The 57671-nt window shown below is 66.2% G+C and carries 52 protein-coding genes and 3 pseudogenes (2 of these 55 cut by a window edge); 28 read left to right on the top strand and 27 right to left on the bottom strand.

The window, feature by feature from the left end; genetic code table 11:
- From ACX9NE_RS18995 to ACX9NE_RS19005, 3 genes are all read left to right on the top strand, one after another.
- Positions 1-492, top strand: the final stretch of a protein-coding gene (locus tag ACX9NE_RS18995) for a class I adenylate-forming enzyme family protein (protein ID WP_459362563.1). The gene continues 1128 nt to the left of window position 1, outside the view; 492 of the gene's 1620 nt are visible here — the last part of the coding sequence; the start codon falls outside the window, past its left edge; it ends in the stop codon at positions 490-492.
- A complete protein-coding gene (locus tag ACX9NE_RS19000; protein WP_459362562.1) occupies positions 489-1262 on the top strand; it encodes a class II aldolase/adducin family protein in 774 nt (257 codons plus the stop codon). Before ACX9NE_RS18995 ends, ACX9NE_RS19000 begins: the two co-directional genes overlap by 4 nt.
- Positions 1263-1343: 81 nt before the next feature.
- The gene (locus ACX9NE_RS19005; RefSeq protein WP_459362561.1) at positions 1344-2612 is read left to right on the top strand and encodes an amidohydrolase family protein; all 1269 of its coding nucleotides are present in this window, start codon (positions 1344-1346) and stop codon (positions 2610-2612) included.
- Here the strand turns inward: ACX9NE_RS19005 and ACX9NE_RS19010 are convergent.
- Positions 2609-3025 carry a CBS domain-containing protein gene (locus ACX9NE_RS19010; protein ID WP_459362560.1) on the bottom strand — a complete coding sequence of 139 codons (417 nt, stop codon included), beginning with the start codon at positions 3023-3025 and terminating at the stop codon, positions 2609-2611. The two genes, ACX9NE_RS19005 and ACX9NE_RS19010, sit on opposite strands and share 4 nt — an antisense overlap.
- Positions 3026-3125: 100 nt before the next feature.
- The gene (locus tag ACX9NE_RS19015; protein WP_459362559.1) at positions 3126-3908 is read right to left on the bottom strand and encodes an SDR family oxidoreductase; all 783 of its coding nucleotides are present in this window, start codon (positions 3906-3908) and stop codon (positions 3126-3128) included.
- A gap of 238 nt (positions 3909-4146) precedes the next feature.
- On the opposite strand from ACX9NE_RS19015, the gene ACX9NE_RS19020 reads away from it, so the two are divergent.
- From ACX9NE_RS19020 to ACX9NE_RS19030, 3 genes are read left to right on the top strand one after another with little or no spacing between them, the layout of a single operon-like run.
- The gene (locus ACX9NE_RS19020) at positions 4147-5109 is read left to right on the top strand and encodes an alpha/beta fold hydrolase (protein ID WP_459362558.1); all 963 of its coding nucleotides are present in this window, start codon (positions 4147-4149) and stop codon (positions 5107-5109) included.
- 28 nt (positions 5110-5137) lie between these two features.
- On the top strand, positions 5138-5935 hold the full coding sequence (locus ACX9NE_RS19025; protein ID WP_459362557.1) for an SDR family NAD(P)-dependent oxidoreductase: 798 nt from the start codon (positions 5138-5140) through the stop codon (positions 5933-5935).
- A gap of 24 nt (positions 5936-5959) precedes the next feature.
- A complete protein-coding gene (locus ACX9NE_RS19030) occupies positions 5960-6631 on the top strand; it encodes a hypothetical protein (RefSeq protein ID WP_459362556.1) in 672 nt (223 codons plus the stop codon).
- Here the strand turns inward: ACX9NE_RS19030 and ACX9NE_RS19035 are convergent.
- Genes ACX9NE_RS19035 through ACX9NE_RS19045 form a run of 3 tightly spaced genes read right to left on the bottom strand, consistent with a single transcriptional unit; the run spans position 6628 to position 9732 of the window.
- On the bottom strand, positions 6628-7488 hold the full coding sequence (locus ACX9NE_RS19035; protein ID WP_459362658.1) for an NYN domain-containing protein: 861 nt from the start codon (positions 7486-7488) through the stop codon (positions 6628-6630). The genes ACX9NE_RS19030 and ACX9NE_RS19035 overlap by 4 nt on opposite strands.
- Before the next feature lie 25 nt (positions 7489-7513).
- Positions 7514-9106, bottom strand: coding sequence for a fatty-acid--CoA ligase FadD1 (fadD1, locus tag ACX9NE_RS19040; RefSeq protein WP_459362555.1), 1593 nt, complete (start codon positions 9104-9106; stop codon positions 7514-7516).
- Positions 9103-9732, bottom strand: coding sequence for a TetR/AcrR family transcriptional regulator (locus ACX9NE_RS19045; protein WP_459362554.1), 630 nt, complete (start codon positions 9730-9732; stop codon positions 9103-9105). Before ACX9NE_RS19045 ends, fadD1 begins: the two co-directional genes overlap by 4 nt.
- A 193-nt stretch (positions 9733-9925) precedes the next feature.
- Here ACX9NE_RS19045 and ACX9NE_RS19050 point away from each other — a divergent pair, with 193 nt between their 5' ends.
- The 5 genes and pseudogenes from ACX9NE_RS19050 to ACX9NE_RS19070 all read left to right on the top strand — a co-directional run.
- Positions 9926-11149 (top strand): FAD-dependent oxidoreductase, encoded by a 1224-nt coding sequence (locus ACX9NE_RS19050; protein ID WP_459362553.1) that lies wholly within the window; start codon positions 9926-9928, stop codon positions 11147-11149.
- A gap of 337 nt (positions 11150-11486) precedes the next feature.
- Complete coding sequence (locus tag ACX9NE_RS19055; protein ID WP_459362552.1) at positions 11487-11741, top strand: hypothetical protein; 255 nt, start codon at positions 11487-11489, stop codon at positions 11739-11741.
- Between the two features lie 72 nt (positions 11742-11813).
- Positions 11814-12974 (top strand): iron-containing alcohol dehydrogenase, encoded by a 1161-nt coding sequence (locus tag ACX9NE_RS19060; RefSeq protein WP_459362551.1) that lies wholly within the window; start codon positions 11814-11816, stop codon positions 12972-12974.
- Positions 12975-13055: 81 nt separating this feature from the next.
- Positions 13056-13718, top strand: coding sequence for a TetR/AcrR family transcriptional regulator (locus tag ACX9NE_RS19065; RefSeq protein ID WP_459362550.1), 663 nt, complete (start codon positions 13056-13058; stop codon positions 13716-13718).
- Between the two features lie 90 nt (positions 13719-13808).
- Positions 13809-14026 (top strand): annotated as a pseudogene (locus tag ACX9NE_RS19070) (hemerythrin domain-containing protein); the annotation flags it as partial.
- Here the strand turns inward: ACX9NE_RS19070 and ACX9NE_RS19075 are convergent.
- Positions 14013-15119, bottom strand: a complete 1107-nt coding sequence (locus ACX9NE_RS19075) for a glycosyltransferase (RefSeq protein ID WP_459362549.1) — start codon at positions 15117-15119, stop codon at positions 14013-14015. The pseudogene ACX9NE_RS19070 and the gene ACX9NE_RS19075 sit on opposite strands and share 14 nt — an antisense overlap.
- An 84-nt stretch (positions 15120-15203) precedes the next feature.
- Positions 15204-16076 (bottom strand): DUF4344 domain-containing metallopeptidase, encoded by an 873-nt coding sequence (locus tag ACX9NE_RS19080; RefSeq protein ID WP_459362548.1) that lies wholly within the window; start codon positions 16074-16076, stop codon positions 15204-15206.
- 284 nt (positions 16077-16360) lie between these two features.
- On the opposite strand from ACX9NE_RS19080, the gene ACX9NE_RS19085 reads away from it, so the two are divergent.
- Together ACX9NE_RS19085 and ACX9NE_RS19090 are read left to right on the top strand one after the other, a co-directional pair.
- Positions 16361-19195, top strand: a complete 2835-nt coding sequence (locus ACX9NE_RS19085) for an MMPL/RND family transporter (protein WP_459362547.1) — start codon at positions 16361-16363, stop codon at positions 19193-19195.
- An 11-nt stretch (positions 19196-19206) separates the two neighbouring features.
- Positions 19207-19924: pseudogene (locus tag ACX9NE_RS19090) on the top strand (SDR family NAD(P)-dependent oxidoreductase).
- On the opposite strand, the gene ACX9NE_RS19095 reads toward ACX9NE_RS19090, so the two are convergent.
- Both ACX9NE_RS19095 and ACX9NE_RS19100 read right to left on the bottom strand, forming a co-directional pair.
- Complete coding sequence (locus tag ACX9NE_RS19095; RefSeq protein WP_459362546.1) at positions 19914-20840, bottom strand: antibiotic biosynthesis monooxygenase; 927 nt, start codon at positions 20838-20840, stop codon at positions 19914-19916. The pseudogene ACX9NE_RS19090 and the gene ACX9NE_RS19095 sit on opposite strands and share 11 nt — an antisense overlap.
- 9 nt (positions 20841-20849) lie before the next feature.
- A complete protein-coding gene (locus tag ACX9NE_RS19100) occupies positions 20850-23582 on the bottom strand; it encodes a helix-turn-helix transcriptional regulator (protein ID WP_459362545.1) in 2733 nt (910 codons plus the stop codon).
- 102 nt (positions 23583-23684) lie between these two features.
- Between ACX9NE_RS19100 and ACX9NE_RS19105 the strand changes: the two genes are divergently transcribed.
- Both ACX9NE_RS19105 and ACX9NE_RS19110 read left to right on the top strand, forming a co-directional pair.
- Positions 23685-25190, top strand: coding sequence for an FAD-dependent monooxygenase (locus ACX9NE_RS19105; RefSeq protein ID WP_459362544.1), 1506 nt, complete (start codon positions 23685-23687; stop codon positions 25188-25190).
- Positions 25191-25309: 119 nt separating this feature from the next.
- Positions 25310-26719, top strand: a complete 1410-nt coding sequence (locus ACX9NE_RS19110; RefSeq protein ID WP_459362543.1) for a WS/DGAT/MGAT family O-acyltransferase — start codon at positions 25310-25312, stop codon at positions 26717-26719.
- A 30-nt stretch (positions 26720-26749) separates the two neighbouring features.
- On the opposite strand, the gene ACX9NE_RS19115 is transcribed toward ACX9NE_RS19110, so the two are convergent.
- The 8 genes from ACX9NE_RS19115 to ACX9NE_RS19150 all read right to left on the bottom strand — a co-directional run bounded on the left by ACX9NE_RS19115 (position 26750) and on the right by ACX9NE_RS19150 (position 33371).
- On the bottom strand, positions 26750-27133 hold the full coding sequence (locus tag ACX9NE_RS19115; RefSeq protein WP_459362542.1) for a DUF5073 family protein: 384 nt from the start codon (positions 27131-27133) through the stop codon (positions 26750-26752).
- Positions 27133-27921, bottom strand: coding sequence for a heavy metal-binding domain-containing protein (locus tag ACX9NE_RS19120; protein ID WP_459362541.1), 789 nt, complete (start codon positions 27919-27921; stop codon positions 27133-27135). The genes ACX9NE_RS19115 and ACX9NE_RS19120 overlap by 1 nt, the downstream gene beginning before the upstream one ends.
- Before the next feature lie 51 nt (positions 27922-27972).
- Positions 27973-28167, bottom strand: a complete 195-nt coding sequence (locus tag ACX9NE_RS19125; protein WP_459362540.1) for a ferredoxin — start codon at positions 28165-28167, stop codon at positions 27973-27975.
- Positions 28164-29348, bottom strand: coding sequence for a cytochrome P450 (locus ACX9NE_RS19130; protein WP_459362539.1), 1185 nt, complete (start codon positions 29346-29348; stop codon positions 28164-28166). The genes ACX9NE_RS19125 and ACX9NE_RS19130 overlap by 4 nt, the downstream gene beginning before the upstream one ends.
- Before the next feature lie 296 nt (positions 29349-29644).
- Positions 29645-30901 carry a cytochrome P450 gene (locus ACX9NE_RS19135; protein WP_459362537.1) on the bottom strand — a complete coding sequence of 419 codons (1257 nt, stop codon included), beginning with the start codon at positions 30899-30901 and terminating at the stop codon, positions 29645-29647.
- 18 nt (positions 30902-30919) lie between these two features.
- On the bottom strand, positions 30920-32317 hold the full coding sequence (locus tag ACX9NE_RS19140) for an NAD(P)/FAD-dependent oxidoreductase (protein WP_459362536.1): 1398 nt from the start codon (positions 32315-32317) through the stop codon (positions 30920-30922).
- Complete coding sequence (locus ACX9NE_RS19145) at positions 32314-32523, bottom strand: ferredoxin (RefSeq protein WP_459362534.1); 210 nt, start codon at positions 32521-32523, stop codon at positions 32314-32316. Before ACX9NE_RS19145 ends, ACX9NE_RS19140 begins: the two co-directional genes overlap by 4 nt.
- Positions 32524-32921: 398 nt before the next feature.
- Positions 32922-33371 (bottom strand): hypothetical protein, encoded by a 450-nt coding sequence (locus ACX9NE_RS19150; protein ID WP_459362657.1) that lies wholly within the window; start codon positions 33369-33371, stop codon positions 32922-32924.
- A gap of 465 nt (positions 33372-33836) precedes the next feature.
- Here ACX9NE_RS19150 and ACX9NE_RS19155 point away from each other — a divergent pair, with 465 nt between their 5' ends.
- Complete coding sequence (locus tag ACX9NE_RS19155; protein WP_459362532.1) at positions 33837-35063, top strand: hypothetical protein; 1227 nt, start codon at positions 33837-33839, stop codon at positions 35061-35063.
- Positions 35064-35077: 14 nt separating this feature from the next.
- On the opposite strand, the gene ACX9NE_RS19160 is transcribed toward ACX9NE_RS19155, so the two are convergent.
- Positions 35078-35689, bottom strand: coding sequence for a TetR/AcrR family transcriptional regulator (locus ACX9NE_RS19160; protein ID WP_459362531.1), 612 nt, complete (start codon positions 35687-35689; stop codon positions 35078-35080).
- Between the two features lie 74 nt (positions 35690-35763).
- Between ACX9NE_RS19160 and ACX9NE_RS19165 the strand changes: the two genes are divergently transcribed.
- From ACX9NE_RS19165 to ACX9NE_RS19175, 3 genes and pseudogenes are all read left to right on the top strand, one after another.
- A complete protein-coding gene (locus tag ACX9NE_RS19165; protein WP_459362530.1) occupies positions 35764-36345 on the top strand; it encodes a class I SAM-dependent methyltransferase in 582 nt (193 codons plus the stop codon).
- Positions 36330-36502, top strand: a pseudogene (locus ACX9NE_RS19170) (acyl-CoA dehydrogenase family protein); the annotation flags it as partial. The gene ACX9NE_RS19165 and the pseudogene ACX9NE_RS19170, both read left to right, overlap by 16 nt.
- Positions 36503-36533: 31 nt before the next feature.
- Positions 36534-37385, top strand: a complete 852-nt coding sequence (locus ACX9NE_RS19175) for an enoyl-CoA hydratase-related protein (RefSeq protein WP_459362529.1) — start codon at positions 36534-36536, stop codon at positions 37383-37385.
- A 68-nt stretch (positions 37386-37453) separates the two neighbouring features.
- Here the strand turns inward: ACX9NE_RS19175 and ACX9NE_RS19180 are convergent, their stop codons facing one another.
- From ACX9NE_RS19180 to ACX9NE_RS19215, 8 genes are read right to left on the bottom strand one after another with little or no spacing between them, the layout of a single operon-like run.
- Positions 37454-39151: an FAD-binding protein gene (locus tag ACX9NE_RS19180; RefSeq protein WP_459362528.1), complete on the bottom strand. Its 1698-nt coding sequence runs from the start codon at positions 39149-39151 to the stop codon at positions 37454-37456.
- A complete protein-coding gene (locus ACX9NE_RS19185) occupies positions 39148-40515 on the bottom strand; it encodes an aromatic ring-hydroxylating oxygenase subunit alpha (protein ID WP_459362527.1) in 1368 nt (455 codons plus the stop codon). The genes ACX9NE_RS19180 and ACX9NE_RS19185 overlap by 4 nt, the downstream gene beginning before the upstream one ends.
- A gap of 16 nt (positions 40516-40531) precedes the next feature.
- Entirely contained in the window at positions 40532-42064 is a 1533-nt protein-coding gene (locus tag ACX9NE_RS19190) for an acyl-CoA synthetase (protein ID WP_459362526.1), read from the bottom strand.
- A gap of 8 nt (positions 42065-42072) precedes the next feature.
- Positions 42073-42942 (bottom strand): enoyl-CoA hydratase/isomerase family protein, encoded by an 870-nt coding sequence (locus ACX9NE_RS19195; protein WP_459362525.1) that lies wholly within the window; start codon positions 42940-42942, stop codon positions 42073-42075.
- Between the two features lie 18 nt (positions 42943-42960).
- Entirely contained in the window at positions 42961-43197 is a 237-nt protein-coding gene (locus ACX9NE_RS19200) for a biotin/lipoyl-containing protein (RefSeq protein ID WP_459362524.1), read from the bottom strand.
- The gene (locus ACX9NE_RS19205; protein WP_459362523.1) at positions 43190-44188 is read right to left on the bottom strand and encodes an alpha-ketoacid dehydrogenase subunit beta; all 999 of its coding nucleotides are present in this window, start codon (positions 44186-44188) and stop codon (positions 43190-43192) included. Before ACX9NE_RS19205 ends, ACX9NE_RS19200 begins: the two co-directional genes overlap by 8 nt.
- A gap of 14 nt (positions 44189-44202) precedes the next feature.
- Entirely contained in the window at positions 44203-45141 is a 939-nt protein-coding gene (locus ACX9NE_RS19210) for a thiamine pyrophosphate-dependent dehydrogenase E1 component subunit alpha (protein ID WP_459362656.1), read from the bottom strand.
- Between the two features lie 59 nt (positions 45142-45200).
- Positions 45201-46064, bottom strand: a complete 864-nt coding sequence (locus tag ACX9NE_RS19215; protein WP_459362522.1) for a mycofactocin-coupled SDR family oxidoreductase — start codon at positions 46062-46064, stop codon at positions 45201-45203.
- 252 nt (positions 46065-46316) lie between these two features.
- On the opposite strand from ACX9NE_RS19215, the gene ACX9NE_RS19220 reads away from it, so the two are divergent.
- The 7 genes from ACX9NE_RS19220 (at position 46317) to ACX9NE_RS19250 (ending at position 55276) form a co-directional block, all read left to right on the top strand.
- Positions 46317-47537: a CaiB/BaiF CoA transferase family protein gene (locus ACX9NE_RS19220; RefSeq protein WP_459362521.1), complete on the top strand. Its 1221-nt coding sequence runs from the start codon at positions 46317-46319 to the stop codon at positions 47535-47537.
- 93 nt (positions 47538-47630) lie between these two features.
- Entirely contained in the window at positions 47631-49538 is a 1908-nt protein-coding gene (locus tag ACX9NE_RS19225; RefSeq protein WP_459362520.1) for a PE family protein, read from the top strand.
- A gap of 65 nt (positions 49539-49603) precedes the next feature.
- A complete protein-coding gene (locus ACX9NE_RS19230; RefSeq protein ID WP_459362519.1) occupies positions 49604-50842 on the top strand; it encodes an amino acid deaminase/aldolase in 1239 nt (412 codons plus the stop codon).
- Positions 50843-50861: 19 nt separating this feature from the next.
- Positions 50862-52067 (top strand): M28 family metallopeptidase, encoded by a 1206-nt coding sequence (locus tag ACX9NE_RS19235; protein ID WP_459362518.1) that lies wholly within the window; start codon positions 50862-50864, stop codon positions 52065-52067.
- Positions 52064-53347 (top strand): D-arabinono-1,4-lactone oxidase, encoded by a 1284-nt coding sequence (locus ACX9NE_RS19240; protein ID WP_459362517.1) that lies wholly within the window; start codon positions 52064-52066, stop codon positions 53345-53347. Before ACX9NE_RS19235 ends, ACX9NE_RS19240 begins: the two co-directional genes overlap by 4 nt.
- A gap of 106 nt (positions 53348-53453) precedes the next feature.
- Positions 53454-54818, top strand: coding sequence for a wax ester/triacylglycerol synthase domain-containing protein (locus tag ACX9NE_RS19245; protein ID WP_459362516.1), 1365 nt, complete (start codon positions 53454-53456; stop codon positions 54816-54818).
- A gap of 167 nt (positions 54819-54985) precedes the next feature.
- On the top strand, positions 54986-55276 hold the full coding sequence (locus ACX9NE_RS19250) for an ANTAR domain-containing protein (protein ID WP_459362515.1): 291 nt from the start codon (positions 54986-54988) through the stop codon (positions 55274-55276).
- Positions 55277-55333: 57 nt separating this feature from the next.
- Here ACX9NE_RS19250 and ACX9NE_RS19255 read toward each other — a convergent pair whose 3' ends face one another.
- Complete coding sequence (locus ACX9NE_RS19255) at positions 55334-56080, bottom strand: IclR family transcriptional regulator (RefSeq protein ID WP_459362514.1); 747 nt, start codon at positions 56078-56080, stop codon at positions 55334-55336.
- Between the two features lie 66 nt (positions 56081-56146).
- Here ACX9NE_RS19255 and ACX9NE_RS19260 point away from each other — a divergent pair, with 66 nt between their 5' ends.
- Both ACX9NE_RS19260 and ACX9NE_RS19265 read left to right on the top strand, forming a co-directional pair.
- Positions 56147-57487, top strand: coding sequence for an FAD-binding oxidoreductase (locus ACX9NE_RS19260; protein ID WP_459362513.1), 1341 nt, complete (start codon positions 56147-56149; stop codon positions 57485-57487).
- Positions 57487-57671: the 5' portion of a DAPG hydrolase family protein gene (locus ACX9NE_RS19265; RefSeq protein WP_459362512.1), read on the top strand. 625 nt of this gene lie beyond the right edge of the window; the window shows 185 of its 810 coding nt (coding positions 1-185); the start codon lies at positions 57487-57489; its stop codon lies beyond the right edge, outside the window. The genes ACX9NE_RS19260 and ACX9NE_RS19265 overlap by 1 nt, the downstream gene beginning before the upstream one ends.

Genomic DNA, 57671 nt, shown 5'->3' on the forward strand with positions numbered 1-57671 from the left:
GGCCAGCCCGCCTGCCGCGGCCCGGCGACCAGCCTCGGCTACCTCACCGGTTTGGAAGGCGGCGCCGACCACGACAAGCTGTTCACCCGCGACGGTTGGATGCGCATGGGCGACGTCTGCGAAATCGATGCGCAGGGCTACCTCAGCGTGATCGGCCGCACCTCGGACTTCATCCTGCGGGGGGGTAAAAACATCAGCGCCGCCCAGGTCGAAGAGGGCGCCATCACGCACCCGGCCGTGGCGCTGGCCGCCGCGGTCGCAATGCCCGATCCGGTCTTCGGCGAAAAGGTCTGTCTCTACGTTGCACTGGTCGACTCGCACACGCTTGACCTCCCGGCGCTCATCGATCATCTTCTTGCGCTCGGCGTTTCCAGGGAACTGCTACCTGAGCGACTCATCGTGCTCGACGAACTGCCCCGCTCGTCCGGGGGCAAGGTTGCCAAAAATGCACTGCGCGAAGACATTCGAACCAGAATGGAGGCCGGGGCATGAACGCTCCCCAGGTACGGCGAGGCGGACTGCAGGTTTGGGCGCCGTCGGTGGTGCCGCCAATCGGCGTGGACCTGTCCAACGAGCAGGCGCTGGCGGTGGCATTCCGTCACCTCGCCTCGATCGGTTTCGCGGAGAACATGGCCGGACACATCACCTGGCAGCGCGACGGCCAGACCGACATGTTGGTCAACCCGTGGGGGCTGTGGTGGCAGGAGCTCACCGCCTCGGACATCTGCGAGGTGGACGCCGACGCCCACGTCATCCGCGGCCGCTGGGATGTCACTCCGGCCATCCAGATTCACACCGAACTGCACCGAGTACGTGACGACGCCCGGGTGGTGATCCACAACCACCCCTATTACGTCTGCGTACTGGCCGCACTCGGCCGGTTGCCCGAGTTGCTGCATCAGACCGGATCGCTATTTCTGGACGACATGTGCCTTGTCGAGCAATATGACGGCGAGATCGACACCCCCTCGCACGCAGCCGAACTCGCTGCCCACATCGGTAACGCCAACTTGGCGGTGCTGGCCAACCACGGCGTGATCGCGACCGGCCGGAATCTGCCCGAAGCCGTGTACCGGGCGGCGTCCATCGAACGGGTGTGCCGGCTGGCCTACGACGTCATGCTGACCGGCGCCGTCCCTGCGCGGATGAGATGGTCGGACATGGTGGGCATGCGGGCCTCGCTGATCGAACGCGCCGCCGATGTCTACTGGGCCGGCGCGGCACGGATGACGATCAAAGCGGACCCCGATGTGCTCACCTGACTCGCGAGTAGTCGCAAACTCTTCCTGGAGCGAACGCTCCACGGTGATTTTGTGTCTGCTCGCCGGCGGGAGGAGATAGACATGAAATCGATCGACGAGCTGGCCGCGGACCTGAACTTCACCACCGCCAAGACCGGCGCGGAACGCACGGTCACATTCTTGCCGGATCCGCCCAGAGCGGCCCGCCGCTACACGGTGATCTCGGTGGACGATCACATCGTCGAACCGCCCGATACCTTCGCCGGGCGCCTGCCGCGGAAGTTCGCCGATCGGGCACCCACGGTGGTCGACACCCCCGAAGGCGGGCAGACCTGGCTGTACGACGGTGAGGTGCTGCCCAACGTCGGCTTCAACGCGGTCGTAGGCCGGCCGGTGTCGGAGTACGGGTTCGAGCCGGTCCGGTTTGACGAAATACGTAGGGGCGCATGGGATATTCACGCACGGGTCAAGGACATGGATGTGAACGGCATCTACGCATCGCTGAACTTCCCGTCCTTCCTGCCGGGATTCGCCGGCCAACGGCTGCAGCAGGTGACGAAGGACCGCGAGCTCGCGTTGGCGTCGGTGCGCGCGTGGAACGACTGGCATCTGGAGGCATGGGCCGGGCCGTATCCCGGCCGGATCATTCCTTGTCAGCTGCCGTGGTTGCTGGATCCAGAACTGGGCGCCACGATGATCTACGAGAATGCCGAGCGCGGATTTCACGCGGTGACGTTCAGCGAGAACCCGGCGATGCTGGGATTGCCGAGCATCCACTCCGGTCACTGGGAGCCGATGATGGCGGCATGTGCCGCAACCGGCACCGTGGTCAACCTCCACATCGGTTCCTCCGGATCGTCGCCGTCGACCACTGCCGATGCGCCACCCGATGTGCAGGGTGTGTTGTTCTTCGCCTACGCGATCTCGGCCGCCGTGGACTGGCTCTACTCAGGACTGCCCAGCAGGTTTCCCGATCTCAAAATCTGCCTGTCCGAGGGCGGAATCGGTTGGGTTGCAGGCCTGTTGGACCGGCTGGACCACATGCTCAGCTATCATGAGATGTACGGCACCTGGCGCGCACTAGGCGAAACTCTCACTCCCGCAGAAGTTTTCAAGCGAAACTTCTGGTTCTGTGCGGTGGAGGACAAGTCGTCTTTCGTGCAGTACGACCGCATCGGCGTGGACAACATCATGCTGGAAGCCGACTATCCGCACTGTGATTCGACGTGGCCACACACCCAGCAGACCATCCACGAGGAAATCGGTGGCCTACCGCGGGAGGTGATCCGGAAGATCACCTGGGAGAACGCGTCTCGGCTTTATCAGCACTCGGTGCCCGCAGAGGTCCAGCAGGATCCCGACGCCTTCTAATCGAAGTCGAGCTCGGCAGCTGAGCAGTAGACACCGAGCACGTCGCGGGCCGAGACGATGCCCACCAGCTCACCGTCCCGTTCGACCAGGATGTGGCGGATGTAGCGATCCATCATTTGCGTCGCAACCTCGTCGATGGTGGCGTCGGCGTCACACCACACCAGCTTGGTGCTGGCCACGTCCGCGGCCCGGACGGCGTTCAGGTCCATCCCCGCGGCCACCGCACGGACGACGTCGCGCTCGCTCACCAGCGCGGCGGGAAGGCCGTCTTCGCCGATGACCATTGCGCCGACGTTGTCGGCCACCATCGCGTGCGCGGCGTCGGACAGGGTCGCATCGGCGGCTACGCGGGCCACCGGATCGCCGGTCACGGTGGAGATCGGTAGTGTCCCAGCAGAAAAAGAGGCAGTCACGGCCCCTATGGTCGTCAGCTCGCCCCGCTGCCTCTAGTGACTTCAGTCCCTAATACAGGTGGCCTTGGTTGTCGACGCGGATCAGCTCCCGGGTCGCACACTAGGTGACCCATTCGGGTTGTCCCGCGGCGTCGACCGCGGCGAAGTCTTTGTGGCCGAGACCGGCGACGCAGCCGCCGTCGACAACGAACTCCGAACCGGTTGAATAGCTGGATTCGTCGCTGGCGAGGTAGACCACCAGATTCGACACCTCCTGCGGTTCGGCGATGCGGCCCAGTGCCGTCTGGAAGATATCCTCGGGCACCCACTCGGTCATGGGGGTCCTGATCAGTCCCGGGTGGATCGAGTTCACCCGGATACCGCTGGGACCCAGCTCGAGCGCGGCGGATTTGGTCAGGCCGCGGACCGCGAATTTCGTTGCGGTGTAACCGTGGCAGGCGATGGTGCCGGCCAGCCCCTCGATGGAGGAGATGTTGATGATGGACCCCCGCCCGGCGGCCTTCATCGGTTTGACGACGGACCGGATGCCCAGGAAGACGCCGGTGAGGTTGATGTCGAGGATCCGTTGCCACTCGGAAAGCTGGTAGTCCTCCAGGGTTCCGATGTTGATGATGCCGGCGTTGTTCACCAGGATGTCCAGACGGCCGAATTCCGCCAGGGTGGCGCTCACCGCGGCGTCCCACTGATCGGGGTCTGTCACGTCAAGGTGCCGATAGCGCGCGGCATCGCCGACCTCGGCCGCCACCGCGTTGCCCTCATCGTCGAGTATGTCGCCGAACACGACATGCGCACCTTCGGCCACCAGCGCTCTGACGTGTGATGCGCCCATGCCGCGCGCCCCGCCACTGATGAGAGCGACCTTGTCGGTCAATCGGTTCGGCATTGAATCTCCTGACTCGTTTTCGGTGACGGTTCCCGCCGAATCACCATACATACGCCACCGATTCGTATGGTGCTGCGCATAACGCGCAAAATCCGCACATCGCCCGTTGCGTGGCTATCGCGCACAAGAGCGCGTCGCCGGCCGTCGGTCCGTAATTTCAAGCCCAACAAGGAGCAGGCTATCGCCTGCTGACATCGATACCTGCCGGGAGCAAGTTATGCCTCAGCTGAATCATACTGTGTCAGAAGCCAATTACGCCCAACACACGGTGGTGACCCGAGATGGGGTGCGGTTGGCGGTCCGGGATTACGGCTCGGGTCGACCGCTGCACACGCTGGTTCTGCTGCACGGGCTGTGCCGGACTCAGGACAGTTGGGCGATCCAGATCCGGCAGTTGACGCACCGTTGGGGCAGGGCGGTACGAATCGTTTCCTATGACCACCGTGGCCACGGCCACTCGACCGGCGGCCCGGCAAGCACCTACCGGGTCGAGCAACTGGCCGCCGACCTTGCCGAGGTGCTGACGGCGTTGCGTGTCGCCGGACCGCTGACGTTGGCTGGGCACTCGCTGGGCGGAATGACCGCTTTGGCCTACCTGGCGCGATCCGAACGACCGGTCGATCCCGAGGGCCTGGTCCTGATCGCCGCGGCTGCCGGACGGATCTCCGAGCGGGGACTGGGCCGCTTGCTGGCCACCCCAGCGAGCCGGGTCCTGTTCGATCTTGTCGATCGCATGCCGCCCCGAATCAGCGAGCGGGCCATCCGCTGGGTGGTGCGTCCGCTGGGTGCGGCCCTGATGAGGTACTCCGGTCGCAGCGGCACCCGAGGCGGGTTCGCCGCCCTTGCAACGGAATCCACTCGAGTCGTCTCACCGGCCACCGCCGCCGGTTTCCTGCTCAATCTCGGCGCCTACGACGTGTATGACTCGCTGGCGGCCATCAGCGCCAAGACGATCGTCATCAGCGGCGGCGCGGACATCACCACGCCGGACGTGCACGCCCGCGAGCTGGTCGCGGCAATCCCGGGCGCAACCTACCTGCAGCATCCCACCGCCGGGCACATGTTGCTGCTGGACGCACCCCATTGCGTCACCACCGCGATCAACCGCGCCATGGGCCTGCACCGCAATCCTGTGTGCACGTCGACGCACTGGGCGAGGCGTTACGGTCTGCCCGGCGCGGAAGCCGCGGCCGCGTCGTGACCGGACCCGGTCGACTACCGTCGTCCCAATGGAGTTAACCGGAAAAACTGTTCTGCTCACTGGTGCCACCGGCGGCCTGGGACGTGCGATCGCCAAGGCGCTCGCAGACCGCGGCGCACACCTCGTCCTGAGTTCCCGCAAGGCCCGGGAACTCGATGAGCTGGCGGCTTCGCTGTCCGGCGGCGGCCATCGAACAATCGTCAGCGACCTGGCAGAGCCGGGAGCGGCCACGGCTCTGCTCGCCGAGGCGGGTCCGATCGACGTGCTGGTCGCCAACGCGGCGCTGCCGGCCTCGGGCAGGCTCGACAGCTTCACCGCCGAGCAGGTCGACCGCGCGTTGCGGGTCAATCTCGAGGTGCCGGTGCAGATGACCCGGGAACTGATCCCGGCTTTTACTGAGCGCGGATCGGGACATTTCGTCTACATCTCGTCGATCTCGGGGAAGACCGCGACCGCCCGCGCCTCCCTCTACGCCGCAACCAAGTTCGGCCTGCGCGGTTTCGCCCTGTGCCTGCGGGACGACCTGCGGCCCGCCGGAGTCGGCGTCTCCGTCGTCAGCCCCGGGGCGATCAGTGACGCCGGCATGTTTGCCGACTCAGGAGCGTCCGCACCGCCACTGATCGGCACCGGCAAACCTGAGCAGGTCGGCGCCGCGGTGGTGGCCGCTGTCGAACGCAATCGCGGCGAGGTCACCGTGGCCCCGCTTCGACAGCGTGCGCTGGCGCGGTTCGCGGCCAACGCTCCGGAGGTGGCCTCGCGCCTTGCCGGGGGAGTAGCAGCAAAGACGGCGGAGCAGATCGCGGCCGGGCAGACCGACAAGCGATGAAAAACTAGTGGCATTCTGGCGACCGTGGGCGTGCTGTTTCGGTTAGTCGAGTTGCTGCTGTTGGCCTTACCGCTGATCGGGTTGATTGCGGCGGGTATCAAAGCAATCTCGTCGATGGCCAAGCGGCCGGGGGAGAGGGCCGGGGGTCACACTGCGGACGAGGACCCTGTGCGCTCACCGCCAGCGGCTCCGAACCCGGCGGCACACTGGCAGGCGATCCGCCGAGCGCTCGAGGCACACGAGAAGACCGATGCCCGTTGGCTGGCGTACGAACTCGACGCAGCCCGGCTGCTGGATTTTCCGGTGATGACCGATATGCGCGACCCGCTGACGACGCGCTTTCACCGCGCAAAATTGCGTGCCGACCTGCACAAGCCGCAGCGGGCGGAAGACCTTTTCGACGACCGCGACGCCGCACGCGAGTATCTGGACGCGGTGCAGGATTACGTGACCGCTTTCAACGCCGCCGAAGCCGAGGCGACGCGCAGGCGCAGCAGCGACTTCTCGACAGAAGAAAGGCAACGGCTGGTCCGTGCCCAAAATCTGCTGCGGATCGCCGCAGACACGGCGGCGACGACTCAGGAACGCCAGCACGCGTACTCTCTGGCGCGTGCCGAGCTCGACGGTCTCATCGTGCTGCCCGACAACACCCGAACCAATATCGAGCGCGGGATCGCCGGTGAGATCGACCGCTAATTCTTCAGACGCACCATGCGGGTGGTGGTGCTTTCGTCGAGTTCGACAAGATCGCCGCGCGAGCGCAGAAAATCGCTGAATGACTTGTAGCCCAGCGATTTTTCGCTGAACGACGGATTCATCCGCTTCATCTGGGCTTTCAGCGCGGAGTTGTGCAGCCAGTCGGCGTCGTCCTTCTCCTGACCGATGCGCAACGCGCGTTCGAGCAGACCGGTGGCCGCAACCTGCGGGTCCGGGGCCGGCGGCTCGTCCTCGGACTCGGCGGTAGCCGCGCGGCTTCGGCGCTTCTTCGGTGGCGGGGCCGCCGCAGTGGTCGAGATCCCCGGCAACGCGTCGTAGGTGACAAATTCGTCGCATGCAGCCGCCAGCGACTGGCTGCTCGCCCCTGCCACACCGATACCCACGACATAGCGGCCCAAACGCTTGCAGCGCTGCGCCAGCGCGATGTAGTCGGAGTCGCCACCGACGATCACCACGTGTGTCAGGTCCGGTAGCCGGAACATGTCCTCCACCGCATCGACCGCGAGCCGGATGTCCGCGCCATTCTTGCCGTAGGCAGCCGCGGGGAAAAGTTGGACCAGGTCAACCGCACGCCCGACGAGTTGTCCGTGATAGGCGGCGTTGACCTCCGCCGACCAGTCCGCGTACGCGCGGGTGAGCACCAACGTTCCGAAGGACGATGCGAAGTCCATGATCGCACCCAGATCGACGGTCGCCGCGCGCAACCGTTCCCTGTCCAGGCCCTTGGCCTTGTCGCGCTGGAAACTATTGCGACCGTGCACCTGGTCGTAGCGCGAGATCACGATGTTGTCGAAATCGAAGTAGACGGCCACGCGAGTCGCGCTGAAGTCGGTCATGCGGACATCGTCCGGCATCGAGCCCTCACCGGCCAGTACCGGAGTCGACGCGGTAGGCGCTGCCACGTTCGTCACGCACCCAGAGCACCTCGCCCGGTCCGACATGGGTGCCCTGCGCGATCAACTCGCGTTTGAGCACCTTGTGGGTGGCGGTGCTGGGCAAATCGGTGGCGATGCGGATGTAGCGGGGCCGCGCCTTGGGGGACAGGTCTGGCTGCGCATCGAGAAAGGCCTCCAGCGATTGCGGGTCGAACGGGCGTCCCGCGTGCAGGACGAGCGCCGCCATGACCTGGTCACCCACCCGTTTGTCCGCGACGGCGTAGACGGCCACGCGGTTGATCGCCGGGTGCCGCAACAGAATTCGTTCGATCGGCGCCGCGGCAAGGTTCTCGCCGTCCACCCGCATCCAATCGGCGGTGCGGCCGGCCAGGTAGATCCAGCCCTGCTCATCCTTGTACGCGAGGTCGCCGGACCAATACATGCCGTGGCGCATGCGTTCGGCGTTGGCCTGGGGGTCGTTGTAGTAGCCGGTGAACAGTCCCGCACCCGTGGTGTTGACCAACTCACCCACGGCCGTATCGGCATTGGTGAGCACACCGTGGTCGTCGAAGCGCGCTACGTCGCACTCGGTGACCGTCTCGCTGTTGTAGACCGCCACGCCGGGGACCCCCTTGCCGATGGAACCGCGCGGAGTGCCGGGTTCGCGCAAGACGATGACGGCATTCTCGGTGGAACCGAAACCGTCTTCGACCTGCACGCCGAATCGGCGCGCGAATTCTTCGATGTCCTTGTCGTTGGCCTCGTTGCCGAACGCCACCCGCAACGGGTTGTCGGCGTCGTCGCCGCGCTCCGGGGTGGCCAGGATGTAGGCGAGCGGCTTGCCGACATAGTTCATGTACGTGACGCCGTAGCGACGGACATCGGCGAGGAAGTTCCGTGCCGAAAACCGTGCCGGGACGATCGAGGCTCCGGAGACCACCGCGGGGGCCCAGCCGGCGACCATCGCATTGGAGTGGAACAGCGGCATCGAGACGTAGCAGGTGTCCCGTTCGGTCAAGGCGAACCGCTCGGCGAGGCTGCGCCCGGCGAACGTCGGCATGAGATGGGAGACCGGCACCGCCTTCGGGTTGCCGCTCGTGCCGGATGTGAAGATCATCATGAACGGGTCCATCATCTCGACCTGACGATGGGGTAGCAGCGGACCGGCCGCCGCAACCCGCTCCGACCATTGCGGCGTCGAGGTGTCGAGAATCCTGGTGCCTGGCAGGTCTAGACCGTCCAGTAGCGCTCGGTGCTCGGCATCGGTGACGACGATCTGACAGTCCGCGCGTCGGATGTCGGCGGCCAGCGCCTGGCCCCGCCGGGTGGTGTTCAGCCCGCACAACACGTATCCACCCAGTCCGGCCGCCGCCATCTGCGTCAGCATCTCAGGCGTGTTGCCCAGCAACGAACCGACGTGCACCGGACGGTCAGTGTCCGCGACGGCCAGCAGGGCCGCCGCCTGCGCCGTCGCCTTCGCCAGGTACTCACTCCAAGTCCATTGCAGGTCAGCGTATTTCACCGCGACTGCGGAATCCGACAGGCGCGCTCGCAGCAGTGCCTGAATCGTCTCGGTCACGAATCCGATGCCCGGTCGAGGTAGCTGCTCACCACGTCCACCAGCAGCCGGCGCTCTTTGGTGGTGTCGACAGGCCGGTGCATGACTAGCTGATTGGCGATCATGCCGCGCAACGTGGTCAGCAGCAGTTCGCCGATGGCCGCGTTCCGTGTCGGTCCCAGATCGCGGTCGATGGTGGCGATCAGCGTGTTGAAGGTTCTGCCGAGCCGTCTGATGTGCTGGGTGGTGGAGGCTCCGCGGGTAGCGCGGGTGCCGATCAGGATCTCCGTCGCCGCGCGCGCAGTCGGGCTCGACATCGCGTGCCAGGCCGCCGTGACGGCCGCCTCGACCCGCTCTCGCGTCGAAATGTCCTTCGTGGCCGGGGGCAGGGAGTTCAACGCTTCCAGTAGTTCGTCGAATCCCTGGTCCACCACCGCCATCAGCAGGCCGTCGCGGTCACCGAAATGATATTGGATCACTCCCCAGGTCACGCCCGCCGCGTCGGCGATGTGCCGGCCGCTGGCCGCGGCGATGCCTTCGGTGAGCACAATCTGGACCGTCATGCCGATCACTAACGCCCGGGTGCGCTCGGCCCGTTCCTGATTGCCGTGGGCGGGCCGGGTCGGACCGGCTCGTCCGGACACCATTACGAGATCACTACTCCTGCGGATGCGCCCATTTTCGGGCGGCGGTGACCAACGGATTGGGCCGACAAAACATAGCAGACGTTATGCCGTCGCCGGTCCGGGACGCGTTACGCGCGGCTGCACCGGGGACGCGAGGGGCACCGGCCACCGACCACTCAGACCGCAACAGCTGGCAGCCCTATGCTTAGGGTCGATGGCTGACAACAGCACGTGCGCGATCATCGGGGGTGGCCCGGCCGGCATGGTATTGGGGCTGTTGTTGGCCCGCGCCGGGGTGGACGTCACGCTGCTGGAGAAACACGGCGACTTTCTGCGGGATTTCCGGGGCGATACCGTCCACTGTTCCACCCTGCGATTACTCGACGAGTTGGGACTGTGGGAACAATTCTCCGGGTTGCCGTTCAACGAGTTGCGTAAAGCCGCCTTCGAGTCGGGTGGACGCACGGTCACCTACCTCGATTTCGAGCGGCTGCGCCAGCCCCATCCGTTCATTGCCATGGTCCCGCAGTGGGACCTATTGAATCTGCTCGCCGAGGCGGCCGCTGCCGAACCGACCTTCACTCTGCGGATGAACACCGAAGTCACCGGCTTACTCAAAGAAGGCAATCGGGTCAACGGAGTTCGTTACGAGGGCCCGCAGGGCCGCGGCGAATTGCGCGCTGAACTTACTGTGGCCTGTGACGGGCGGTGGTCGTTAGCGCGGCAGGATGCCGGGCTGCAGACCCGGGATTTTCCGGTGAAGTTCGATGTGTGGTGGTTCAAATTGCCGCGCGAGGACGACGCGGAATTCTCCTTCGTGCCGCGAACCGGCCCCGGCAGGGCACTGGCCGTCATCCCGCGCCAGGGTTATTACCAGATCGCTTACATCGGGCTCAAGGGCACCGACGCTCAGTTGCGTGCGCAGGGCATCGAAGCGTTCCGCCGCGACGTGGCCGCGCTGGTTCCCGAGGCGGCCGGCTCGGTGCACGCGTTGACTTCCATGGACGAAGTCAAGCACCTCGACGTCAAGGTAAATCGGTTGCGGCGCTGGCACTGCGACGGATTGCTCTGTATCGGGGACGCCGCGCACGCGATGTCGCCGTTGGGGGGCGTCGGAATCAACCTCGCGGTTCAAGACGCCGTCGCGGCCGCGACTATTCTCGCCGAACCCCTGCGGAAGCACCAGGTCAGCGCGCATGACCTGGCAGCGGTTCGCCGCCGCCGCGTATTTCCCACCGCGCTGACACAATTCGTGCAACGGATGCTCCATCGCGGGCTGCTCGGGCCGCTGTTGCGCGGCAAAGACCCCGCTCCGCCGGCAGCCCTGCTGCGATTGCTTGAACGGTTGCCGTGGCTCTCCGTGGTGCCGGCATACTTCATCGGGGTCGGCGTACTGCCCGAGCACGCTCCCGCCTTCGCGCGGCGCGACCAGGGTTAGCGTCGAGTCGTGTGCCCTCCTGCATGTACTCCGTAGCGCGCGGCTGCCACGCGGGGTGTCGCTGAGTTATGCCCCAGCAGATTCGGCCGATATGGCTGGATCGATGGCAGCCAAATCTGCTCGACGAACTCCACCGGTGGAAGCTCCGAGACGCTGGGGTAGCCGATGCCGAGTTGATCCATTCCGCACGCCGGCTATAACGGCGCGCGGTGATTGAAAATTTCGGGGATCGGGTATGCAAAAGTGCTGAGAATACTCAGCCCAGTCGAGCGCCACCGGGTGCCACCCGCGATGAACGGGGTCAGAGAGAGCCGGGCTGAGCACAGGAGGCAATGCCATGCAAATCAAGAAGACGATCGGGACCGCACTGATGGCCGGTGCTCTCGGAGCTGGTGCGCTGGGTCTGGGGGTAGGCACCGCACAGGCCAAACCGGGGCCCAACATCCCCGGGCCCCCTCCGGTGCCGCCGGTGCCGCGGGTCGAAAACCCGACCGACTGGCGTCCGGCGCCCGGGCAGATCAAGCAGTACTGCCCCTGGCAGTCGCCGCCCGGCCACTGGGTGGGCGGGCCCCACGGCATTCCGTGCACCTGATTCACCGTCGTTCCCCTAGTGTTTAGGGTGTGACCGCGCCGGGGCGGTCCGGGGAACGCAGGGATGTGATCAATGTCGACATCGGCTGCGTTTCCCCGGCATATCCGTCTGGGTGGCGGTGCGCTCGCCGAGCTCAGCGGCCTCGTTGACCTGCTGGGCCTGCACCGTCCGCTGGTGGTGACCGACTCCTACCTCACCGCCAGCGGAGCGGTGGCGCGGGCGATCGACCAGCTCAGCGCAGCCGGCAAGCAGCCCGCGCTCTTCGACCGGACCGTCGCCGATCCCACCACCGCCTCGCTCACTGAGGGCATCGACGCGGTGCACGCACACCATGCCGATTGCCTGGTCGCTTTCGGCGGGGGCAGCCCGATCGACACCGCGAAAGCCTTGGCGGTTCTTGCTTTGGAGCCGGGTCCGATGCGCCGGTTCAAATCGCCCAGCAACTACGCCGGCCCGGCGTTACCGGTCATCGCGATACCGACGACGGCGGGAAGCGGCTCGGAGGCAACACAATTCACCGTAATCAGCGACAGCGACACCAACGAGAAGATGTTGTGCCCCGGGTTGTCGTTCCTGCCGATAGCCGCCATCGTCGATTTTGAGCTCACCATGACGATGCCGCCGCGACTGACCGCGGACACCGGAGTGGATGCCCTGACCCACGCGGTGGAGGCGTACGTCAGCCGCAGGTCCAATCCCATCAGCGACGGGCTGGCGCTGTCGGCAATCCGGCTCATCGCTGCGCACCTGAGACGCGCATACTGCGACGGGTCGGATGCAGCGGCTCGTGCAGCGATGATGGCGGCCGCGACCCAGGCCGGCATGGCGTTCTCCAATTCCAGTGTCGCGCTGGTGCATGGAATGAGCCGACCCATCGGCGCGCACTTCCGTGTGGCACACGGCCTGTCCAACGCGATGCTGTTCCCGGCGATCACGGCGTTCTCTATCGAGGGCGCACCGGGACGTTACGCCGAGTGCGCACGGGCCTACGGGGTGGCCGACGCCGCAGCGAACGACCGGGCGGCCGCTCAGGCGCTTGTCGACGCGCTCACCGAGTTGTGCGCTGACCTCGAGGTGCCCACCCCGAAGTCGTATGGCATCGACAGCGCTGCGTGGCATGCCAGTATCCCGTTGATGGCCCAACAAGCGGTGGCGTCCGGCTCACCGGCGAACAATCCGGTGGTCCCGGGCACGGCTGAAATCGAAGCGCTCTACACGCAGCTGTATGGGTAAGCGGCCCTGGCCCGCCGCGACACTTTACCGACACTACATCTGTAGAGTAACGTGTGCGCCCGAACCCGAGGCGGAATGACGATGGACAAGCGACGGAAACCAAACCCGGCCGAGCGCCGTCGTGATCTGTGCGACGCGGCGATTCAACTGCTCGCCGCCGATGGGGCCAAGGGTTTGAGCCACCTGAAGGTGGACCGCAAGTCCGGCGTCCCCGACGGCACAACGTCGTTCTACTTCCGAACCCGGTCGGCACTGCTGCTTGCTGTGGCCGAGCGGCTGGTGGAACTGGATCTGGCAAATCTGCAGTCTGTCGCCGACAATGCCCGTCCGCGGACAGAGAACAAGGGACGCCGTTCGCCGTCGTCATTGTCGCAGGTGGTGATCCAGTCCGGTTGCGAGCCTGAATTGTCCAGAACCCGGGCCAGATACGAGCTCACGATGCAGTCCGCCCGTGACCCAGCCCTGGCCGCGGCGCTGGCGCACGGTGCACGGGCTTTCACCAAGTTGCATCGTGAGATCCTCGTACAGCTGATGCCGCGTGGCCCCGAGCTGGAGTCCGCCGTGCTGCAGGACCTGAGCAACATCACGTTGACGTTCATCAATGGCCTGCTGTTGCGCTTCGCCCACGGCGACCGACTCATCGACAGCGCAGAACAACTCGACAAGATCCTGGCGGCGATCGCGCGCGGAATTCTGGATAGCCGGCACCGGGGACACCTGACCGGCACGCGCGATGCGGGTTGATTAAATGCCTCCGGCGGGAATTGCAATCTCCTTGTCGCACGGTTAATTTCGCTCCCCGTAGCCGCAGGCGGCCGGCGCGACTCGAGAGGCCGGATGTACGAGCCGCACGAGCGCGCGTGGACAGCCTGGTTTTTCCCGCGCTACGCGATGTGTTGCCTGCCAGAGATTTCCGTGAACTCCCCGAAGTTTTCGAAGACGAAGAACACCGCCGCTTCGGGCCGGCCGGTTTCGAGGGGATCGTCGATAAAGTGGCCGATATCGAGAAAGGCCTCGGCATCTACGACCGGAGTCAGTTCACGCCGAGCTGAACGTCGTCAGCATGCCCGCCGCTGACCGCTGCCAGCTGAACATTTCGGCGCGGTGCCTCGCGCCGATGCGGCGGTGGTGCTCCGGACGCCCGACGATTTCGCGGACCGCGTGGGCGATGGCGGTGGGATCATTGTCGGCCGCCGCTCCACTGTCGGCGGTGATGATCTCCCTCAGCGCAGAGGTCCGCGACACCACCGCGGGCGTGCCGCAGGCCAGCGATTCCAGTGCGGCCAGTCCGAAGGTCTCGTGTGGACCCGGCGCCAGCGCCACATCTGCGGTGGCCAGCAGTGCGGCGACGGTGTGCCGATCGGTGACGAATCCGGTGAAGTCAATCGGCAGGTGGGCGGCATGACGTTGTAGCCGGGCGCGCAACGGGCCTTCGCCCACAATGACCAGCCGGGCATCGACGCCGTCGGCTCGCAGCGCAGCGAGGGCGTCAATGCTGCGGTCCGCGCGCTTCTCCACCGACAGCCGCCCGCAGTGCACCAGCAGTACCTGAGCGGGTGCGGCGAAGCGCTGCCGCAGTTGCACACTGTGTCGCCGTGGATGGAAGGTCCGCAAATCGACACCTAGCGGGACGGTCACAACGTTCGTTGCGCCGATTCGGTCGAATTCTTCGCGGGCGAATTCGGTGGTGCACACCACCGTGTCGTAGCCGGCGGCGGTGCGCCGGTTGGCAAAGTCCGCGAACCGCTGCGCGGTTCGCCGTGGAAGAACCTGGCCCGCAAGCCGGTCCAAGCGCTCGTGGGAGATCATCACCGTGGTGACGCCGTGCTCGCGGCCCCAGCGGCCCAACGAGCGCAGGGTCAGCCGGTCGGATACCTCGAGCGCTTCGGGCTGTAGTGCGGTCAACAGCGCCCGCACCGGTGCGGGCATGATCGCGCGGTAGCCGCCGGTGAATGGAAGCAACCTGGCGGGCACGGTGATTCGCATGACACCGGTATCGAGCCGGCTGCGTTGCACGCGCGCCCCCGGTACCACCAGGAACACCTCGTGGCCCTTCGCGCAGTACTCGGCGCCCAGCCGGTCAACCGCCGTTCGCAGCCCTCCGGACCGGGGACCGTAGAAGTTCGCGACCTGAACGACCCGCATACTGTGAGCGAAACGGTCGCTCATGTGCGGTCAACGAGCCAAGGCCCACCGCCACCTGAATATTGCGTGAACTCATGCTCGAACTCAGCTGGGTTTCTTCAGGTGCGGTCCCAACATCTGCTGCCACGCCCGGGACATGTTCTGGAACTCTTCTTCGCAGTTGCCGGCGCGGTCTTCGGGCAGATCGCCTGACGTGACGATGCCGGCGTTGGCCGTCGTGTCCGACCCGTAGATCCAGCATTCCCAGTTGTACATCCGGGTGATGTCCATCGAGTGGCCGTCCCAGAAAGGCAATTCGTTGGCGTCGCCGGCTTGCTTGGCGCTCAGCTTCCAGTCTTCGGCGGTGTCGGTGGCGATGCGGACACCGTTCGGGTACGGCTTTCCGTCGGCGCCCGGAGCCAGCAGCATGAACGCGGACAACTGGTCGGCGACGTCCTCCTCGCGTCCGGTGAAGGCGAGTTCGTAGACGCTGAGCGTCGCGTGACCGAGCTCGTGATAGAACCCCGAAATCGTCGCATCCACCGCGGCTTGCGCCGGAGTCGCGTTGCCGGAGCCGGCGAACCGTTGCTGGCTCTGCTGAATGTCCTCGTAGCACAGCTGAATTTCGTTGACGTTGGGATCCCAGTAGTCATTGGCCTCGCCGCATTGTTTACCGACCACCCCCACGTCGTGCGGCAGGTTCAGCGTGTCGTTCACATGTGCGGCGACGTTCTCCAAAACCTTCGCGTCCGCCATCAACTGCCGACCGCTCTGTGCCTCGGCCGTGGTCGCATCCTCGTAGCGGAACGTCATTTTGCCCGCGGCCGCCGGCTCATTTACCGGATCGGTTTGCGACGTGCCCGGCGGGCGCTCGGACGCGCGCGATCTGCCCTCGAAGTGTTGGCCCTTCGAACCGCTGCATCCGGCCGCGGCCAGCAGCGCGGCGCACGCCATGACAACGACGAGTCGACTGCTCATCTCCCCAGCACCCTTCGACGCACTGCACCACGGTCTGCCCAGGACCTGTCAGAACGGTACGGCATGCGCCGCGCCCAGACACCCCGGCCGCGACCGGGTAGAAATCGACAACCGGAACCGATACGCGGCACACACCCCTGAATCACTGTCGGTCCGCAGGCCGGGGTGGTTGAATTAGCCGACTTGAGGGGCAACATACGATGCCGGTTCAGATGGTGATTGATCAGTTGAGCAGACGGGCTACGGCGTGAGACCTAACCCGTGGGGAAGTTGAGGCCTACGCGTTGATTGCCCGCCTCATCTACCGTTTCGCCTTATTGATCGTCGGCATCTGGGCTTTTGTCGTGGTCGCCGGCAACAGCCTTGCTCCGCCACTCGATCAGGTGGTCGCCGATGAGGACGAGCCGTTCTTTCCGCCGGGCGCTGTGAGTTCTCTTGCTGTGCAACGTTCGGCAGCGGCCTTCGCCCAGCCGCCGACCGACAACGTGGCATATCTGGTGCTCGATCGTGACGGACCGCTCAGCGACCGGGACCGGGCCTTCTATGACCAGCTCGTTGCCGCCATGCGTGCCGCGCCCCAGCATGTGTACGAAGTGATCGACTGGTGGCAGATGCCGGTCGCCGCGGACGCGGCGATAAGTGATGACCGCCACGTTGTCACAGCCACCCTGCGACTGGCCGGCATGGTCGGTACCGCAGAAGCCGACGATTCGATCGTGCTGGCACGAGGCATCATCGCCAAAATGCATCCACCGGACGGTCTACATGTGTATGTCACCGGCCCGGGTGCCAGCGTCATGGACGAGTTGGCCGCCATCAATCGGCAGATGCAGCTCATCACCGAAACCACCGTGGCAGTTCTGCTGGTACTGCTACTCATCGTTTATCGGTCAGTGATCGCCGCTTTGCTACCGCTGGCCTCGGTGCTGCTGGGTTTGGCGGTGGCCAAGCCGGTGATTTCTTACCTGGCCGCGCGCAACATCGTCAATGTCTCGCTGTTCTCGCTGTCCGTCGCCGTCGCGGTGAGTTTGGCGGCCGGAACCGGCTTCGCGATGTTCCTGCTCGGGCGATATCACGAACGACGACTACAGAACTTCTCGAAGTTCGACGCATTGCATGACGCTTACCGTGGCGTCGCCCCCACGATCGTGGGTTCCACTCTGATTGTGATCGCACCGCTGGGCGCGGTGGGATGGTTCAGCCTCGCTCGGATCAGCATGCTCGCGATGATCGGAGTGCTGTGCGCAATCGGCGTGCTAGCGGTTGGTTTGGCCGCACTCACCTTGACGCCTGCCCTGGTCGCACTGACCGATCGCGCCGATCTGCTCAAGCCGCGCCCGCACCTGCGTCTGCGTCGCCGCTGGCGGCGGATCGGCACCCAGGTGGCGCGCTGGCCGGCGCCGATCCTGGTGGCCAGCGGGGTCTTTGTGCTCATCATGCTGATCACTCTGCCCGGTGTGCCGATCGGCTGGGACGAAGCAGCGGCGACCTCCCCGAACACCGAATCCAATCGCGCAATCCGGGCGGTGGACCGGCACTTCGGCCCCAACCATCTGCAGCCCGCCGTCGTGACGATCGAAACCGACCACGACATCCGCACACCCAGCGGCTTGGCCGCCATCGAGCGCGTCACCAGCTCGGTCATGGCGATATCGGGGGTTCGCCTGGTGCAGTCGGCAAGCCATCCCGGCGGTATGGAGTCCAAACAGGCGGTTCTATCCGCCACCGGCGGCAACGTCGGTGATCGGCTCGACGAGTTCTCCGACGAGATCACCGCCCGGCAGATGACGTTCGGTCAACTCGGCGCCGCCGTCGGCGACGTTGTTTCCGGGCTGGACATGATTCAGTCGGGTCTGCAGTCCGGTCCCTATGCGATAGGCGGCGTGAGCCTGGCTGTACGTGTCACCGAGCAGGCCATCACGAAGCTCAACGCCCGCTCAGCTGACGTCGGCGAAATATTCGAGCCATTGCGGAAATTCGTCAACGCGATCACCGACTGCCCGAAAACCCCCGTGTGTACCGCGGCCCAGGATGCGGTGCAGTGGTCCGCCGCTGTCATCGACGGTTCCGCAAAGCTGGTGGATGCCACCGAGCAGCTTGCCAGGAGCACCGCCGACGCCGTCGCGGCAGCCGACCCACCCAATCTGACTGGGCTGATCATCGGTGTCAGCACTCAGATCGGCCAGTTGAAAGCCCAGGCGACCCAGTTGAAAGACGTGTTGGGCGACGCCCGTCCGGCGCCCGTCCAGGACCTTTCGGACTATCTTCGCGGGCTGGTAGCCGTTTCCCAGGACAGCACATCCACCGATCTCTACTCCGCCCGCCGGATTCTCACCGACCCGAGTATGCGGCCGGTGCTGAACCAGTTCTTCTCGCCGAACGGGTACGCCACCCGCCTGCTGATCTACGGCAACGGGCAGGAATGGGGTAGCGATGGTGCGGTGCGCGCGCGGGTCGTGGCGAACGCCGTCAACGATGCGGCAAACGCAACCAGTCTCAAACCGACGGCAGTCGATCTCACCGGCGTCGGACCGGCCACCCGCGATCTTCAGGACATCGTGTTCGGCGATCTGACACTGACGGGATGGATCACCCTCGGCGTCAGCTTCCTGATCGCCGCGGTGCTGCTGCGAAGCGCATTGGCCGGTTTTCTGGTGCTAGGCACAATGGCCGCGTCCTATGTCTGCGCGCTCGGCGCCAGCGTGGTGATCTGGACTCGCCTGTTGCATCACGAGTTGCATTGGTCGGTGGCTCCCATCACGTTCGTGTTGATGGTCGGCATCGCATCCGCCGGCAACATGCTCTTTGCAATGCGCATCCGCGAGGGGATCGCGGCTGGGCTGCGGACCAGCATCATCCGTGCCTTCGCCGCAACGGGACTGGTCGTCACCGTGAGTGCCATCGTGGTTGGGATCACCATGTTCGCGCTGGCTATCAGCAATGTCCTGAGCATGGCGCAGATCGGCGTCACCGTCGGGCTCGGGTTGCTGCTCAATGCCCTGGTCGTACGCACCTTCGTGCTACCCGCCACGATGGTGGTGCTGGACCGCTGGCTCTGGTGGCCGCCGCGGTCGGCCGCCGAGGAGGACGAACTCGAGCCGGCACCCGCGGCGACGTGAGCGATGAGTACCTGCTCACGGCGCGTGGTGCCGTCGTGGTCGGCGTCGCCGGTGCAGCCGACGACGAGGACTCGCCGTGGCATTGATCGAGACGTGCAGAAGGTCATTCGGCCGGTTGGACATTCTGGTCAACTGTGCCGGAATCGCTGAGCCGCCACGCTCGTCGATCCTGCGGATTTCCCCGGAGTTCGCCACTCTGATCGCCGCGCACCTCGGCACGGTGTTCCACACCTGCCGGGTCGCCGCGACGGCGATGGCAGCCCAGGGGCATGGCACCATCATCAACACGGGTTCGGTGGCGTTTCTGGGCGACTACGGCGGTACCGGCTATCCCGCAGGCAAGGGCGCCGTCAACAGCCTGACGCTGGCCATAGCGGCGGAGTTGAAGGGCGCCGGCGTACGGGCCAACGTCGTATGTCCCGGTGCCAGGACCCGGCTGTCGACCGGTCCCAAGTACGAACAGCACATCGATGACCTGCACCGCCGCGGACTGCTCGACGAAACGACCATGCGCGCGTCACTGGACGCCGCCCCGCCTGACTCGCGGCCCCGGTCTAGGGTTATCTCGCTGGTGACCTTGCTCGCGACGTCACCGGTCAAACCCTCGTCGTCGCAGGCGTTTTCGTGGGCCGATACAACCGGCCGAACCCGCAGTTGCTCGGTTACCGCGACCACACCGACAACGTTCCGTGGTCGATCGCGGAGTTACACGCCATGATCAACCGGTGAGCGCGAAGGCCGGCAGCAGCACCGCATAGCACGCCACAATCACTGCCGCTCCGGTCAAGCTGACGCGGGTCGATGCGCCGTCGATCGGGTCCAGCCAGCGCCGGAACGGCCGGGACGCCATTGGCACCAGAACCCATTGCAGCAGGGCAACACTGATCACGTTACTCACGAAAACCACAGTCGCCTGACCGATTCCGACCCGGCTCAGCAGCGGAGTCAGCGACTTGGACAGCATGATCACCGTGGGGTACAGGCAGAGCACCACCACCATCGCCGATTTCCAGCCCGGAGTGATCTTCGCGTGACCGTCGGCGACGCGGACCGTCGAACCGAATGGCGCACTGCGTGGCAGTTCGGCGAAGTCGCGAGTCAATCTATCGCGCAGGCGAGGCAGGGCCTGCCGGCGTTCCCTGGAATCGATCCACGCTGCCAGTTGCCCGGGGGTCCGGAAACGCAGCACCGACATCCATTGCCCGGTGGGATCCGCCGGAAACAGGGCTGTCCCTTCGTATCCGGCGAAAGCCGAGCTGGTCATCGTCAGATCGCGTTGTGCACCAATGAATTCGGCCTCTTTGCCCGGGGCGACGCTGTGCAGGAAAATACCGGCGTTGGGCGGCGGTAGCTCGTCGAAGACAAGGACGAGATCTGTGGCTGATCGGCCGAATCCGTGCGCTGCGCCGTCGGCGAGCAGGGTTCTGCGTTGTGCGCTGTCGAGCCACGCATCCAGCAGTTCGGGGCCCTCGAAAGACACCTCGACGGCCCAGTCCAGCCGGCCACCGCCGGACACGGATCGGCGCGCAGCGAGATAGCCCGGTGTCCGGCGAGCCACTGCCAGATATCCGTCGATCCACCCGCCGAAGCGCTCAGTGTCTCCCGGTGGATGAAAGAACGTGATCGCGGTGGCGCCAACAGTCATGCCAGTTGTCTACCACCCATGACTCAATGACATCCGGATCAGTTCGGCGCGTGACGACAGCCCGAGCTTGACGAAGATCTTGCGCAGATGGTAGTCGACAGTGCGGGGGCTGAGGAACATCAGCGTCGCGATCGACCGGTTGGTCTCACCGGCGCTGACGAAGCGGGCGATCTGCAGCTCCTGGGGAGTGAGCTGATCGGCTGCGCCGTCATCACGTTTGCGGGCGGTCTCGCCGGTAGCCAGCAATTCGGTGCGGGCCCGCTCGGCCCAGGGCGCGGCGCCCATCCTCTGGAAAGACTCGTGCGCGGCCCGCAGATACTTGCGTGCCTGGGCACGGCGCCGGCGCCGCCGCAGATTTTCGCCGTAACGCAGCTGGGTCCGGGCGGTGTCGAAGGGCCGGTTGCCCTGTGCATGCAGGCGCAGCGCCTCGGTGAACTGCTGATCCTGATCACCGTCACCGGCGAGCAGACCGTGACAGCGGGCCACCAGGGCTCCTGCCCAGGGCGCTCCGGTGTCGCGTACCCACGCCTGCAGCGTTGTCAGGCTTTCGGCGGCGGCTTCGCGGCGTCGGGCGCGCACGGCGGCTTCGACGAAGTCCGCAGTCGCCATCAACATCACCATCTGGTTGCCCTCGCCGGGTGCCGCGCGGGCCAGCGCTTCGAGGCGGTCGAACGCTTCCTCGGAGCGACCGGCGCCCAGATCCAGCAAGGCCAGTGACCAGGACGCGATCGCCGCGTGCGGCCCCAGCCGCGACGACATCGCTTGCGACAGCGCTGACTCGGCATGGTCGACGCACGCTTGACCGCGACCCTGTACGGACGCGATCATCGCCATCACGGCGTGCAGATGCGCCGCCGGATTGTGCTGGCCGGTTTCCTCGGCCAGCCGCAGACCCTCGGCGGCATCGGCCAATGCCGTCGCGTAGCGGCTGGTCAATGCCTCAACCATGGCCAGCGGTCCAAGCAGCAGCGGCAGGATCGCAACCTCAGCGGCCGCGCGTGCCCTGGCCACCGCTGTGCAGAACAGATCGATCGCGCGTAGATCCTCTCCGAGGAACATGGCCCCTGCGGCCGCACCGAGCAACGCCCGCGGCTGCTGACTGTCCGTGGCCAGCTCCGCGGCCACCCGCAACTTCGCCGCCGTGGACGTGGTGTCACCACGGAGCAGCCCGGACAGCCCGGTGATGACATGCGCCGCGGCGAAACCCCGGGTGTCGTCAGCGGGCAGGCCGGCCAGCCTGCTGGCGACCTCGTTCACCCGTTCCAGGTCGCCGCCGGCCCAGGCCAGCTGGCCCGCCTCGCCGAGCATCAGCGCGGCGGCCGCGGGTTCGGTAGCCGTAACCAGATCCGCGGCGCCGACGAGCAAGGCGTAGGCGGCCGACGGGGCCCCGCACTGCGCCTCGATCGACCCCCGCAGGTGCCCGATGCGCGCTCGTAATGATGTTGAATCAGCAAGGGGCAGAGCCAGTTCCAGTAGTCGCCGGGCACGCTCGGGTTGTCCGGCCGACCACGCGGCCGCAGCCGCGTCGGCCAGCCGCTCCGCGCGTGGTCCCGGATCGGCGGTGAGCGCCGCCGAGCGTTCGAATGCGGCGGCCGCCGCATCGTGCCCACCCCGTCCGGCGGCGCGCTGAGCTAATGCGCGCAGCGACTCGGCCACCTGCGCGTCCGGTCCTGTCGTCGCATTGGCGAGATGCCACGCCCTGCGGTCGGCGTCAGCGTCGGCGTCCAAGCACGCGGCCAGGGCCCGTTCGACCTCCCGGCGCCGCCGCGAGGTCGCGCCCCGATAGACCACCGCGCGCACCAACGGATGGACGAAGGACACCACCGTCGACGTCACCAGGAGCAGCCCGGTCGCCTCCGCAACATCCAGCGCGTCCGGTCCGGCGCCGAGGACCTGCGCTGCACCCAGCACTTCGTCCAGTCGCCCGGTGTCGTGCGCTGCGGCCACCAGCAGCATGGTCTGCACTCGCGGCGGAAGCTCGGCGATCCGTTCGAGATACAGACGCTCCAGGTCAGTGCTGACCGGCAGCTGTTCCGGCAGTGCCGAACGCCCCGACAACTGATCTGCGGACAACGATCGCGCCAGTTCCACCAGCGCCAGCGGGTTGCCCACAGTATCGGCCACCAACCGGTCGGCCACCGCCGCGCCGACCGGACCGCCGGTTAGTTCGGTCAACATCACGCCGGCGGTGGCCGCGTCCATACCGGCCAACCTCAGCTCCGGCAGTCCGGGTGCAGCAAATGACCGCGGATCCCGCGCACCGAAGAGCATGACAATCCCTTCGGCCTGGAGGCGCCGGGCGGCGAATGTCAGCGCGTCGGAAGAGGGTCCGTCCAGCCACTGGGCGTCGTCGATCAGGCAGAGCAGCGGTGCGCTTTCCGCCGACTCGGCCAAGGTGCTCAGCACCGCCAGGGCGATCAGAAACCGGTCTTCGGCGGTCGCGGGCCCCAGCCCGAATGCGCCGAGCAGTGCGGCCTTCTGGCGCTCGGGAATCGCCGCGCAACGATCCAGGATCGGCAGCAACAAGGTGTGGATCGCGGCGAACGGTAGCTGCGCTTCGGTCGGGATGCCCGCGGCGCGCAGGATCTGCATTCCTCCGGCCTGCGCCGCGGCGTAGTCGAGCAAGGCCGATTTGCCCATGCCGGCTTCACCGCGCACCACCAACGAGCCGCTGTGCCCCGACCGCGCCGCCGACAGCAGTTGGTCCAGCTGCGCGCACTCCCGCTCGCGGCCGTGCAGCACAACACCGATCGTAGGACTCGACCGGCGGCGCGACTGGTGACTTCACTGATTCGACGAACCGCCGAGCGCGGGAGGGTTGGGATAACACGGAAGGAGCTGAGGATGAACACCCACGGCACCGGCTCTTCGGTCCGCAACGTCGACGTCGCGGTGATCGGCGCGGGACCCACCGGTTTGATGCTGGCCTGCGAGCTGGCTATGCGCGACGTTCCGGTCGAAGTGCTGGAACGACGCGCGGGCGAACCCAACGTCACGCGGGCTTTCGCCGTGCACGCCCGCACCCTGGAACTGCTCGACGCCCGGGGGCTCACCGACGAGGTGCTCTCGCGCGGCTTCCGGGTCGCCGAGGTGGCACCGATTCCGGGCGCGACGGTTTCACTGGCCGACGAGCTGCGGATGCGTTACCCGTTCATCCTGATGGTCCCGCAGAGCGGGACCGAGCATGTGCTGGCGTCCCGCGCACGACGCCTAGGGGTCCCTATCCATCACGACGCCGAGCTGGTTCGTCTCGATCAGGACGGGGACGGCGTGAATCTCGGTCTCGCCGACGGCACCGCCCTGCGCGCGCGCTACGTCGTCGGGTGCGACGGCGCCCACAGCGCGGTGCGCAGGCTGCTCGGTGTGGATTTCGTCGGCAAGCAGTACCAGACGCACATCATGCTGGCCGACGTGCGGCTAACCAGCCCACCGCAGGAGCAGATGTTCGCCAGGACCAATGCCTACGGAGTGGTGTTGGTGCTGCCGTTCGGCGCCGGCTGGTATCGCGTGATCGTCTGGGACCGCACGCGTGAACACGAACCGCTCACCGAACCCGTGACCGTGGCGCAGATCCGCGATGCCTTCGCGCGGATCGCAGGTCAGGATCTGGGCGTCGGCGAGATGCGTTGGAGCTCACGCTTTCTCAGCGAACGCCGGCAGGCCCGGCACTATCGGGTGGGAAGGGTGTTGCTGGCCGGGGACGCCGCTCACGTTCATTCGCCGATCGGCGGGCAGGGCATGAACACCGGCATCGGCGACGCGATGAACCTGGGCTGGAAGCTGGCCTCTGTGGTGCAGGGGCCGGGACGGCAGTGGTTGCTCGACAGCTACGAGTCCGACCGTCATCCGGTGGGCGCCGGCGTGCTGGCGATGACGGACCTGCTCAACCACCTCGTGCTGGGCCGCTCCAAGCTGCGCCGCGTCCTGCAGCGCTCGATCATTCGCACGCTCCTGTATTTCCCCCGCGGTCGCCGCGTTGCCGCCGAGCGACTCAGCGGCATCGCCGTTGCCTATCCACGACGTCCGCGCAAGGACGATCCGTGGGTGGGACGGCGAATGCCCGACATCGACTGCGACGGCACCAGGCTCTACGAAATCTTGCGCAGCGGCCGCTTCGTCCTGCTCGTCAGGGACCCCGGGGACGCTCCCGCCAACCGGCCTGGGGTCGATGTGGTAATTCATTGCGACACAACGGTCCCCGCCGTGGTGCTGGTACGTCCCGACTGCTATGTGGCATGGGCTGCCCGCCGGTCCCCGGAGGCGGCCGAACTCATCGGAGTGCTCATGCGCTGGTGTGGCGAACCGGTCGCAACGCATCAGCTTTCCCCAATCGAAGGAGGAGTGGTTTAGCAACGCGGTGTCAGGGGTACGCGGTACCTCGGTGCGCAGGCTGAACGGGGAGGCACACGCGCCGGCGCCGAGGGGATATCCCTGGAATTCACTGCACGTGACCAGTCGGGCAGGCGGCTATGGAACGACTGAGCGGACTTGACGCTTTCTTCCTCTATATGGAGACACCGACGCAGCCGTTGAATGTGTGCTGCGTCCTGGAACTGGATACGTCGACAATGCCGGATGGTTACTCATACGCCAAGCTCCGTGCCTCTTTGGGGGAGCACGTACAGGCGGTGCCGGAGTTCCGGATGAAACTCGCCGACACACAACTGAATCCCGATCATCCGGTGTGGGTGGATGACGAGGGTTTTTCGCTGCGGCGCCACCTGCATCGGGTTGCGGTGCCGGCGCCGGGAAGTCGTCGCGAACTGGCCGAGATCTGCGGCCACATCGCGGGACTGCCGCTGGACCGGGACCGCCCGTTGTGGGAGATGTGGGTGATCGAGGGCAGCGCCCGCGACAACGGCTTGACGGTGCTGCTGAAGGTGCACCACGCTGTGGTCGACGGAGTCGCCGGGGCGAACCTGCTGGCGCAGCTGTGCAGCCTGATACCGGATGCTCCTGCGCCCGGACCGGTCGCCGGCGCGGGACGCGCCAGTGCGCTGACGATCGCTGCAAGCGGACTTCTCAACGTCGCCAAGCGGCCATTGCGGCTGGCCACAGTGGTGCCCGCGACGATAGCGACGTTGGCGAAGACGGCATTGCGGGCACGCGAAGGCCGCACGATGGCCGCACCGTTCAGTGCGCCGCCGACCCTGTTCAACGGCCCACTGACGCACCACCGAAACGTGGCCTACACCCAACTCGACATGCGTGACGTCAAGAGGGTCAAGGACCGGTTCGGGGTGACCGTGAACGACGTGGTGGTGGCGCTGTGCGCCGGGGTGCTGCGCCGATTCCTGCTCGAGCGCGGTGAACTACCCGAGGTTCCGCTGGTAGCGACCGTGCCGGTTTCGGTGCGCGACAAATCAGACCGGCCGGGTCGCAATCAGACCACCTGGATGTTCTGCCGCATGCAGACCCATATCAGCGATCCCGCGGAGCGCCTCCGCGCCATCGCGGCCGGAAACCGCGCCGCCAAGGACCACACCGCGGCGATGGGGCCCACCCTGCTGCACGACTGGACTGAGTTCGGCGGCCAGACGATGTTCGGTGCGGCGATGCGGATCTTGCCGCGAATCCCGTTGAGTACCAGCCCCGTTTACAACATGATCTTGTCAAATGTGCCCGGACCACGGGACCAGCTGTACTTCTTGGGCTGCCGCATCGAATCGATGTATCCGCTCGGACCGCTGCTACGCGGTGCGGGACTCAACGTCACCGCGATGTCGCTCAATGGGGCACTGGGTGTCGGCATCATTTCCTGCCCGGATCTGTTACCGGAGTTGTGGGGGATGGCCGACGCTTTCCCCGACGCACTCAAGAAGTTGCTGGTCTGCCCCGTCGGCGCTGCCCCGGCCGCAGTGCCGGCAGGTGACTCCTGACGTGCCGAATGCGTTGCGCTGCTTGTCAGCTCAGTACGGATAGCCGGTGCTGGTGGCGAGCACCTCGACCGCGGCGCTGATGCCTGGGAGCACCGTCGCGCCGTAGCGGGCGATGATCTGCTGCAACGCACGGGTAATGTGCGGTCCGACTGCGTCGGCCGGCAAGATGTCTTCGGCGATCACGATGCCGTTGACCACGTGCCCGGCGAGCAATCTGCCGTCGCGTGCGATCTCGTAACGCCAGTCGCCGATCTGTACGCGTTCGGGGTCGGAGGAGAAGAACCCCCTCCTGGCCCGCGTATGAATCACCCCGGGCAGTCCGGCGAACACCTTCACCACCATGGCAACCCCAGCCGGACCGGCGAGTGCCTCCGCGATGGTGCGGCTGACTCGCTCGGCGTCGAACTCGTACATCAGCTATCCATCGGCAGGACGAACGTCGGCTTGATAGTTTCCCCGCTTCCGCTGCGCCGCACTGCGGTTCCCGCGGAGTAGAACTCCACCGTGTGGTGTCCCCACGCGTAATTGGAGATCGCGAAGTGCACGCCCACCACGCCGCTGGCACCGTCCCGCTCGGCCTCGGTCTGCATACGCGACATCGCCAGCTCGCGCGCCTGATAGTTGCCCTGCGTCCACTGCGGCATCTCGACGTTGCGGCCCATCTGCCGCAGCGTCTGCATGAACCCCTGCACGGCGATGTGGAAGACGCAGTTGCCCATCACGAACGCCACCGGAGCATATCCGGACCGCAGCAGCGTCACCATGTCCTGTCCGGAGAGGTGACTGGAGAAGGCCTGCCCGTTGGGGCGGCGGAACGCCCCAGGCTTCTCGGTGTACCTGACCGCCGTGCCGACAGCCATGAACTCCAGATGTTCGCCACCCTCACCGTGATGGCGCCAGTTGAGACGGACACCGACGATGCCGTCCGCCTTGAGTGCGTCGGCCTCGGCCTGCATGCGCGCCATGGCATTCCAGCGGGCGCGATAGGTCGCCTCGGTCAGGACACCGAGTTCCTGTTGCTGGCGCATGTTCGTGAACTGATACCCGACGTGGTAGACCGAGACGCCCATCACGAGCTCGATCGGCTCGAACCCGGCACCGTGCAGCAACGCGAACTCGTTGATCGACAAGTCGGACGTGAACGACTTGTCAGCATGCGACAAGCGCTCCTGTGCCACCGGATCGAGCGAGCCAGGTTCCATGCGCGGGCGTCCCTTCTGTCGTTTGCGACAGCGTACCTACCAACGCGCCGCTCATGGAGTAAGCGTGATCGCCTCTTCCGGACAGTTCTGCGCACCGACCAGCGCCTGTCGCTCCAGGGCGCCCGAAACGTCGTTGACAAGCACGACCGCGTGGCCCACGTCGTCGGAGTCATAGATCTGCGGTGCCAGTGAATAGCAGCGTCCGTGACCCACGCAGCGGTCCGCGTCCACCGATACGCGCGTCATCGCGCCGGCACCGGAAATGTCAGCGGCAGCGCTTCGACCGAGCGCAGCGCCGCGGTGTACTTGAGTTCGGTGCCGGGCGGAATCTGGTAGTCGGGGATCCGCCGGTGGAATTCCCGCAGCGCGACGCGCAGTTCCATGCGGGCCAGGTGTGATCCCAGACAGCGGTGCGGGCCCCCACCGAACGCACGATGGCGGTTCGGACTCCGGCTGAAGTCGACCCGTTCGGGGTCGGCGAACTCGGCCGGATCGGTATTGGCGGCGCCCAGCAAGGGGCTGACCCGCTCGCCTTTGCTGATTGGGCAGCCACCGATCTCGACGTCCTGCACAGCGACTCTGGCGACGCCCGGCACCGGTGTCTCCCAACGCAACAATTCCTCGATGGCGTGCGGCAGGATGTCGGGCTGCTCGACCAGCTGACGACGATGCTCGGGGTGTCGGGCGAGGTAGACGTAGAAGCAGTCCAGTGAATCCGTCACCGTGTCTAGTCCGGCGATCAGGAACAGAAAACAGATGTCCAGCAACTCCTCGCGGGACAGGGCCGCACCGTCGTCTTCTTTGAAGTGCGTCGCGATCATGGCCGAGAGCACGTCGTCGCGCGGGTCGGCGATGTGGTCGTCGATCGCGCGGTCGAAGTATTCGTAGATCTGTTCGGCGACTTTGGCCGAGGCGTCGTGGCGGTCGTCGTAACCGGTCGACCCCTCGGGCCGGATCACCCCGTCCTTCCATTCCAGGAACTTCTCGAGATCCTCCAGCGGCAGTCCGAGCAACTGCAGAAAGACGGTGCAGGGCAGTGGCACCGCGAACTCTTCGTGGAAATCGCAGGAACCCCGGTCCGCGAAGCGGTCGATCATCTCGTTGACCAGGGCGGTGACCTGCGGTTCCCGCCGTGCCATCTCTCGTGGCGTGAACAGCGGATCCAGGATTCGGCGATACTTCGCGTGCTCAGGCGGGTCGATCTGCAACGGGATCAGTGGTCGCAGGTTCCCCAGATCGACCGCGTCCATGTTGGACGAGAACAGATCCGTGCGCTTGAGCGCCATCTCGATGTCCGAGAGTCGGCTGAGCACCACCGCCTGCGGCGATCTGAACACGGGAGCCGACTCGCGCAGCGCCTTGTACATCGGCTGGGGCTCGGCAAGACCTATGACGGCCTGATCGACGAATGATTCCGCTTCTGTCATGTAGTCAGACTGACACCGCGCCGGACAGCGGGCAATCCTTGTCTTACAAAAATATGTAACTTAGACAAGTTGGCGGGCGCCGCTGCCGCCACCGGCGCCGTAAGTCCCATCAAGAACAGCGATAGGCGTCGGCGCAAATTTGTACAGCTGGCAGAAAGCAAACATCGGAAAGGCAGGCCGATCTGTACCGAAAAGAATTCGCACAGTTGTTCACCGCGGAACTCAGGCCGAGCGAAAACGGGTTGGATTTAAGCACTCTCGCCGAATTGATCACGTGGCGCGATGGGGCGTAGGCCTCAGGATCGGATGCCGTCGACGTCGACGAGCAGGTGTAGGGGACCGCGGAACACCTGGCTGCGCCGGTATGGCGGCGGATCGGCAACCAGTCGGGGGTTGTCGACCCGGCGCAGAAACGTCTCCAGCGCCAGATTCACCTCCAGCCGCGCCAGCGGCCCGCCCATGCAAGTGTGAATTCCGCTGCCCCAGCCGAAGTGCTCATTGTCGGCGCGCAGCGGATCGAAGGTGTCAGGTTCGGTGAAGCGCGCCGGGTCGCGGTTGGCGGCGCTGTACATGAGATGGACCGCCGCTCCTTTGGGGATCACGGTTCCGGCGATCTCGATGTCGTCGGTGGCGCTGCGGCTGGGAAAGAACTGCACCGCGGACTGCAGCCGCTGCACTTCTTCGATCGCCCGTGGGATGAGCTCGGGCCGTCGCCGGAGCAGGTCGAACGATCCGGGGTTGCGCAGCAGGGTCAGCACGCAGTTCGAGATCGTGTTGACCGTCGAGTCGTGGCCGGCGATCAACAGCAGTTGGGCGTTGGATAACGCCTCCTGCGGCGACATCGCGCCGTCGGGGCCGTCGGCGTCGTTGACCAGATTGGAGAGCAGGCAGTCGGCCGGGTGGTGCAGGTAGCCGTCGATCAACTCGGCCAGATAGCCACGCAGCGCCTCGCCGCTGGCACGGCCTTTCTCGACGCGGGCCCTGCCTTCTTCGGTCGACGCGTCCGGTCCGAGGTCCAGCCCGGACAGCATGTCGTAGATCCAGGCGTGAAAGGTGGGCTCATCGCGCAGCGGCACGCCCAGTATCCGGCAGATGACCATCACGGGCACCGGATACGCGTAGTCGTCGACGACGTCGAAGCGTTTGTCGCCGTTGGCTTTCAGGCCGTCGAGCAGGTCGTTGCACAGTGCCACGATGCTCGGTTCGGTGTCGGGGATCACCCTGGGGGAGTGCGGGGGCCCGAAGTGTCGCATCACCTGCCGGCGGGCGCGATCGTGATCGGGGGGATCGGAGACGATGATGCTCTGCTGGTGGCCGTATCGACCGAGTTCCTCGACCTCGGGGTCCGCACCGGCGCGCAGCGGGCTGCGCCTGATGTCCGAGCTGATCCGCGGATCGTGGGCCAGGGCAAGCAGTTCCCGGTATCCGGTGACCACGTAGAGGTCGTCGGCCACTTGCACGACCGGGGTCTTGCGCAGCTCGTCGAAGAATGGATAGGGGTCGGCGCGGTTCTCATATTGCATCGCCGCGGCCCAGGCGGTTCGTGCGCTCATGTCGCTCCTCACGGAATTCTAGGGGCGGGGCCGGAATTCGGCTCCCCGCGAGGTGGGGTCATGCCCGGTCAGCACGACATCGGGAAGCCCGGTCGGTACTCGCGGATCGGGGAACCGCGCGGGAATCGGTGTCATGTCGGGTGGCCGATCGTAGCCGGGAGGGGGAGGCGGGAACGGCGCCGAGCGCTCGATCAGCGAGGTGTAGTACGGAAGCCACTTGCCATGGTCGAAGGTAACGGCGCCGACGATGCGTCCCCGTCGTCCGTATGCGGCGGCGAACCGTCGTTGCCCGGGAGACCCTTGCGTGAACACGATCTCGTCACCGAACGAACACACCCCGGCGCCCTTGATGTTCACCCCGAACTGCGCCGACCAGAACGACGGCACCGGCAGGTGCGGGCGACGGTCAGTCTCCAGGCTGATCATGTTGTTGGCGGCCACCTCCGCGCCGAATACCGCGTTGTCCCAATGCTCCATCGAGATGAACTGGTATTCGTAAAGCACGTGCGGCATGCGGGCGATGTCACCGGCGACGAAGATGTTGTCGGTCACGACACCGTTGATGTCGAATGCGCGACAGCCCGCGTCGCACCCCACGCCCCAAAATCCACTGGCCAAGCCGGCCCCCTCCAGCCACTCGACGTTGCGAATGGATCCCAACGACGCCACCACGACGTCGACGTCGAGCCTATGTCCGTTGGACAGCTGGGCCTGGCGCACGTGACCGTCGTTATCGCCGTGCAGCGCCTGTACCGACACCCCACTGCGCAGATCGACGCCGGCCTCGCGCTGCATGGCCGCCGCGATGTCGCCGATGACCCCGCCCAGCGCGCCGACCAATGGTGCGCCGGCCCGTTCGGCCACGGAGACAGGCAGTCCCAACTCACAGCAGACCGAGGCGATCTCACACCCGATGAAACCCGAGCCGACGATCAGCACCCGCCGCGGACGTTGCCGCAACGCTTCCTGCAGCCGGCCCGCGTCTTCACAGGTGCGCACGGTGAATACGCCGTCAAGCGCGCCTTCAGCGGCGTTGGGCCACGGTCTGGCCCGCACTCCGGTGGCAATCAGCAGCCGGTCGTATTCGACGGTGCTCCCATCGGCCAGCAGCACCCGGCGATTGACCCGGTCCAGGCCCACCGCCGCCACGCCCAGTCGCCAGTCGGCGTCCACCGCACGCAGTCGCGGCAACGTGGTGTGATCGGCAGGCACCCAGCCCTTGAGAACCTGCTTGGACAGCGGGGGACGGTCGTACGGCTGGTGCGGCTCGTCGCCGATAAGCGTCAGCTGCCCTCGAAAACCCCGGTCGCGCAAGGCTTCCGCTGCGCGCAGGCCGGCCAGCGACGCCCCTACGATGACGATACGGGCTTCGGCCCGAAAGGTTTTGACAAGCTCTGCGACGAGCGGGTTCTTCACGCCGGCGCCTCGGGGGTGTATGTCTCGACGATGATTGCCTGCACCGGACATGACGCCGCCGCACGCAACACTCGCTGCCGCTGCGAATCGTCGGGATTGGGGTCATAGGACAGCGCCTCGTCACCGAGCAGCTTCAGGACGTCCGGTGCCAGCGGAACACATTGCGCATAACCCTGGCACTTGTTCAGGTCCACGACGATACGCATGCCAGCGGCTTTCTGACTTGGCGGGCGGCGAACGTCGCGATCGTACGCCGGGCATGGCGTGCGCCCGAGCACAATCGTTAACGTTTCTGTCATTACAGCAATAACAGGCACCTGGAAACGGTCATGACGGTGACCCGGCGCGCTGTTACGGGCTCGGCGACCGTGGTGTGCCGGCGCCGGGGCGTCGTGCTGACGTCAACCTGATCGACCCGGAGCGACTCGGGCTGCACTGTCGGGAGCGGGTGGAAGATCTGCCCGGTGGCGCCGGCCGCTTGATCCAACGCTCGGACGGCTACGTCGAGACGCCGGTGCTGGGCCAGACGGTGGTGGCCGAAGGGGAGTTGACCGACGCCACGGCCGGCGGCGCGGTCCGCGGCTGCCGTTGCGCACCCGGTCAGCTAACCGGTGTCGCGGTCGCGGCGACCCCCACGCATCAGAGATACACCCGCACGAACCATTCCGCGCAGTGCGTACGCGGCGGTGACCACCGACAGCAAGATCAGGAGCACAAAGGTCGGTAACCAGTTGGCCCGGCTGTGATTGACGTCCCACCAGACCACGGCGAACAACACCACGCAGAGGAACAGCACGATGTCGCGCCAGTTGCCCCGGTAGGACGTCGCGGCCCTGCGCAGCGCATTGGTCTTGTCGGCCGCGTCGATCAGGTCGTCGATCCGGGTGTCGATGCTGCGCTGCAGGTTTGCCCGGCGTTCAGTGGCTTCCGGCGGGAGCCGATCCAGCAGATCCATGTCCTGCTTGATCAACGACCGGTAGTCCGGTCCCCGGAACTGCCCCGCTGTCAGGGCGAGCATCACACCACCCAGGACCGGCGCACTGTTCATCGCCATCTGTCCCACACCCGCCACCTCAGACCCTCCTTCGCCGCATCCACGAGATTCCCCGATGAGGATTGCCGATAGTGTCGAGTGGATCAACCGCTGGGCACTTCCAACCGCGTCGCCCAGCGGGAGTTGGCGGTGACATTCGCCGCCGATCTCGCGCCGGCATCACGGTGAGGCTCACGCCAGTCGCGGTGTGAAGCGAGCAGCACCGATATCGGACAGTCGTCCAGAAGCACGGTGTCAAGACGGGGCTCGGAACCAGCGAAGCCTGACCGCACCGACCGGGCGTTGACCACCCTGCGTCTTGGCCTATCCGCCGGCTATGTGCCGAATCCGGAAGAAATCGGCTAGAGTCGCGAGAGTAACCAGACATCTGTCCAGTTTCATGGACGAGTTCAGCCAAGTTTCGGGCCGGACCGAGGCCGGCACGGCACCGCAGGCCGGGTAGCCAGGCAGACCGGAGGACCGCTGTTGACGAGCAGGTACGCCGCCCTCACCCGAGCACAGCTCAGCACGCTGGTGCCGGAGCTGCTGTTGATCGGCCAGATGATCGACCGATCCGGAATGGCTTGGTGCATACAGCAATTCGGCCGCGAGGAAATGCTGCAGATTGCGATCGAAGAGTGGGCCGGCGCCAGCCCGCTGTACACCAAGCGCATGCAGCGCGCCCTGCGTTTCGAGGGCGACGACGTCATCACCATTTTCAAGGGCCTGCAACTCGACATCGGCGCACCGCCGCAATTCATGGACTTCCGATACACGGTGCACGATCGCTGGCACGGTGAGTTTCAGCTCGACCACTGCGGAGCACTACTCGATGTCGAACCGATGGGCGAAGACTACGTGCGGGGGATGTGTCATGACATCGAGGACCCGACATTCGACGCCACCGCGCTGGCAACCAACCGCAGGGCTCAGGTGCGTCCGATTCACCGGCCCCCGCGGGTACCCGCGGACCGACACCCGCACTGCGCGTGGACGGTGATCATCGACGACTCTCACCCTGAAGTCGGCTTCATCCCCGGGCTGGAGATCGTCGGCCGCACCAGAGCCGCTACCACCGAACTCGATCCGATCGAGTCGACTGGGCCGGGGCAGTACGACTACTCCGGACCGCTTGTGTCGGACTTCGATTTCGGCGCCTTCTCGCACGCGGCGCTGGTCCGTCTCGCCGACGAGGTCTGCCTGCAGATGCATCTGCTCTATCTGTCGTTCGACCTCGCGGTGCGCAAACGCGCCGGCGACGACACGGCCATGGCCCGGTCGATCGCCACCAAGCAGCTGATCGGGCTCGCAGGGCTGGCCGGCGAGCGGATCCACCGAGCACTGGACTTGCCCGCGGGCGTCGAGGGTGCGGTGCGTGTAATGAAACTGCACCCGCTGTTCAATCCCGCCGTCTACGTGCGGGCGGATTTCGAACGGGATCGCCTGCACCTGCATCCGTCGCCGGCCCACGAGGATCATGCCTGGCCGGCGCTGGTATCCCCCGGCGAGGTGGCACCCTTGCAAGCGATCGTGTCCGCGGTGGATCCACATCTGCGCGTCGACATCAGCGGCAGCGCGACCGAATGGACAGCATTGATCACCGAAACCGACACGGTGACAAAGGAATTCCCGGAAGTTTCAGTGGCCAAGGTCAGCGGCGGTTCGACCTTCGTCTTTCAGCCGCGCAAATCGTTGCCGCTCACTCCCGTCTGACCTGCCCCCGCCGTTCAGGCGACGGACGCGCCGAGGATGAGATTGACCGCCTCATCGAGCTGACCCGCGATCTCGTGATAGGTGAGGAAGCGGGCCGTCATCAGAGCACCTGCGAAGGTCATCTGCAGGGTGGACTTCACCGGCCGCGGCCAGCCGGGGCCCAGCGCCGCGCCGATCCGGCGGGCAACGTCCGCGCCGATCTCCTCCCGAAGCGGAACAACGGCGGGGTCGTCGGCCATCAGCGCGGCGCCGCACCCGGCGGTGAGTTCCGGCTCGTCGGCGACCACCAGCGCCGTGTCCCGCATCGTCGCGCTGACCCTGGTTTTGGTGGTGTCGTTCACGTCGGTGTGCCGCGGGAGTTCCCGGAGCAGCCGAAGGTAGACCGCCACCACCAGTGCGCTTTTCGACGAGAAGTAGGTGTAGGCGCTCGCGGGTGACACGCCGGCCCGCTGGGCCACCGCGCGCATCGTGAGGTTGGCGTAAGACGACTCGCGCAACTCCTCCAGCGCGGCGTCCAGGACCTTGCGGATCGTCTGTCCCGGACGCCGATCCGAACGGCGCTGCGTGCTTGCGCCGGCCGCGGCGGACGCGTCGTCGCCCGCGAAAAGTGGTACCCCGCTCGACACCCGTCCGGTGTAGGAAACGACGGGCTACACGTGGACAACTGTCCAGAAATTGAGAACGCAGTAACGTGGGCGGTGTGACCGAGCAGGACCGGCGCCGGTGGGATGAGCGTTACGCGAAGTCGGGCCCGGCGCTGGTCGAGGTCGGTGCTCCGCCAGAGTTCCTGCTTCCGCGTATCGACGTGATCCCCAACTCGGGACGGGCACTCGATATCGCCTGTGGCCGGGGGGTTGACTCCGTTTGGCTGGCAAGGCGGGGGCTGGACGTCTGGGGCGTGGACATTTCCCGCGTGGCTATCGAACTGGCCTCAAATCTAGCTGACCGCATGAGTTTTGGTGACCGCTGCCGATTCAGTATCGCCGACCTCGACGAGGGTCTGCCGGACGGACCGCCGGTAGACATGTTGCTGTGCAACAAGTTCCGCGACCGCCGCCTCGACCGGGCGCTGATTGAGCGCTTGGCGCCGGGCGGAATACTGGCTATCTGCACTCTCAGTGAGGTCGGCGCCGAACCGGGGCCGTTCCGCGCCGCCCGCGGCGAACTGCCTTCGGTATTCGGTGAACTCGATCAACTGACGGCGGGCGAGGGCGGGGGATATGCCTGGTTGGTGGCGCGCCGAGCCGGGGTACTGTCGGGCACCGCAACAACGACGCGGTGACCGCGTCGATGTCGACGTTGGTCGCCCCAGCAACGCGGTCGCCGGCTACGGGTACATGACGGACTACCGTATCGCACCTGCATAGAAGCCGCGCGTCGACAAGATCTACGGCGGCACAAGCGAAATCATGAAGGAAATCGTCAGCCGGTCACTGTAGCCCGCACTCCGAGTCGGGTAGTGTCAGGACCATGGAGCGGCGCGTGCTGGAAGCTGTCATCTACGAGCGTGAGCCACCCATCGCGCGCATCGTCTTGAACCGGGCGGAGAAGGCGAACACCAAAGATGCGGTGCTGGTGACCGAAGTCGACACCTGTCTGCGAGAGGCCGATCACGACAAAGAGATCAAGGTCGTCATCCTCAAGGCCAACGGCAAGGGTTTCTGTGGGGGCCACGTGGCCCGGTGGGGCCCGGACGAAAACCCTTATCCCGACTTCGGAAACACCTTCGAGGATCTCTACAAAGGCACCGCCGACCTGTTTTTGTGGCCGACGCTGTATTTGTGGGAGTTTCCCAAACCGACGATCTCCCAGATTCATGGTTACTGCATGGGCGGCGGGATCTACCTGGGACTGCTGACCGACTTCTGCGTCGCCTCCGAGGACGCGTATTTCCAGATGCCGCTGGCACAGAGCCTCGGCGAGCCCGGCGGTCACACCATGATCGAGCCCTGGCTGATGATGAACTGGCATCGCACCATGGACTGGCTGCTGCTGGCCCCGACGCTGTCGGCCCAGCAGGCACTCGACTGGGGCTTGCTCAACAAGGTGGTGCCGCGCGACGACCTCGAGGATACCGTCGAAGAGATGGCCCGCAAGATCGCTCAGATTCCGCTGACCACGCTGATGGCGGTGAAGAACAACGTGAAGCGGGCCTGGGAACTGATGGGGATGCGCGTGCATCTTCAGGTCAGCCACATCCTGACGAACATGGTGGGCGCGGCTTCGGATGTGCAGGCCCGTCGGGCCGAGCTCATCCAGTCCGGCATGAAGCCCCGCGATTTCGTCGAGGGCGCCGACACTGGGGGCCAGCGGCCATCGTGAAGCTGGCTTCACGTTCGACGCCGAACGTGAAGCCAGCCTCACGCTCGGCGGAAGGTACTCTGGCCAACTCAGCGGCTCATCTCACCGGCGACCTTGCGGCCGGCGGCGTGTCGAGCCGCGACATAGCCGAACACCATTGAGCTCGCAATGCTTGCGCCCGCGCCGGGATATGTCCGGCCCATGACCGTGGCGGTGGTGTTGCCGGTCGCGTACAGCCCCTCAATGACCCGGTCCTGCTGGTCGAGCACCTGCGCATGTTCGTTGGTGATCACCCCGCCGCACGTCCCCACGTCCGCGGGAAAGACCTTGGTGGCGTAGTAGGGCGCGCGGTCCAGTGGACCCACCGCAGGGTTGGGCCGGTACCCGGGATCTCCGAGGCAGTCGTTGTACGCCGACTGACCCCGACCGAAATCAGGGTCCAAGCCCTTGGCCGCAAACTTGTTGAACCGCTGGACCGTTCGGATCAGCTCCGGCCCGGACAGGTCGATCTGGCGGGCCAGCTCGCTGAGTGTCGCAGCGCGCTTGACGGCGCCGCTGTCGATCAGCGCCCGGGGTAGGTGCTCGCGTTTGACCGGATTGGTACCGGCGACGTAGCGGCGCACGTACCCGTCGTCGAAGATCATCCAGCAGGGCACCGCCTTGTTGGCGTACATCGCCTTGCCGACCTCGACATAGGAATTGGACTCGTTGCAGAACCGCCGGCCGCCGGAGTCCACGTAGATGGCTCCGGGCCGCTGCCGTCCCGACCCCAGCGACGCGGCGGCAGCACCGCCGTTGGCGATGAACACCGAAGGGAGCCACCAGGCTTCGTCGAGCAGATCGGTCTTGGCCCCCAACCGCATCGCGGCCTGCAGCACCTCGCCGGTGTCGCCCGCGTTGGCGATCGACCACTGTCCATCGTTGGGCTGTTCGGCGCTGTACCGGCGACGCATGTCGGGGTTGTGCCCGAAACCCCCGGCGGCCAGCAGTACTCCCTTGCGCGCCTTAACGTTCTGGGTCACGCCGTCGCGGATGATGCGGGCACCGGCCACGCGTCCGTCTTCGACGATGAGGTCGTCCACGGCGGCGTTGGTCCACAGCGGTGGCTGGCCGCCGCTGAGTTCGATGAGCACCCTGAGCATCTGGCCGATCAATGACGCGCCGTTGGTCAGGATCTGCCGGCGCGCAAGGCGGGCGGCCCGGGTGCGGGCGAAGACCCGGGCAGCGACCGCGAACGCGCGAGGTGAACGATTGAAATACTGGACCGAGCGCAATTCGTTGGTCAGGACGACGTACCCGTAATTTCGGGCCAGTGGCGGCTGCACCTTGTCGTGCCAGGCGCCGAGTGCGGCGGCGTCGAACGGTATTCCCTCCACGGCGCGGCCGGACTCGTTGCCGCCCTTGTGATTCGGGTAGTAGTCGCTCCACCCGGCGCACCGGATCAAACGCACGCCTTTGCGGACGAGGAAATTGATCATTTCGTAACCGGCGGTCAGGAACATCTCCCGGCGCGCGGGGGAGGAGGGTGCGCCAATATCACCCACGACGTCCGACAGATAGGCCAGACCGTCCTCGTGGGAGTCCGCGATGCCCTCCGCTCGCATCAACGGGTTGTTGGGCAGCCAGACGATCCCCCCGGACAGTCCCGTCGAACCACCGACCAGAGACTGCTTTTCGACGATCAGCGGCTGCAGGCCGGCATCGAGTGCGGCCAGTCCCGCGACCATCCCCCCGCCGCCACTGCCCGCGATCACCAGGTCGACGCTGCGATGCCAATCGGTATTCACCGTGGTGCCCCTGCTGGCGACGCGCCGGCGGCTGTGAAGCCGAGATCGGCGATCGGCACGTCGATCGTGGTGTTGGTCTTCTGGATCGCCGGGACCAGCGCTTCATACGGCAGGTCGGCCAGGAAACCGTCGATGACGCGCTCGAAATTGGAGATCAGTCCCTCAATCTGGCTGGATAGCCGCATGTATTCGAATCCCTTCGAGTGCAATCCTTTTTGTTGCCGGGGCAGGTTGGAGAAGTCCTGGGCGGGGATGGGCGGCCAGCGCGGGTCATCGGGTGCCATGGGCCGCGGCGGGGTGGGCTTACCGGTGATCTGGTCCGGCGGAATCCGGGTGAGTGACCAGATCTCGAACAGCGTCTCCTCGGGCCCGAGCGGACGGATCCGATAGGACGAGGCGCTGCTGTATTGCGGCAGCAGGAAGTAGTGCGGAAAGCAGAACCCGATCGCGTCGACGATCCCGCGGCGCTGCAGGTCGTTGAGGTCGGGCATGTCGCAGCCCCGGGCTCGGTGCCAGGCGACCACGGCATCGTTGAGGGTGCTTTTCCACAGCGCCGTCGCCTCGGCGGGATCGGTTGGTAGCGTGATGTTTTGCAGGCCTTCTGCGATCCGGATGTCGTTCTCGTGGGTCATGCCGGCCATGCCTGCGCCGAGGGTGCGCATGAAGTACAGATTGCTTTGAATCAGGCCGGGCTTCGTCGATGCGGGCTGCGACGACGGCAGTAACTGAGGGTGCGTCTGCGGGACGTGATAGCCCTCCATGAAGGCCGCCATCGCGAGCTTCCAGTTCACCGGAAGTCGACACGATTGCCACCACTCCGTGCGCAGCGACTCCACCTTCCAGGCGTCGTAGATCGTCGCGAACGGTTCGAAGCAGTCACGCAGCGGGGGTGCGTCGTCATCGAGGTTGATCCACGCACACCCACCCCATAACTCGCATCGCACCGCGACGAGCGCCAGGTCTTCGGGATCCAGGTTGTGCTCGTCGAACGCCTCCGCTCGCAGCACGAAGGTGTTCCGTCCGTCGATGCCCCAGCACCAGCCGTGGAAGGGGCAGACGAAGGTGCGACGGGACCCGTTGCCCTCCACCAGCTTCACGCCACGGTGGCGGCATGCGTTGTGGTAGGCACGCACGGTGTCGGCATCGAGGCGGACCACGATGACGGACTGGTCGAGGATCTCGTACTCGACGAAGTCACCGGGTTTGGGGATCTCCTCGAGACGGCATGCCATCTGCCACACTCGCGGCCAGAACTTACGGGTTTCCAGCTCGTAGAACTGCGGGTCGTAGTAGCGCTGCTTGGGTATCCGGTCGGCGTCCTGCACCGCCCACGGCACCGGCAGCGGCGCCCAGTTCACATCCATGGCGTTCCCTCTATATCTATACGATTCGGGACATCCGTCCCTGCCAGTACCGGTCCCGGATTTGCCGCTTGTACAGCTTCCCGTTCGGGTCGCGAGGCAGCTCAGCGTCGAATTCGACGGTGCGCGGACATTTGTAGGCGGCCAGGTGGGCCCGGCAGTAGGCAATGAGTTCTGCCTCCAGCTCGGCGCCCGGCGCGATCGCCGGTGCTGGTTGCACCACGGCCCTGACCTCTTCGCCGAACTCGTCGTTAGGCACCCCGAACACCGCTGCGTCGAGCAATTTGGGATGCATGATCAAGTGGTTCTCCACTTCCTGCGGATAAATGTTGACCCCGCCGGAGACGATCATGAAGGTGGAGCGGTCGGTCAGATAGAGATAGCCGTCGGCGTCGAGGTAGCCCATGTCGCCCAAGGTGCGCCAACCGCGTTCGTTGTGTACCGACGCCGTTTTGGCGGGGTCTTTGAAGTACTCGAAGTCCGGGCCGCCCTCGAAATAGAGTTCGCCGGATTCGCCCACCGGCAGCTCGGTGCCGTCCTCACCGACGACGTGCACAGCGGTCATGGGGTTGCCCACCGAGCCCGGGTGCTCCAACCATTCCTGCGGCCCGATCGTCGTACCCGCGAAACCCTCGGTGCCGCCGTAGTACTCGTGAATGATGGGGCCGAACCAGTCCATCATCTGACGTTTGACGCCGACCGGGCAGGGGGCGGCCGCGTGAATCACACACCGCAGACTCGACACGTCGTAGCTGCTCCGAACTGCCGCCGGCAGCTTGAGCATCCGCACGAACATCGTCGGCACGAACTGGGCGTGGGTGACCCGGTGGGTCTCGATCAGCCGTAACACGGTCTCCGCGTCGAACCTGGGCATGATGATCGATGCCGCGCCAACGCGATTGACCGCCATCGTGTAGTTGACCCCGGCTGCGTGATACAGCGGCGCCGGGGACAGATACACGCTTGACGGGTTCATGCCGTACTTGTGAACGAGCGCCAACTCCAGCACCGCCTGCGCCCAGGATCCGTTGCCGTCCTCCGGCAGCGGGCGGCGCACCGCTTTGGGCCTGCCGGTGGTGCCCGAGGAGTAAAGCATCTCGCTACCGTCCATCAGGGGCGGGGCTTGCCCCGCCACGGCCAGCACATCCTCATACGACCGCCAGCCCGGCAGCTCGCCACCAACCGCCAAGTGCACGCGCACCGAGGAGTTGACCTCGCGGATATGCGAGGCCAGGGCGGTCATCGACCGATCCACGAACACCGCCTTCGCTTCGGAGTCGCCGATGACATAGGCGACCTCTCCCGGCGTGAAATGGGTGTTGACCGCGGTGTAGTAGAGACCGGAAAGCTGGCAGCCCCAGGTGATTTCGAGAAACTCCGGCCGGTTGGCAAGAATCACCGCCACACCGTCGCCGCGGCGCAGACCGGCCTCGTACAACGCCGCGGCGACCCGTTGGCTGCGGGCGTACAGCTCACCGAAGGAGATCACGCCGCCCGCAGTGATGAGTGCCGGCGACCGTGCGGCCGTTCTCGCGTGATCGGCGATGTTCACGGGTGGGTCTAGGTGCCGGCGCCGTCGGTCGATGCGGCCGCCGCAGCCTGCCGTCGCGCCTGTTCGGATGGCAGCACCTTGTCCCGGAAAACCGTCTGAATCAGCTCCTGCACGTCTTTGCTCAACGAGGCAAGGGCGACAAGGTCATTCGAGCTCTGCCAGTGCACCCGCATGCCCATCAGTTCCCAGGCCCGCTTCAGGTTGGCCTTAGTCGCCAGCAGGGTGGTCATCGGTGCCTGAGCGATGTGGCGAGCGATGGCCTCGACCCGATCATCGAGTTTTTCGCGGGGAACCACCTCGTTGACGAGTCCGACCTCCAGGGCTTTCCTGGCGTCAATGACCTCGGCGAGGTACAGGTAGTACGCCGCCCGGCGCCAGTTCATGAAGACCCACGGCTCAATCGAGCATTCTCCGGAGGGCATGCCGAATCCCTGCAGCGGGGGATAGGAGAAATAGGCATCTTCGGCGGCGATCACGATATCGGTGGTCAGCCCGTAGTGCGTGCCTCCGCCGACGCAGTAACCGTGCACCTGCGCGATGGTCGGTTTGGAGAACTCCCACAGGTTCATCACGGGCTTGACGAACAGGTCGGTCTGCGGCTTCCATGGCGTGCCCATCACTTTCGCGCCTTCGACGAATGCCGGATAGTCGACGGCGTTGTTGCCGATGGCGTGTCCCGAGCAGAAGCCCTTCCCGTTCGCCTTGAGCACCAGCACCTTGATGTCGTAGTCGCGGTCGGCGTCGAGCAACGCGGCATCGACTTCTTCGGCCAGTTTCTGATCCTGAGCATTGGCCTTCTCCGGCCAGTTCAGCGTGACACGCGCGATGGGACCTTCCTTTTCATAGATGATTCTTTCGCGAGTCTCGTTGAGGTCCATGGCTTTCAATACCTTTCACTATGAGGTGATGACGCCGATCTCGGTGCCGATGTCGTAAGTCGTTCCGATCTGGCCGGTCCACCGCACGGTGCCCGATGCCCCGGCTTCGATCTCCTGTTCCACCTTCTCGGTGGCGATCACGTAGATTGGCGTGCCCTCGTCGACATGCTCGCCGGCCGCCACCAGTAGCTCGGTGAGCTCGGCCTCCGAGACGGCGACCGACACCCGCGGGATCCGGATCACGAAGTCAGCCATGCGCCCTGGCCTTCTCCAAAGTCAGCCGCGCAGCCGCCACGATCCGGGCCGGCGACGGGTAAACATGTGCCTCCAGCGCCGCCGCGGCCGGTGCGGGGACGAACCTGGCGCCGACACGCTGGATGGGAGCGGCCAATTCCCCGAACAACTCTAAAGACAGGATGGCGGCGACCTCGGCCCCCGGTCCGGCGAACTGCACGGCGTCGTGCACGATCACGACGCGCCGGGTACGGCGCGCGGATTCGACGATGGTGTCGACGTCGAGCGGGAGCAGGGTACGCAGGTCGACCACCTCCGCACTGACGCCCTGCTCGTGCAGAGTGGCCGCGGCGGCCAGCGCGTCGTGCACGGCGCGTCCGTAACCGATCAGGCTCACGTCGGTGCCGGACCACTTGATGTCGGCCTGGCCCAGGGGAATTGCGAAGCCGGGATCCACCGGCACCGGACCCTTCCTGCCCTGCAGCCGGATGGTTTCGACGAACAGACACGGATCTTCGTCGAAGATGGCCGAGGTGAGTAGGCCTTTGGCGTCCCGCGGTGTGGACGGCACGATGACCTTCATCCCGGGGATGTGCATGAACCAGGCCTCCAGCGACTGCGAGTGCGTCGCACCAGTGGCCAGACCCGCGTACACCTGGGTGCGGATCGTGATGGGCGCGGTTGTCCGGCCGGCGGTCATGAACCGCAACTTGGCAGCGTTGTTGATCAGCTGGTCGGCGGCGATGCCGATGAAATCCATGATCATGATCTCGGCCACCGGCAGCAGGCCGTCGATGGCGGCACCGATCGCGGCACCGACGATCCCCGCTTCCGAGATCGGCGTATCCAGTACCCGGTCGTGGCCGTACTTCGTCGACAACCCGGCGGTGGGCCCCGACGCGCCGGGATCGGCGATGTCCTCACCGAGCAGGAACACTCGTTCGTCGGCCCCCAAAGCCTGATCCAGCGCGAGGTTCAGCGCCTCGCGCATGCTCATCTCTCGTTCTTCCATGGCGGGTCGATTCCTCAGCCGGGGAACTTGATCGGGGTGGCATACACATCGCGGTCCAATTCGTCGATCGACGGTGGATCGGCACCCAGCACGGTGTCCAGAGCGGTTTGGACCGCCGCTTGAGCGTCGGCGTCAACGCGGTCGAGTTCGTCGGCGGTGCAGATGCCCGCTGCCACCAGCTGATCGCGGAATCGTGGCACCGGGTCGGCGGCCATGGCTGCGGCGAGTTGGTCCTTCGGGATGTACGACATCCGGTCGCCGAAGTAGTGTCCGCGGAAGCGGAATGTCACGCATTCGATGAACGTGGGACCGCCGCCGCGGCGCGCCCGGCCCAGCGCCTGCACCAGTGCCGATTGAACCGCAAGCGGGTCGTTGCCGTCGACGCGGACACCGGGTATGCCGTACCCCGCGGCCCGATCGGCCACCTGAGGGATCTTCATCGTGGCCGAGGTCGGCGTCATCTCGGCGTACAGGTTGTTCTGGCAGACGAACACCAACGGTAGATCCCACAGCGCGGCCATGTTCGCGGCCTCGTGGAACGAACCGGTGTTGGTGGCGCCGTCACCGAAGCTCACTACCGTAACCCGTTGCAGCCCTTTACGTTGAGCCGCCATGGCAAGGCCGACAGCAACGGGTGGGCCGGCCCCGACGATCCCGGTGGAAAGCATCACCCCCTTGTCCGGGTCGGCGATGTGCATGGTGCCGCCCTTGCCCCGGCCGGCGCCCACGACGCGGCCCATCATCTCGCCGTAGATCTCTTCCAGCGCCACGCCTTTGCCGATGAGATCGTGCAGCCCACGGTAAGTGGTCACCAACTGATCGTCGGGGCGCAGCGTCACACCCATCGCCGCCGCGATGGCTTCCTGGCCGCGCGACGGCCAGTACACGCACATGAACTCCCCGGTGCTGATGCCCCTGGACAGCCGGTCGTCGGCGGCCTTCATCAACACCATCAGCTCATAGAGACGGCGCTCGTTCACCAAGTGCCTCCAGTTCCGTTGCCCGGCATCGGTTATGAGCCCGACCAGGGTTTGACTTTGAGGAAGCCGCCGGCGTCCACCCGCAACTGCTGGCCGGTGATGTAGCGAGCAGCGTCAGAAGCCAGGAACAGCACCGCCTCGCTGATGTCTTCTGGTTCCACGTAAGGAACCGGCATCGCCTGCACCAACGGAAAAATCGGCTCGACGTCCTCGCGGGCCGGGTTGGCCAGGTCGGGCCGGAACGCCCGGTACATCGGTGCGCTGTGCAGCATGTCGGTGTTTACGTTGGTGGGATGCACCGCGTTCATGCGGATGGAGAACGGTGCCAGTGCCCGCGCGAAGTCGTTGACGTAATGTGCCGCGGCGATTTTCGCGAACGCGTAGCCGGCGCCGCCGGGACCCCCATCGATTCCGGTGGTGTTCATCGACGACATGAAGGCGGCGTTGGATCCGATGACGATGATGGACGCGCCGGCCCGCAGATGTTTGAGGGCGGCGTGCACCAGGTTCAGCACGCCGCCCAGATCGACGTCGACAGCGTCGGCGAAGGCCTGGGGCGGCAAGCCGGCAGTCAGCGGGCAGATCCCGGCGTTGGCGACCACGATGTCCAGACGGCCGAACTCGGCGACGCCCTCGTCGATCGCGGCCGACACGGCAACGCGGTCACGAACGTCGGCGATGGCCGAATACGCCCGCCGACCTTCCTTCTCGACCAGGCGTACCGTCTCGTCGAGATCCTGCGGCCGGGCCAGCGGATACTCGTTGGTCTCGATATCTGCGCACAGGTCGATCGCGATGACGTCGGCGCCTTCGGCGGCCAGCATCCGCGCATGCGAGCGGCCCTGCCCCCGCGCCGCTCCACTGATGACGGCAACCTTTCCGGTAACTCGGCCCACGTCGCGCCCCCTAGCCCGCCCCTTGTCGGCATGATCGCCGTTGTGTCCCAACATCTCTGGTCATGAGGTTGCTCCCGGCGCGACGTGCGAGCTCCGCAGGCGGAGTTCGGGGATCGGACCAGCGGTCGGCTCCATCGCATCTCTCCCACGGGCAGCCGTGCCCGAGCGGGTATGGCTGCGGTCGGGCTATCAATATGCCTTACAGTAGCTAGAATATCTAAAATAGCAAGAAAGCAACCCAGGGGGTCGACCATGGCGGGCATGCTCAGCGGTGTGCGGGTTGTCGAGCTGGCATCGTGGACATACGTTCCGTCCGCGGGAGTCGCCCTGGCGGACTGGGGCGCCGACGTCATCAAGGTTGAAGGAGTCGCCTCCGGTGATCCCGGACGCGCGTTGGTGGTCGGTGGATTCACGCGCCAGGCAGCGCGTGCCGACGTCGACTTCATCCTGGAGTTGAGCAACCGGGGCAAACGCAGCATCGCGATCGACATCAAGACCGACACCGGTCGCGAATTGTTCGGCCGCTTGCTGGCTTCGGCGGATGTTTTCCTGACCAATTGGCTGCCCGGTGCACTCGAGCGCGCCCGGTTGACGGTCAAGGACATCCGCTCCTTCAATCCCCGGATCATCATCGCCAGGGGCACCGGCCTGGGAGTGCGTGGTCCCGACCGTGACCGCGGCGGCTTCGACGCCGCCACCTATCTGGCACGCGGCGGAGTGGCGTATACGCTCACCCCCTTCGGCACCGAGAACCCGGCGGTGCAGGGGCCCGCGTTCGGGGACCTGCAAGGCGGAGCGACGCTGGCCGGGGGGGTGTGTGCAGCTTTGTTCCACCGGGAGCGGACCGGCGAGCCGAGCATTGTCGACTCCTCACTGCTGGCGCAGGCGATGTGGGCGATCGCGCCGTCGATTTCGGTTGCCGATCTGTTCGATATCGACGGAATCCCGGGGGCGCCACCCGGATTGGCCATCAACCCGCTGGTGGCGAGGTACCGGACCAAGGACAACCGCTGGATCCAGCTGGTGTTCCTGCAACCCGACAAGTTCTGGGCCGGCTTCTGCCGGCGCATGGGCTTGGCCGAAGTGGTCAACGATCCGCGTTTCGTGCCGTCGTCGAACCTGATCGCGAACGCCGCAGAGGCAACGGCCATCTTCACCAAGGCTTTTGCCGACCATGACCTGGCACACTGGCGGCAGGTGCTGGCAGATGAACCCGGCGTGTGGGGAGCCCTCGCGACACCGCGCGAGACCCTCAACGACCCGCAGGTGGAACCCAACGGCTACGTCGTGACCAACGTCGACGACAGTGGGGAGAAGTACCGGATCGTCGCTGCGCCAGTGCAATTCAACGAAACGCCGCCGGCCCCGAGCCGGGCGCCCGAACACGGCCAGCACACCGAGGAGATCCTGCTGGAACTCGATGTGGACTGGGACCAGATCGCCCGGGCCAAGGACGTCAAGGCCATCCTGTGACCTCGGGGCACGACGACTGAGGGAAATGCACGGTCCGACGCCCTGGTCGCGATACTCTTTGCCGAAGTTCGACGACGGCTAAGCGGAGGCATTGTGTCGTATCTCAGCGCGACGCCGGATTTTCTGACGGCAGCGGCTTCGGATCTGGCGAGCCTCGGCTCCTCGTTGACTGCGGCCAATGCGACGGCAGCCGCGCCGACAACCGCACAGCTGGCCGCCGCGGCCGATGAGGTATCGGCCGCTGTCGCGGCATTGTTCGGTGACCACGCCCGCGCTTACCAGGTGCTGAGCATGCAGGCCGCGACGTTCCACGATCGGTTCGTACAGGCGCTATCGGCCAGTGCCGGCAGCTATGCCCTGGCCGAGGCGGCCAACGCCACGCCACTGGCCGCGCAGTCGATCGCCGAGGACCTGCTCGATCTCATCAATGCACCCACCCAACTGCTGCTCGGCCGACCGCTGATCGGCAACGGCGCCGACGGGGTTAACGGAACCGGCGCGAACGGGGGCGATGGCGGGTTGCTGTGGGGCAACGGGGGCAACGGGGGAGCCGGTGCAAACAACCAGGGTGGTGGCAACGGCGGCAGCGCCGGTCTGTTCGGTAACGGGGGTAATGGGGGAGCCGCGGGCAACGCCACCGCGGCCGGACTGCCAGGCCCCACCGGCGGAGCCGGCGGAAGCGGCGGATTGCTCTGGGGCAACGGAGGTTTCGGCGGGGCAGGCGGTAACGGCGGTGCCCCGGTCACCGGCAGTATCGTGGGCACCGCCGGCGGCTCGGGCGGCAACGGCGGCGGAGCCGGCCTGTTCTACGGGTTCGGCGGGGCGGGTGGCGCCGGCGGGACCGGCGGAGCGGCGCCACTGCCCGGCCCTACCCAGACCATCCTGTCCGCCGGCGGCGCCGGTGGGTCCGGCGGGGCCGGGGGCGCAAGCGCGGCCTTGTTCGGATACGGCGGCGCCGGAGGCACCGGAGGAGCCGGCGGACCGAGTGACACCTCCCTGGCGACCAACAGCCTGGGCGGCTACGGCGGCCAAGGGGGTGGCGGTGGTCAAAGCGGCCTGCTCTACGGCGCACCCGGCACCGGGGGAATGGGCGGCGCCGGGGGCACCGGCGCCGGGACGCCGCTCAGCGGCAACGCCGGGGGGCATGGTGGCGCCGGCGGGAACGGCGGCGCCCTCGGTCTATTCGGTAACGGCGCAGCCGGCGGCAATGGCGGCGTTGGCGGCAGCGGCGGCAGCGGCACCGCCTCGGGAGGCAACGGCGGCGTCGGCGGCCTGGGTGGCCAGGGCAGCCCCGGAGGCCTGCTTGCCGGCAACGGCGGGCTGGGCGGCAGCGGTGGGGCCGGAGGCGACGGCGGCGCCGGACCTGTCGCGGGCTACGCCGGCTCCGGCGGCTTCGCCGGCGGTGGCGGTGACGCCTCGTTGTTGGGGGCCGGGGGTCATGGTGGCAGCGGCGGCGGCATCGGCATCATCGGAAAAACCGACGCTCCTATCCTCAGTCAACGTCCGGTCGGCGGCCTGGGCGGCAACGGCGGCCGCGGCGGACTGCTGTTCGGGACGGGCGGCGACGGGGGCGACGGCGGTGCCACCAGCGTCGGCGGGGTGCTGTATGCGGGTGGAGGCGCCGGCGGCAACGGGGGCTGGGTGTTCGGCAACGGCGGCAATGGCGGCGCCGGCGGCGCGGGCGGTACGAACAGCATCGCGGCCGGCGGCGCCGGCGGTAACGGCGCTTACCTGTTCGGTAGCGGCGGTGCGGGCGGGGCGGCCGGCGCGGGCGGCGTCGGCACCGGAGGTGGCGGTGGCGGGGGCGGGTTGCTGTTCGGCAATGGCGGCGCCGGCGGCAGCGGCGCACAGGGCGGCGCGGGCGCTGGTGGTGCGGGCGGCAACGCCATTCTGATCGGCAACGGCGGCAACGGTGGGGCGGGCACCGGCGGCGCACCCGGCGGTCCGGGCGGTAGGGGAGGCCTGTTGTTGGGTCAGAATGGAACAAACGGACCCAACTGACAGACCGCGCCGTCGATTGCCGGCGGGTTGCGGCAATCGGGCGCGTGTTCGCATAAGGTGACGGCGTGAATTCCGGCCGCGAGCAACGTTCGGTTGGCCAGGTCAGGCTGGACACGTCGGGCCGGCTGCAGCGATACGAACAGGCATTCGCCGACGTCGACCCCCCGTTTGCATTCATCGACCTCGACGCGATGTGGGGCAACGCCCGCCAGATGCTTGCCCGCGCCGGCGACAAGCCGATCCGGGTGGCGTCGAAATCGCTGCGCTGCAGGCCGATCCAACGCGAGATCCTGGACTCCGATCAGCGCTTCGACGGGCTGATGACATTCACCCTGCGCGAGACGCTGTGGCTGACCGGCCACGGCTTCCGGAATCTGCTGCTCGCTTACCCCAGCTCTGATCGCGCCGCGCTGCGCGAACTCGGCGAAATCACCGCCGCAGACCCCGATGGTGCGCCGATCGTGATGGTCGATTGCCTCGACCATCTCGACCTGATCGAAAGTGTCACCGACCGGCCGGTGCGGTTGTGCCTGGACCTCGACGCCGGATACTGGCCGGCGGGCGGGCGGGTGAAGATCGGTCCCAAACGCTCGCCGGTGCATACCCCTGAGCAGGCGCATGCACTCGCCGTCGAGATCGCGCGTCGGCCGGCTCTGAAGCTGGTCGCGCTGATGTCCTATGAGGGCCACATCGCCGGGGTGGGCGACCACGTCACCGGCAGGCGCGTGCAGAACGCTCTCGTCGGCTGGATGCAGCGCCGGTCGATCGCCGAATTACGGGACCGCCGAGCCCGCGCGGTGGAGCTGGTGCGCGAGGTCGCCGACCTCGAGCTCGTCAATGCCGGGGGGACGGGCGACTTGCAGCTGGTGGCCCGGGAACCGGCAATGACCGAGGCGACCGCCGGTTCCGGCTTCTACGCCCCGACATCATTCGACTCCTACTCGTCGTTCACCCTGCAACCCGCGGCCATCTTCGCGCTGCCGGTGTCGCGTCGGCCGGATGCGGCGACGGTGACCGCTCTGGGCGGCGGTTATCTTGCCAGTGGCGTCGGCGCCAAAGACCGGATGCCCACCCCGTACCTCCCAGAAGGGCTGAAGCTCGATCCGATGGAGGGTACCGGCGAAGTCCAGACGCCGCTGACCGGTGCCGCGGCGCGGCGGCTGAAGATCGGTGACAAGGTGTACTTCCGGCACACCAAGGCCGGCGAACTGTGTGAGCGGTTCGATCGCCTGCATCTGGTGCGCGGCGCCGCGATAGTCGACACGGTCCCGACCTACCGGGGTGAAGGGTGCACGTTCCTCTAATGCGCATACGGGAGTTGCCATGACCACAATCACCGCAGGACCGACCGAACTGGAGACACTGCGCGAAGTCGTTGAGACGCTCGCGCCGATCGAGCGTGCCGCGGGCGCGCCGGGGGAGCGGCAGGCAGCCGTCTGGATCGTCGAGCGGCTGCGCACCGCGGGAGCACGCCGGGCCCGCATTGAGGAAGAGCAGTTCTACGACGGCTACCCGCGGCTGCACGCCAAACTGTCCGCCGTCGGGATCGCGGCGGCCGCCGCCGGCCTGGTCAGCCGCCGTCTGCGGGCACCGGCCGCGCTGGCGGGGTTCGGGGCGGGGCTGGCCATCGCCGACGACTGCTCCAATGGTGCGCGGCTGGTGCGCAAGGCCCTGCACAACTCCCGCACCACCTGGAACGTGGTGGCCGAGGCCGGTGATCCGTCCGGAGCGCACACTCTGGTGGTGTGTGCACACCACGACGCCGCGCACAGCGGCAGGTTCTTCGATTCCCGACTTCAGGAGTTCGCGGTGGCACGGTTCCCCGGCATCGTTGAGCGCATCGACACTTCATTGCCCAGCTGGTGGCCGGCGATCTTCGCTCCCGCCCTAGCCGGGGCCGGCGCGCTGCGCGGCAGCCGCGCGATGATGCTTGCCGGTGCAGCGATGAGCGCCGTAGGGGTGGCCACGTTCGCCGACATCGCCCGCAGCCCAATCGTTCCCGGGGCCAACGACAACCTTTCGGCGGTCGCGCTTCTGGTCGCTTTGGCCGAGAGATTGCGCGACCGGCCGGTCCAGGGCGTGCGGGTGCTGCTGGTGTCGTTAGGCGCCGAGGAGCAATTGCAAGGCGGCATCTACGGATTTCTGGCACGCCACAAACCCGAACTCGACCCCGAGCACACGTACTTCCTGAACTTCGACACCGTTGGCTCCCCCGAGCTCATCATGCTCGAAGGCGAGGGCACCACGGTCATGGAGGATTACTTCTACCGGCCCTTCCGTGACCTGGTGAGCCGGGCCGCCGAACGCGCCGGCGCGCCGCTGCGGCGCGGCATGCGATCGCGCAGCAGCACCGACGCCGTGCTGATGAGCCGCGCCGGATATCCCACCGCGTGCTTCTCTTCCATCGACCGCCACAAGGCCTTGTCCAACTATCACCAGATGTCGGACACCCCGGAAAACCTGGTGTACCAGACCGTGATTCACGCGGTTACGGTCGCCGAGTCGGTAGCACGGGAGCTGGTGCGATGAGCACATGGAGAAACTGGGCCGGTGACCAGATCTGTGCGCCGACCTTGATAGAGCGGCCAGCCTCGGAGGCCGAGCTGGCAGACATCGTTTCCCGCGCGGCGCGCAGAGGTGAGCCTGTCCGAGCGGTGGGCAGCGGCCACTCGTTCACCGATTGTGCCTGCACCGACGGCGTGATGATCGACATGACCGGTCTGCAGCGGGTGATCGACGTCGACTCGTCGAACGGAGTGGCGACGGTGGAGGGCGGCGCCAGGTTGCATCCACTGTTCGCCGAGCTGGCAGCGCACGGCTTCGGTATCGAGAACCAGGGCGACATCGACAAGCAGTCGATCACCGGAGCCACGGCCACCGCGACGCACGGCACTGGGGCAAGATTCAAAAACGTTTCGGCACAGATTGTCTCGGCACGAATCGTCACGGCCACCGGTGATGTGGTGGAGGTGTCCGAGGGCGATGACTATCTGGCGGCGCGGGTGTCCCTCGGTGCCTTGGGCGTGATCTCGCAGGTCACCCTCAAAGTGGTGCCGCTGTTCACGTTGCACCGTGAGGACGAGCTGCGACCGCTGTCCACGACCCTCGACCGGCTCGACGCCGATGTCGACGGCAACGACCACTTCGAGTTCTTCGTGTTCCCCTACGGAGACACCGCGCTGACCCGCACCACCCGCCGGAGCAACGAAGAGCCCCGGCCGGGTCCGGAATGGAAGAAGAGCCTCGGTGAACAGCTCGAAAACACCGTCCTCAATCTGATCTGCCGCACCGGGCGCCGAGTCCCGAGCGCGGCACCCCGACTGAACCGGCTGATCACCAGCCTGATGTCACCGTCGAGCGTGCAGGATCGCGGGTGGAAGGTCTACGCGAGCGCACGCAACGTCAAGTTCACGGAGATGGAGTACGCGATTCCCCGCGAGCACGGGCGGGCGGCGGTGCAGCGCGTGATCGACCTGGTGCGTCGGCGCAACCTGCCGATCATGTTTCCCCTGGAGGTGCGCTTCAGTGCCCCCGATGACGCGTTCCTGTCCACGGCGAACGGTCGCGACACCTGCTATATCGCGGTGCACCAGTTCAGCGGTATGGAGTTCGAAACGTATTTCCGGGCCGTCGAGGAGATCATGGACTCCTACCAGGGTCGCCCGCACTGGGGCAAGCGGCACTACCAGACGGCCGCCACGTTGCGCGGGCGCTATCCGGACTGGGATCGCTTCATCGCGGTTCGCGATCGCCTTGACCCCGACCGCGTCTTCCGTAACGACTACACCCGGCGGGTGCTGGGAGACTGAGCGGCAGTTGACGAACGGCCCCACCTGGGGGGACCAAAGTCATTGGCTCTCAATATGGTGCTGACGCGGGGCTGCGGTGGCCGTAGGTTTACGACCGGGAGCGAACATGACTGAATTTCTTCGCAACAGCGACGCCTTCACCTGGGCGATGGAAAGCGATCCCCGGCTGCGGTCGACGGTGGTCAGCGTGGTGTTGCTGGACCGCGCTCCGGACTGGGCCGACGTACGCGAGCGTTTCGATCGGCTCAGCCGTAACGTGCCGATGTTTCGGCAACGCGTTGTCCAGTCGCCGCCCCCGGCCCCACCCCGGTGGGAGCCGGACCCTTACTTCGACCTCGACTACCACATGCGGCGAACGTCAGTCGGCGGATCCGGAACGCTCGACGACGTACTTGAAATGGCCCGACTGGCCGAAATGCAAGATTTCGACCGGGCCAGGGCGCTGTGGGAGACGACCCTCGTGGAGGGTTTGCAGGATGGTGGCACGGCCGTGATCTGCAAGTTCCACCACGCCCTGACCGACGGGGTGGGCGGGGTCCAGATCGCGATGAACCTGTTCGACCTCTCCGAAGAGCACTACCGGCCCGACCCGCTTCCGGCCGAACCGCACGTGTCCGCGTCCACCTGGCTGGACGGTTACCGAGATACTCTGCGCTACAACGCTTCTCTGCTCGGGCACGCGATAGCGGGCACGGCCAGGCGGGCACCGCGGCTGGTGTATGACGGTATCCGGCGCCCGCTCGCGACGGCACGCTCTGCGGCGGCCAACGCCGCTTCGGTCTACCGGACCGTGCGGCCGTTTAACCGGACCGGCTCGCCGTTGACCACCGAACGCAGCCTCATCCGCCGGCTCAGCGTGCACGACGTGTCGCGACCCGCGTTGCGTGAGGCGGCCCACCGGTGCGGTGGCGCGTTGAACGATGCATTCGTCGCCGGCGTCGCCGGTGGCCTGCGCCTATACCACGAGAAACACGGCGTCGCCGTTGGCGACCTGCACCTGACGATGCCGATCAGCTTGCGCACCAAAGCCGACGACATGGGTGGCAACAAGATCACCCTGATGCGGTTCGACGTCCCGGTCGGGGAGCCTGATCCGGCGCGCCGGATCAGGGATATACACGAACGCGTCGGCGCGGTGCGCAACGAAAGGTCGCTGCCGCACACCCAACTGATCGCGGGCATGCTCAACCTGATGCCGCGGTGGTACATCGGGTCCGTGCTGCGTCACGTGGACTTTCTGACCAGTGATGTGCCGGGGATCCCGGTGCCGGTGTTTCTGGGCGGCGCGGCGGTGCGCGGGCAGTACGCTTTCGGCCCGACGATCGGCGCGTCCGTCAACGTCACGCTGTTGTCTTATGTGGATAACTGCGCGCTGGGCATCAACGTGGACACCGCGGCGATTCCTGACGCCGACGTGTTCCATGACGCCCTGGTCGCCGGCTTCGATGAAGTGCTCGCGCTCGCCGAGTGATCGGTATCAGCATCCTTACAGCTGCATATCGAAATGGGTGGCGCTCTGGCGTTAACGCCCAGACCCGCAAATCATTGCACGGTGCGCTGATTGCGGCGCGCCGCCGGCGAGATGTCTTCACCTGCAAGCGTTCCGCTGGTGGAGGTATCGGTTGGAGGTAGAAAGGTATGACGGCAACCTGGGCTCCTACCCATAACTCGAGTGATCCGAACTCGAGCCGCATTCTCGACACCGCGCGTGGCATTCTCATCGGCCTGCGGCGGTGCCGTTCCGGCACGGCCTTCGACGAGTTGCACGGCGCAGCACAGCGGCACCGGGTCCCCGTGTACGCGATGGCCTGGGCGCTGGTCCACCTGGCCGGGGAGGGGGAGGAGACGCCCAGTTTCACCGACGCCCAATCTGCTGCACGGCGCGAATGGGGCGAACTGTTCACCGATTCCGCCGTATCGACCCGCTGACGGGAACGCCGGCGCCGACCGCGCGGCCGCGGTAAGGGGAAGTACCGTGGCTACCGATCAACGGGCCCAGACGGGGGATTCGGCGGCGGCGCGCAATGCGGCGACGATCTGCTCCTCCTTCTGCATGAATCGCTCCGTCGGAGTGGGCACCGAGATCGCGATCACGTTGTCGCCCAACGACCGTCGCGCGATCGCGGCCGCCGAGATACCCGGTGTGTGTTCGTCACGATCGAATGCTATTCCAGTGGAGCGGATTTCGCCGATCTCGCGGCCCAGTGCAGCAGCGACCCCGGGCGACATCCGGGATAACGCGGCGTTTGCGTCGGCCTCGTCGAGGGCCGCGAGTGCCGCTTTGCCGTTGGCCGTGCCGGCGAGCGGGAAACGGACTCCGATCGCCGAAACCGCACGCAAGCGGTGCGACGACTCGATCTGGTCGACGAACCACATCCGCTGGCCGCGTAGCACCGACAGGTCGACGGTCTCCCCGTCGGTGGCTGCGGCCACCCGCTCGATGGTCGGGCGGAACAGCGCCGCGATGTGCGCACCGGTGGCACTGCCGAAGCCGAGCAGCCGATCGCCAAGGGAGAAGCGGCCATTCGAATCGACACTGACCAACCCCACCTCGACCAGGCCGACGAGCAGCCGCCGAACCGTCGACTTGGCCAACCCCAGGCGCTCGCCCAGATCGACCAGGCGCAGCTGCCCCGGCTCGGCGGCGATCTCGTCCAGTGCCGCCGCCGCGCGCCGCAGCACCTGGATGCCTTCGTCGCGATTCGTTGGCGAAGTCCGTTCCGTTCGGGCCACGCTTCCACTATAGTGGGCCGCATCGCGGACTATAAAGAACCGAAATAGGGATCAAGGGAGTTCCAGATGAGCGCGCTGCCTGCCGGGCGACACTTTTTCCGTGGCGATGACGGGTACGAAACAGCGCGACGCGACAGCGTCTGGCATCAGCGGGTACCCGACCGCTATCCCGAAGTGATCGTGCAGGCCGTCGATGCTGACGACATCAAAGCCGGGCTGGCTTACGCGAAGGCCCACGGCCATAAGGTCAGCATCAAATCCGGTGGGCACAGCTTCGCGGCCAGCCATCTGCGCGACGGCGCTGTGTTGCTGGACGTGAGCCGTCTGGACCACGCGTCGATCGATGCCGACACGATGACGGCAGTCGCCGGCCCGGGGAAGGGCGGCAGCCTGCTGATGGCCGACCTGCAGGCACAGAATCTGTTCTTTCCCGGCGGCCACTGCAAGGGCGTCTGCCTGGGCGGTTATCTCCTGCAGGGCGGGTACGGCTGGAACAGCCGGGTTTACGGGCCGGCGTGCGAGAGCGTCACCGCACTCGACGTCATCACCGCCGACGGCGAGCAAGTCCACTGCGACGCAGACAATCATCCCGAGCTTTATTGGGCCGCGCGCGGCGCCGGGCCGGGCTTCTTCGGCGTCGTGACCTCCTTCTACCTGAAGTTGTATCCGCGCCCGGCGGTCTGTGGCACCAGCGTGTATGTCTACCCCCTAGAGGTCGCCGACGAGGTGTACACCTGGGCGCGCAACGTCAGCGCGGACGTGGACCGTCGCGTCGAGATGCAGATCATCGCGACGGCCAGCGTTCCCGAGATGGGGCTGGACATTCCGGCCATCGTGATGGCGTCACCGGCGTTTGCCGACACCGAGGACGAGGCCAAGCAGGCCCTGGCGGTGTTCGAGACGTGCCCGGTCATCGACCGCGCTCTCGTCAAAAATCCCTATATGCCAACGGATCTGCCTACCTGGTACGACGTCGTGATGACGCACTACCTGGCCGATCACCGCTATACCGCCGACAATATGTGGACATCGGCGTCGGCGGAGGAACTGCTGCCGGGCATCCGCAACATCGTGAACACCCTGCCACCGTCGCCGTCGCACTTCCTGTGGCTGAACTGGGGGCCGTCGCCCGCCCGGCAGGACATGGCCTACAGCGTGGAGGACGAGATCTACCTCGCGCTGTACGGCTCGTGGAAAGACCCCGCCGACGACGAGAAGTACGGCGACTGGGCACGATCCAGTATGGCGGCGATGTCCCACCTCGCGACCGGCATTCAGCTCGCCGACGAGAATCTGGGCCAGCGCCCCGCCCGGTTCGCCACCGATGAGGCGATGGCCCGTTTAGACCGAGCCCGCACCACCTATGACCCCGACCGGCTGTTCAACAGCTGGATGGGACGGATCTGATGACCGGCGACCTCTACCTCGGCTACCGAGGCGACGACGCGGACACCCCGTTCGGCAAATTCTTCAAGCCCGAAATGGCGCCGCTGCCACAACATGTGGTGGAGGCGCTGCAGCACGGGCCGCAAGGAGGCATGGCACTGTTGGCGTTCGACGATGCCGCCAGCGTCGGAGAAGACGGCTACCA

Source organism: Mycobacterium sp. ML4 (assembly GCF_054515735.1).

What these genes read in the sequence shown, in the direction of transcription:
- ACX9NE_RS19000 (WP_459362562.1), top strand. Translation starts at nt 489, where the DNA reads ATGAACGCTCCCCAGGTACGGCGAGGCGGACTGCAGGTTTGGGCGCCG.
- ACX9NE_RS19005 (WP_459362561.1), top strand. Translation starts at nt 1,344, where the DNA reads ATGAAATCGATCGACGAGCTGGCCGCGGACCTGAACTTCACCACCGCC.
- ACX9NE_RS19015 (WP_459362559.1), bottom strand. Translation starts at nt 3,908, where the DNA reads ATGCCGAACCGATTGACCGACAAGGTCGCTCTCATCAGTGGCGGGGCG.
- ACX9NE_RS19025 (WP_459362557.1), top strand. Translation starts at nt 5,138, where the DNA reads ATGGAGTTAACCGGAAAAACTGTTCTGCTCACTGGTGCCACCGGCGGC.
- ACX9NE_RS19035 (WP_459362658.1), bottom strand. Translation starts at nt 7,488, where the DNA reads ATGACCGACTTCAGCGCGACTCGCGTGGCCGTCTACTTCGATTTCGAC.
- ACX9NE_RS19045 (WP_459362554.1), bottom strand. Translation starts at nt 9,732, where the DNA reads ATGGTGTCCGGACGAGCCGGTCCGACCCGGCCCGCCCACGGCAATCAG.
- ACX9NE_RS19050 (WP_459362553.1), top strand. Translation starts at nt 9,926, where the DNA reads ATGGCTGACAACAGCACGTGCGCGATCATCGGGGGTGGCCCGGCCGGC.
- ACX9NE_RS19055 (WP_459362552.1), top strand. Translation starts at nt 11,487, where the DNA reads ATGCAAATCAAGAAGACGATCGGGACCGCACTGATGGCCGGTGCTCTC.
- ACX9NE_RS19060 (WP_459362551.1), top strand. Translation starts at nt 11,814, where the DNA reads ATGTCGACATCGGCTGCGTTTCCCCGGCATATCCGTCTGGGTGGCGGT.
- ACX9NE_RS19065 (WP_459362550.1), top strand. Translation starts at nt 13,056, where the DNA reads ATGGACAAGCGACGGAAACCAAACCCGGCCGAGCGCCGTCGTGATCTG.
- ACX9NE_RS19075 (WP_459362549.1), bottom strand. Translation starts at nt 15,119, where the DNA reads ATGCGGGTCGTTCAGGTCGCGAACTTCTACGGTCCCCGGTCCGGAGGG.
- ACX9NE_RS19080 (WP_459362548.1), bottom strand. Translation starts at nt 16,076, where the DNA reads ATGAGCAGTCGACTCGTCGTTGTCATGGCGTGCGCCGCGCTGCTGGCC.
- ACX9NE_RS19095 (WP_459362546.1), bottom strand. Translation starts at nt 20,840, where the DNA reads ATGACTGTTGGCGCCACCGCGATCACGTTCTTTCATCCACCGGGAGAC.
- ACX9NE_RS19105 (WP_459362544.1), top strand. Translation starts at nt 23,685, where the DNA reads ATGAACACCCACGGCACCGGCTCTTCGGTCCGCAACGTCGACGTCGCG.
- ACX9NE_RS19110 (WP_459362543.1), top strand. Translation starts at nt 25,310, where the DNA reads ATGGAACGACTGAGCGGACTTGACGCTTTCTTCCTCTATATGGAGACA.
- ACX9NE_RS19115 (WP_459362542.1), bottom strand. Translation starts at nt 27,133, where the DNA reads ATGTACGAGTTCGACGCCGAGCGAGTCAGCCGCACCATCGCGGAGGCA.
- ACX9NE_RS19120 (WP_459362541.1), bottom strand. Translation starts at nt 27,921, where the DNA reads ATGGAACCTGGCTCGCTCGATCCGGTGGCACAGGAGCGCTTGTCGCAT.
- ACX9NE_RS19125 (WP_459362540.1), bottom strand. Translation starts at nt 28,167, where the DNA reads ATGACGCGCGTATCGGTGGACGCGGACCGCTGCGTGGGTCACGGACGC.
- ACX9NE_RS19130 (WP_459362539.1), bottom strand. Translation starts at nt 29,348, where the DNA reads ATGACAGAAGCGGAATCATTCGTCGATCAGGCCGTCATAGGTCTTGCC.
- ACX9NE_RS19135 (WP_459362537.1), bottom strand. Translation starts at nt 30,901, where the DNA reads ATGAGCGCACGAACCGCCTGGGCCGCGGCGATGCAATATGAGAACCGC.
- ACX9NE_RS19145 (WP_459362534.1), bottom strand. Translation starts at nt 32,523, where the DNA reads ATGCGTATCGTCGTGGACCTGAACAAGTGCCAGGGTTATGCGCAATGT.
- ACX9NE_RS19150 (WP_459362657.1), bottom strand. Translation starts at nt 33,371, where the DNA reads ATGGCGATGAACAGTGCGCCGGTCCTGGGTGGTGTGATGCTCGCCCTG.
- ACX9NE_RS19175 (WP_459362529.1), top strand. Translation starts at nt 36,534, where the DNA reads ATGGAGCGGCGCGTGCTGGAAGCTGTCATCTACGAGCGTGAGCCACCC.
- ACX9NE_RS19185 (WP_459362527.1), bottom strand. Translation starts at nt 40,515, where the DNA reads ATGGATGTGAACTGGGCGCCGCTGCCGGTGCCGTGGGCGGTGCAGGAC.
- ACX9NE_RS19195 (WP_459362525.1), bottom strand. Translation starts at nt 42,942, where the DNA reads ATGGACCTCAACGAGACTCGCGAAAGAATCATCTATGAAAAGGAAGGT.
- ACX9NE_RS19200 (WP_459362524.1), bottom strand. Translation starts at nt 43,197, where the DNA reads ATGGCTGACTTCGTGATCCGGATCCCGCGGGTGTCGGTCGCCGTCTCG.
- ACX9NE_RS19205 (WP_459362523.1), bottom strand. Translation starts at nt 44,188, where the DNA reads ATGGAAGAACGAGAGATGAGCATGCGCGAGGCGCTGAACCTCGCGCTG.
- ACX9NE_RS19210 (WP_459362656.1), bottom strand. Translation starts at nt 45,141, where the DNA reads ATGGTGTTGATGAAGGCCGCCGACGACCGGCTGTCCAGGGGCATCAGC.
- ACX9NE_RS19220 (WP_459362521.1), top strand. Translation starts at nt 46,317, where the DNA reads ATGGCGGGCATGCTCAGCGGTGTGCGGGTTGTCGAGCTGGCATCGTGG.
- ACX9NE_RS19235 (WP_459362518.1), top strand. Translation starts at nt 50,862, where the DNA reads ATGACCACAATCACCGCAGGACCGACCGAACTGGAGACACTGCGCGAA.
- ACX9NE_RS19240 (WP_459362517.1), top strand. Translation starts at nt 52,064, where the DNA reads ATGAGCACATGGAGAAACTGGGCCGGTGACCAGATCTGTGCGCCGACC.
- ACX9NE_RS19245 (WP_459362516.1), top strand. Translation starts at nt 53,454, where the DNA reads ATGACTGAATTTCTTCGCAACAGCGACGCCTTCACCTGGGCGATGGAA.
- ACX9NE_RS19250 (WP_459362515.1), top strand. Translation starts at nt 54,986, where the DNA reads ATGACGGCAACCTGGGCTCCTACCCATAACTCGAGTGATCCGAACTCG.
- ACX9NE_RS19260 (WP_459362513.1), top strand. Translation starts at nt 56,147, where the DNA reads ATGAGCGCGCTGCCTGCCGGGCGACACTTTTTCCGTGGCGATGACGGG.